The organism is Neotabrizicola paludis, from assembly GCF_044142105.1.
Classification (GTDB): domain Bacteria; phylum Pseudomonadota; class Alphaproteobacteria; order Rhodobacterales; family Rhodobacteraceae; genus Pseudogemmobacter.
In genome coordinates this window covers 499108-554393 of record NZ_JBGTYM010000002.1, presented here as the reverse complement: position 1 = coordinate 554393, position 55286 = coordinate 499108, and the positions used below count along the sequence as shown (strand labels likewise).

The window sequence follows — 55286 nt, the reverse complement described above, 5'->3', positions numbered from 1 at the left end:
GGTCTTCATCGAAGCGGCGGCGAAGACCACCACTTCTTCCGCTTGGGCCGCGCCGCCAAGGGCAAGCGCCAGAGGCAAGGCAAGGGTCAGACGCAAAGAACGGATCGACGGCAGCAGCATGGTACCTCACAGGGGATATGTTTCGCAGAACATATCACCCAGCAAGCCATCCATCCGCAAGCGCTATTTTCCGCCGGACATATCGACTTTCGGCGCAAGCAATGCCTCCAGCGCCGCAACATGCGGGGCCGCCGCGGCCGCCGCCTCGTCCAGCGCCGCTTGGTACAGTGCCAGGACGCGCGCACCCGCCTCGGTCAGCTGCGCGCCGCCTCCGCCCGGCCCGCCCCTTGCGCTGGATACCAGCGGCGCGCGGAAGGCGGCGTTCATCTCCTCGACCAGCGACCAGGCGCGCTTGTAGCTCATCGCCATGCCGCGCCCTGCGGCCGAGATCGAGCCGGTCTCGCGGATCAGGTCCAGAAGCCGCGCCTTGCCCGGCCCCAGCATGGCACCATCGAAAAGGATGCGAAGTTTCAATTCGGTCATGGCTGCACCCTGCCCCCTGCTCCCGCCTCTGGCAAGCGCGCGGCAAGGCAAAGGTTCTGCGAGGGGCCGGAATGCGCGAAATCCGGGTTGCGCCGGTCGGCCCACCGGATGAGCCCGGTCATCAGCCGCACCGGGTTAAGCGTGGCCGCGCGCCCGGGCCGGCCCGCATCGGGTGCTCCGCGCAGGCCCGGCGCCAGCCAGCGTTTCGGCAAAAGCCCGCCCTCCAGCAATGTCCGGCCAAGGCCATAGACCAGATTGTGCACGAAAGGCAGGCAGGCGCGGGTCATATGCAGCACCGGACCGGCCCGGAACCCCGCCGCCGCCACCTGGGCCGCCAGCAGATCCGGCGTGTAAAGCCGTTCGTGATTGGCCCAGATGCCCGCCAGAATGCCCCGCCGCACCGGGCGCAGGCGCAGCGCCTCGAGGACCCAGTTCACCGGATCCCAGGCCAGCGGATAATCGGCATGGGGCACGGTGACCAGCACCAGCCCGCCGGGCCGCAAGACGCGCGCCGCTTCGGCCAGCGCGGGGGCGGCATCGGACAGATGCTCCAGCACTTCCGACAGCACGACGGCATCGAAACTGGCATCGGCGAAGGGCAGTTTTTGCACCTGCGCCTCGACAAGCTCTGCACCCGTCCGGGCGGCGGTGGCGCGGGCGGCCGCAAGGGGACCCGGGTCGCTCTCGATCCCCACGGCGCTCAGGCCCAGGGCGGCATAAAGCGGAAAATAGAACCCCTGCCCGCAACCCGCATCCAGCACCCTGCCGCCTTGGGGCAGCGCCTGCGCCAATTCGCCCAATATCCAGCCCGCACGGCGGCGATAGGCCGGATCGGGCTCATCCGGGTAGAAACGGTCGAACAGATCGGTGCGCATGGCGGCGCGGCACTCCGGCATTGGCATGGAGCCTCGCGCGCCCCTGTGCTTTAGTCTGCCGCAGGCGGGCGGTAGGGAAAAGCGGGAAGCGATGGGCAGCGGAAAGGCGAAGGACCGTCAGGGCGTCCTGCTGGCGCTAAGCTACTATCTGCCCAATGTCTCGGGGCTGACGATCTCCGCCGCCGAACTGGCCCGCGTGCTGGGCGAGGCAGGACATCCCGTCACCGTTGCGACCTCGCGTCCCAACGGCGCCCTGCGCGACGAAATGGTCGATGGCGTACGGGTCTTGCGGGCGGGCGTTCTGGCGCGGATCGGCAAGGCGCCCCTGATGCCCTTCTATGCCGCAACAGTGATGCGGGGCATGCGCGGCGCGGGCCTTGTCGGCATTCACCTGCCCAATGCCGACGCGGCGCTGGTGGCGATCCTGGCGCGGCTGATGGGTCGAAAAGTCATCCTGTCCTATGCCTGCGCGATGTCCACCGCCACGCCGGGCGCGCGGCTGATGCGCGCCGTGGCCGCGCTGCCGCATCTTGTGGCGGGCGCGCTGGCCCATCGCATCCAGGTCGTCTCGGCGGATTATGCCGCGCAATCCACCTTCTGCCGCCTCTTCCGCCGCAAGCTCGCCTTCGCCCCGCCGCCCATCCCGGCCCTGTTCCTGGCCGACCGCCCGGCCCCGCCGCCGCGCAACCCTGGCCAGCCCCTCCGCATCGCCTATGTTGGGCGGCTGGCGCGGCAGAAAAACCTCGACCTGCTCCTGACAGCCTTCGACGGGCTGCAGGAGGCGCTTGGCCGCCCGGTCGTGCTGGACCTGATCGGCCCCGCCGAAGACATCATCGGCGAGGATGACTGGAAAGCGGTGCTTGCCCGTGCGGGCCAATCCGGGGGGCGCATCCGCCATCTCGGCCCCAGGACCCCCGCTGAACTGGCCGCACTTTACCCCCAGATCGATCTCCATGTCCTGCCCTCCACCGACCGGCTGGAAAGCTTCGGTCTGGTGCAGGTCGAGGCGATGGCGGCGGGCGTGCCCTGCGTGGCGACCGACCGTCCCGGCATGGCGGAACCGATCCGCCAGACCGGCATGGGCTGCCTCTTCTCACCCGCGACGCCCGAGGCGCTGCGGGAGGCCATGCTTCGCATCCTGCGCGACGGCCCGCCGCGCCGGGTATCGCCCGCCGAATTGCGCGCGCTTTTCGGTCCCCAGACCACCTGCGCGCCCTATCTTGATCTTGTGAAAACCTAGGCCGCGACCACGGCAAGCCCGCCGATCAGCGCCAGACAGGCCCAGGTCACCCCATCCCGCAGCGCGAAGGCCACCGGATCGTCGCCGATCCGGCCCCGTCCCGTCAGCAGCACCGCCCGGTTGATCCAGTAAAGGACGATCAGGCAGACGCCCCAGAGCGGCGCGTCCCAGACATAGGCCTGCCGGACTTCGGCGCTTTGCAGATAAAGGACCAGGACAACCACCGCGGCATGCCCTGCCCCGATCGCCATGCCGGCAAGGGCAGCCAGATCACCCGCCCCATAGGGGCGGCCCGGCAGGGGACCCGACCCGTTGCGCGCCAAAAGCTCGGCCTGGCGCTTCAGCGCCGCCAGCGCAAAGAAAAAGAGCAGGCAGAAGGCCAGAAGCCAGGCCGAAGGCGTGATGCCGGTCGCAAGCCCTCCTGCCACCACGCGCAGCGTGTAAAGCAGCGCCAGCACCGTCAGATCGGCCACCGCCCGGCGCTTCAACACCATCGCGTAGCCGATGGCCAGCAGCAGATACAGCGCAACGCCTGCAACAAGCCCGCGCCCCAGCATCGCGGCCACAGCCAGCGCCGCCATGGCCAGCCCTGAGGCAAGCCCTGTGGCTGCCGCGGGCGAGACCAGCCCCGCCGCGACCGGGCGCAGGGCCTTGCGCGGATGCAACCGGTCATGCGCGGCATCCTGCGCGTCATTCAGGGCGTAGATGGCCGAGGAGGCGAGGCACAGCGCGACGAAAGCGCCCAGCGTCTGGACCAGAACCGCAGGCTCAAGCCGATGTGCGGCCAGGCAAGGCAAGGCGACAAGCAGGTTCTTCGGCCATTGCCCGGGTCGCATCAGGCGCAGCCAGGGCGGCAGGTCGGACGGGCTCACCACAGGTGACCTGTGCAGAGCGGGCCGGGCCTCAGGCCTGGCCGCCCTTGCGCCGCGCCCAGAGCATCAGCGCCACCAGCGCCGCGGCGGCCAGCGAGATCGACAAGAGCATCGGATTGCCGCCCCCCGGGCTGCCGGGCACCAGAGGCACATCGGCCGGGGTCGCCGTGGCAGTGGGAAGGGTCGTCGGAGCGACGGTCGCGGTCGGCGAAGGCGCTTCGGTGGGCGTGGGCGTTGTTGTCGGAGCCGCCGTGGGCGTGGGCGTCGGCGTTGTTGTCGGAGCTGCCGTGGGCGTGGGTGTCGGCGTCGCTGTCGGAGCCGCCGTGGGCGTGGGCGTCGGCGTCGCTGTCGGAGCCGCCGTGGGCGTAGGCGTGGGCGTCGCTGTCGGAGCCGCCGTGGGCGTGGGTGTCGGCGTGCTCGTGGGGATGAAAATCGTCGGCAACGGGGGCGTGGGGATGAACGGCGTCGGGATGAAGATCGTTGGCAACGGGGGCGTGGGGATGAAGATCGTCGGCGTCGGCACGGCAAAACAGCCCGGATCCGCCGGGTTCATCATGCAACAGACAATGTCACCCGGCGTACACATGCCCTGCGCTGCTGCCGGTTTGCCGGAAACCAGGAACCCCGAGGCCGCGACCAGCCCCGCCACCAGCAACCGTTCCCCGCGCAAATGCTTCATGTGATGCTCACCGTCCCCGGCCCGTTGCCGGGCGTTTCCAAAGCGATAGCAGACCCGGAAGCGCCATGGCAACATGGCTCAGCCCATAGAGGACTGAAACCGTCACGGCCCCGGCAAATGTGCTTCCCAAAGCACGGTAAGTGGCCGCAATCGACACTTCGCGCAGGCCCCACCCGCCCAGGCTGGCGGGAATCGTGCTGACCAAAAGGCCCGCCGGAACCGCCACCAGCGTCTCGGCCACCGGGGGCGCCAGACCGATGGCCCAGGCGCAGAGAAGATACAGGATGGCGCTGGCCAGATGGGTCAGCATGGCCAGCGCCAGGCAGACCCACCCCATGGGCTGGCGCACCAGCATGCGCAAAAGCGTGGCGATGCGGGCAGGCTCGCGCCAAAATCGCCCCTCGCGCCCGGCGATGGCGAAAATCGCCACAAGCCCCGCAAAGAAACCGACCGCCAGAACCAGAGCCGCACGCAAGGCCGCTTCGGGCGGCAGGACTGCCAGAAGCGCCCCTCCGCCAAGCAGCACAAGCCCCATCACCCCGATGACCCGGTCGACCAGCACCAGCCGGAATGCCTGCGGCAGGGTACGGCCCGGGCCAGCTAGCAGCGCCACCCGCAATGCGTCGCCACCAATCGTGCCCAACGCCACCTGGCTGACCCCCAACGCCTGCCAATGCAGCCGGAACATGGCGGCAAGGCCGGGCCGCGCGCCCTCGCCCAAAGCCCCCAGCATCAGCCGCAGGCGCAGGCCCAGCCCCCAGAGAATCAGGGCATGCAGGGCGAAGGCGGGCAGCAGCCAGACCGGGCGCAACTGGGCGAAGACGGGCCCTTCCGCCGTCATCTCGCGGCTGATCCTCCAGGCCAGAACCAGGGCCGCCAGCGTCACCGCCGCCCGCAGGGCCAGCATCAGGCGCGGGGGAAGCCGGCTCATTTTCCGCAGCGCTCTTGCGGCAGCAGCTCGACCACGGCCCCTGCCGGGCTTTGCAGCACCACCCGGCCCAGACCGTAAATCCCGCCGCTGTCCAGCGCGGGATAGGCGGCGCGTTCCTCGACGCCCAGCACGGCATAGCGGATGCCATGGCGCGCGATCAGCGCGCAACGGGCCGTCTTGTCCATCGTGGTATAGAAGGCGTCGATCTCCTGCTTGCGCCCGCCCAACACGGCCGGATCATTGCGCCACAGCCATTCATGGCCGAACCAGCCCAGGATCGAGGGCCGCCCCGTGACGGCGGCAAAGCGCGCGCCCTTGGTGAAGGCCTCGCTGCTCGCTTCGATGAAGGACTGTCCGGGGTCGAAGGGCAGTTGGGCGAAGCCCTCCACCAGACTGCGCTCCTCGCCCAGAAAGCCCAGCCCGTCGAGATGGCGGTCCTGCCAGGCCAGCGGAAAGGTCCAGCGCGCATAGACCATGGGCAGGGACAGCGGCACCAGCACCAGAACTGCCGCAAAAGCCGCCCGCGCGCCCGGCCTTGCGGCCAGCCATCCCAGCGCCGCACAGCCCAGGATCGGCAGCAGGTGCTGCGCGCGGAAGGCGATCTTGAACATCGTATTGGCGCGGGCGAAATCGTCGTCATAGATGTCATCGATGAAGACGATTTCGGGCAGGATCACCAGCGCCAGCGCCACCGCCGCCAGAAGGCAGGCAAAGCCCAGCTCGACCGGAAGCGCGCCCCGCCGCGCCGCGATCATGCCCAGCACCACAAGCGCCAGCACCCCCGGCACCCAGGGGAACCAGATCACCGCCAGCTGCCAGACCGGTGTCTGCATCAGCGTCAGCGCCAGGCCCGAGGCGAAGGGCCGGAAGCTGGCCGCGAAGGGCGCCGCCGTCGCCGCAGCCACGGCCAGCGCCGGCACAACCGGCGCCGCCATCCGGTCAATGCGCCCCACTTGCGGCCCGCGGGTCCACAACGCGCCCCAGACCGCCAGCGCCACCAGTCCCAGCGCGGCGACATCCCAGGCATTGGTCATATAGGCCAGCCCACAAAGCCAGCCGAACAATCCCACCGGCAGAAGGAAGCTCCGCCCCCGCACGCCCGCGCGCCAGGCGACCAGCGCCGCGACGAGGCCGAGAAGGAAAATTGGCGTCGCCATCACATGGGCATGCAGATCGCCCACCTTGAAGCCATAGGCGACAAACTCGGTAAAGGCCTTGTCCGGCACATCCGGGTCATAGCCGATGAACCGGGTCGAGTTCGGGTAGTAATACTCGGGCAGCGTCGTCGGCATCCGGTCGCGCAGCGCTTGGTATAGGAAGGAATGGCCATTGCCGCCCCACATCACCAGCGGCACCGACAACAGCGCCGAAAAACGGCACAGGGGCCGCGCGATCCCGCGCAAAAGCTCCGAGACAAGCTGGAAGGTCAGGCAGCCCGTCAGCGCGAACAGCGTCGCCATGGCAAGCTGATAGGCATGGTCCGCCGGCACCTGCGCCAGATTGGCCCAAGCCGCCACGGTGGCATGGCCGAAGTAATAGTAGTTGATCGGCTGGCCCGCCATCCAGGCATCGGTCGCGGGCAGCATATCGGCCCGCATCAAGGCGGTGAGGAAGCCGAGATTGGTGAATTTTTCCAGCCCCAGCAGGGCCGGTTCCTGCAAGCGCTCGACCAGCCCCAGCGCGAAAAGCACAAGGAACAGACCCTCGCGCCGCAGGATCACAGCCAGCGGCAGCGCCACGCCCTCGCGCCGCAGCGTCACCCACAAGCCCGCCATCCCCAGCGCCGCGACCAGCGGCCCGGATTGCGCGAAGGAGCCCAGCCCCAGCGCGCCCAGCAGATAGGCCAGAAAGCCCAGCATCAGCCAGCCAAGGCCGCGCGCGACGATCCAGCCGCCATCCTCAAGCCCCGGCAGGCAGCGCCGGGTCAGCGGCCCCATCAGCCAGCCCGCCGCTGCCAGAAGGAGAAGCCAGCGCAGCACTTCGTTCATTTCGGCCACGGGCAGGCCCGGCATCAGCGCGGCCTCCGCAGATTGTCGAGCAGCACCTCTGCGCGGCAGTCCTGCCCCGGCGCGGTGATCTGGGCCAGCATTTCCTCAGGCGGCAGCCGGTTCACCCGCCGCAATACAAAGACCTCGGGCCGGTCGAACACCACCCGCGTCTCCTCGGCCCCCAGCCCCGGCGACAGGAACCCGCCCAGGGGCGCGAAACGCGGCACATCCAGCGCCACTTCATAGCCCAGATCGCCCCGCGTCAGCGCGGCGTAATAGCCGCACATCTCGGGGAAGCGCGCCAGATGCGGCAGCACCGCCCAATGACGGCGGCTGTAGAGTACCATCCAGTCGCCCTGTGCCAGCGCCGCCGCAAGCTGGCCGGGTTTGTCCGGTGTCGACGGCTCCATCAGAGGCAGCGTCATCACGCTGGCGCCGGCAAACTCGGACGGGCCGATATCGCGCGGTTCCAGAAGCACCACATCGCCCTTCTGCACCCGCGCCTCCAGCGCGGCGGCGGCAGCAATGCGGCTGTCGGGAAAACGATAGCTCGCGGCCAGCGACAGACCCGCCAGCGCGGCAGGCGCCAAGGCCAGACCGAAAGCCAGCCGCAGCATCGTGCCGCGCAGCCGCGCCCAAAGCGCCGTCCCGCCAAGCGCCGCGAAGATCAAGAGAACCGGCAGGACCGGCGCCAGATAGCGGGTGAACCGCGCGTGCCAGGTCACGATGATCGCCAGATACAGGATCAGGAAGGCCAGTCCCAAGGCCGCACCCCGGTCGCGCCGCCGCAGGGCAGCCGCGATGCCAAGAACCGCCAGAACCAGTCCGGCCCCGCCGGTCATGCTCCAAAGCTGGCGCAGCTCATACAGGCCCGCCACCGCGCCTTCGAACTGCCAGGTCCAGAACACATCGGTCCGGCCCGCGACCACATCGCCCTCGAACCTCATCACCGCAAGGTAATCCTGCGTCGCATAGATCAGGGCGGGCGTCGTCAGCAGGAACAGCCCCGCCGCCAGCAGAACCGAGACCGGCACGGCCAGCAGCCAGCCCCGCCCCCGCCCGTCGGGCCGCAGCACCAGCGCCGCCAGCGGAATGATCCCGATCACGGCGGCCGAACTCTTCGCGCCCAGCGCCAGCCCCAGGATCAGCGCCCAGCCCAGGCCCGCCCGCCAGGGCCCGTCCTGCCCGTCCAGATAGCGCAGCCCCTGCGCCCAGGCGGCCAGCACCGCCAGCGTCAGCGCGCTTTCGGTCGTGCCGAAATGCGCCCATTGGATCAGCGGCGCCGAAAGGCCAAGCAAGCCCAGCGCCAGCCCCCCTGCCGACGCGCCGCCCAGCCGCAGGGCGATGCGGAAAGCCAGCCACAGCGCGGCCCCGGCACATAGGGCCGAGATCAGCCGCGCCGCCAGCGAAATGCAGCTTCCCCCGGGCGCGGGGCCACACAGGACAACGGCCAGCCCCTTGGGCAAAGCCAGCGCAAGCCCGTTATAGGCATGGAAATCCGGCACCATCCCGCCGGGAAAGACCAGCTTGCCCGCCGCGAAGACCAGATTGAACTCGTCGGGGTGATAGAGCCGCCCCTCGTCCCACATCAGCCCTTGCAGGCGCAAAAGGACCAGCAGCGCCAGCGCCAGCGGCAAGACCCAGGGCCGGGAGGCCAGCCCGCTCATGCCGAAGGCACCTTGGCATTGGCAAGCATCAGCCCCGGCAGCACCAGCAGGTTGAAATGCACCAGCACATTCTGTGCCAGCCGCAGCAGCGCACCAAGGCTTTCGGAGGGCGGAAGATAGGGGAGCAGCGCCAGACTGCCATCCGGCCGAGGCTCAACCATCCCCAGAACCGGCCCGGCCTTCAGCACCGCCAGCACCTCGGTCACCGCGCCCAAAGCCAGCGCCACGACCATCACGGCCAGCGCCGCGGCCAAGGCCAGAACGCCCCGGCGCGAGGGCGCGGCGACCAGGGCCGCAAGGATCACCGGCAGAGCAATGGCGAAATCGGCGGGCCAGATCGCCGCGCGATGCAGGATCGCGGGATCGGCCTGGGCCAGCGCCATGGTCTCGACCAGCCAGCCATCGGGGCGCGGCGCAATCGGGCCGATCCCGCCCGGCGTCGCGACCAGCAGCAGATTCGCCAGCGCGGCCAAAGGCGCGGCCGACAGCGCCGCCAGGCCCAGCGTCCAGATCGCGCCGAACCCCACGACCAGCGCAAGCGCCAATGCAAGCCGCCGCGCGGGCGTGCCCAGGATCAGGCCCGCCGCCAGCAGGAAACCGCCCGCCGTCAGGATCGGGAAGACATCCAGATGCACCGCGTCGAACTGTGCCGGATCAAGATGCAGCACGACCCCAAGGATCACGATGCGGAACAGGTTGAAAGCCTGGATCGCCACCAGAGCGACAGCAAAGGCCAGAACGCCCCAGCGCCAGCCGCGCCGCCAGGCCAGGCCTGCCACCAGCGCGGCCGCCGCGACCGCCAGCCCGTTGCCGTCGCAGACGCGCGTGACTTCCATCCCCCAGCCCGCCACCGTCTCGCGCAACGTGGCGCCATCGCGGATCACCGTCAGGCCGGAAAGGTTGAACAGCGCACCCGCCACAGCGGCCAGTCCCAGCGCCACCGCGTCAAAGACCGCGCGCAGGGGCGCCAGATCGACCAGCGCGAAGCCAAGGGTCAACAGGGCCAGCGCAGGCACCGCCCCGCCCGCGGCGCGGCCCTTGATCGCCGATGGCACGGCCCGCGCCCTTAGAATTGCAGGTTCAGGCTCAGATGCGCGTCGATGCCGGAATAGCCATCCTCATCGAAATTCGACCCGACCCCGGTCTCGAAGTTGAACCCGTTTTTGCCGGTGGCGAAGCCCACGCCCAGCCGCCCGCGCGTGTCCGAGGAATAGGCCTCGTGCAGACCGACCGGCAGATTGTCCGAAGCCGAGATGTTCTGGCTCAGATCCATCTCGACAAAGGTGTTCATCCCGTTTTCAAGGTCGAAGGTCGTGCGCGCACCGAAGACCACGGCAAAGCTCTCTCCCGTCGTTTTGTCCACTGCCGCGCCGCCCAGTTCGGTATAGGCATCATTGGTCTGGGTGACATAGCGCAAGCCGCCATTCAGGTCGGTCGTGGCCTTGCCGCTGACAATGCGATGCGCGGCGGACAGGTCAAGGAAGCTGCGGGTCGCATCGAAACTGCCCGAAATCGCACCGCCCGAACGGGTGAAGTCATAGCTTGCCCAGATATGGCCGAATGTGGCGCTAAGCGATGTTGCCTCGCCCACGCTGCGCGACAGGCCCAGCGTCAGGCCGATCCCGTCATGGTCCATGGTGCCGTCATTGGCCAGAGTGTCGCCCTTGCCGTGTTCCAGCAGCAGTCCACCGAACAGAAGCGTGTCCGACCCGACAGCGCCGCCCACCAGCGCCGCGCCGGTCATCAGGTCATAGTCCAGCGTGTCGGTGTCGATGTTTCGATACCCGATATTCGCCGCAAAGCTGAGATCGCCATTGGTGAACACGCCCTCGACGCCCATCGCGGCCGGATCGCCGTCATCTGCAAGGAACCCCGGAGCGACGCTCACGATTTTGATGCGGTCGCTCGAAACGCCAGCGCTTCTGGCGATACTGGCAAGGAAGTCATTAATGAAGTTCTGATGTTCGCCAGTCACGACCTCGCCGATGGAAATGCCCATCGCCGAGGCCGATCCCGGCACGTTGCGCGCCTGGGCCTGGGTGCCCGTCAGGCTGAACAGCACCGCGGCAAGCAGCGGCAGAAGGGCAAGTGTCAGGCGGCGAAACGGCATCGGGCAATCCTTGGCACAGCGTCCTCGCGACGCTTTGACGAGCTTTCTCCAACGCTAGGCGATAAGTCGCCGGCCTTCACCGCAAATCGCGACGGAGATTTCGAATTTCTCCCAAGGCGTGGCGGCAAAACCGCGCCAGGCGCCGATAATTCAGCGCCGACGTGCCGTGGTCGCGCGCCAGATGGGTGACAACCACCTCGCGCACCCGGTCGGGATGGCGGCGCAAAAGCACGATCGCGGCCAGAACCGAGGGGATCCAGGCCCGCTCGGGAATCAGCCGGGCGGCCTCGGCCCAGGCCTCGCGGCGCAAAAGCTTGTAGGGCACGCCGGCATCCTGCGGGCTGCGGCCAAAGGTCAGGGCGATTGCGGCCCGCATCAGCCGGGTGATCACCAGCCGGTGCGGCGGGTCATTGCGCGGACGGCGGATGCCGATCAGACCCAGCAGCTTCTCGTCCTGCAACTGCCGCCAATGGCCCGCGAAGGCCTCAAGCGCGATCTGCCGGTCGCTGTCCAGAAGCAGCAGCACCTCGCCCCGCGCTTCGGCCAGACCGCGCAACAGCGCCGGGCCATGGCCCGCATTGGCCTGGGTGACGACGCGAAGCTGCGGCACGCGCCCCGCCAGCCCCGCCAGAAGGGCAGGCGTCTGATCGCGCGAACCGTCATCGACCACGATGATCTCGGTCTCGGGCACGACGGTGCAGATATGGGTCAGCACATCGCCGACCGCAGCTTCGATGGACCCGGCCTCGTTATAGGCGGGCATGATGACCGACAGGGTCGGCATGACGGAAACCCCATTCCCCAGTGACGGGCGCACTTTGCATTTGGCGGCGGCGCCCTTATCCTGCACCGCTATCAGCCCCATACCGGGGTGGCAACCGGATCGGCGCGGCCGAACCAAGAAGGCAGGGACAGGGCAGATGGCGCATGTGGTGATCGCTGGCGCCGGGCTGACCGGGGCCACGCTGGCACGCTGCCTCGCCGAAGTCGGCCATCGCGTGACGGTCCATGACGCGCGGGATCATCTCGCCGGCAATTGCCACACATCCGAAGACGCGGCGACCGGGGTGATGGTCCACCGCTACGGGCCGCATATCTTCCACACCGCCGATACCGGGGTGCGGGCCTTTCTCGACCGCTTCACCCGCTTCATCCCCTATCGCCACCGTGTTGTCACGCGGGCGGGCGGGCGCGTCTTCTCGATGCCGATCAACCTTCTCACGATCAACGCCTTCTTCGGCACCGCCATGGGGCCGGACGCGGCCCGCGCCCATATCGCGGCGCAGCGCGTGACCCTGCCCCACCCGCCCCGGAATTTCGAGGAACAGGCCCTGTCGCTGATGGGCCGCCCGCTCTACGAGACCTTCTTCAAGGGCTATACCGAAAAGCAATGGGGTGTCGCCGCGACCGAGCTTCCGGCCGAGATCCTGGCCCGCCTGCCCTTCCGCTTTACATATGACGACAGCTATTTCCTGCATCCTTTCCAGGCCATGCCCGACCAAGGCTATACCGCTATGGTCGCAGCGATGCTGGACCATCCGGCGATCGACATTCACCTGAACAGCGCCCTTTCCCCCGCGCCCGCGGGCGATCATCTGGTCTGGACCGGCCCGATCGACGCCTATTTCGGCCATCGGCTGGGCCGCCTCGCCTATCGCACCCTCGATTTCGCCGAGATCCGCGCCACCGGCGATCAGCAAGGCATCCCGGTGATGAACGAGGCCGATGCCGCCGTGCCCTATACCCGCACCACCGAGCACCGCCATTTCTCGCCCTGGCGCGAGGTCTCGGGCACCATCCTGTATCGCGAAAGTTCCCGCGATTGCGGCCCGGCGGACATCCCCTATTACCCCGTCCGCCTGTTGCGCGAGAAAGAGATGCTGGCGGGGTATGAGGCGCTGGCCGCCGCCACCCCCGGCGTCAGCTTTGCCGGGCGGCTGGGGCAATACCGCTATCTCGACATGGATCAGGCCGTTCGCGCCGCCCTCGACCTGGGCGCCTCGCTGATCGACCGGCTGTCCCCGCGCCAGGGCACGGCGCGGGCGGGGCACTGATCCGCGCCATGCCGCGCAAGACCCGCCTCGACCCAGCCCTGCCGGTGCTGCTGGCTCTGACGCTGTTGCTCTTCCTTGCCCTCTGGGCGCGGCTTGCGGGCACCGACTGGGATCAGGGCGCGGGCCTGCACCCCGACGAGCGTCACATGCTTTTCGTCAGCCAGGACATGGCGCGGGCGCTGGACGATCCGGCCCATGCCGGGCTTGGTCTTTCGGGCTGGCTGGCCGAGGCCTCGCCCCTGAACCCGCATCTGGGCGACCGCAGCCATGTCTATGGCGATCTGCCCGTGCTGGCCGTGACCTTCGCCGCCCGCGCGACCGGACAGACGGGCTGGTTCGAGATGATGCATCTTGGCCGCCAGATCAGCGCCATTCTGGACGGGCTGACCATATTGGTGGTCTTTCTTGCGGCGCGGCTCCTGGCGGGCGACCACCGCGCTCTGTTGGCCGCGGCCCTCTACGCCGCCATACCCAGCGCCCTGCAACTGGCCAATTTCTTCACGGTCGAGGCCTGGCTGAGTGCCGCCACCGCCTGGGCGTTGGTGCCGATGGCCGCTCTTGCGACGGGGCGAGGCGGGCTGCGCAGCGCCGCCATGGCTGGGGTCTTCACTGGCCTTGCCCTGGCCTGCAAGATCACCGGCGGCGCGCTGACCCTGCCCGGCCTTGCCGCGCTGGTTCTGGCACGGCGGCACGGCATGGGCTGGGGGCGGATCGGGCTTTGCCTCCTGGCCGCGCTGGTTGTCACGCTGATCACCTTCCGCCTTGCCAATCCCTTCGCCTTCGCGGGCATCTTCACTGTCTCGCAGCACTGGATCACCGATTTCCAGGACCTTGGCGCCGTGGTGCTGGACTGGGGCTTTCCGCCCAACTGGCAATGGCTTGCCGGATATGGCCCGCTGCCTTTCCTGCGTGATTTTGCCCTGTTCGGCTGCGGCCCGGTCGTCACCGCGCTGATCCTTGCCCTGCCCGCCGCGCGGCTTTGGCGCGCGGCGACCCTGCCCCTTGCCGCCGCCCTGGCCTTTGTCCTGCCGCCCCTTGTCTCGCCCATCGCCGTGCTGCGCTATGCCGCGCCCGCGCTGCCCGCCCTCGCCCTTGCCGCCGCCCTTGCCCCAGACGCGCTTCTCCGCCGCGGTCGCGCCGCGCTTCCCCTCCTCCTCGCCCTCTGGTGGGGCGCGGGCGCCTGGCGGCTGCATGATGGCCAGCATCCCCGCGTCACCGCCTCGCTCTGGCTCTGGACCCTGCCCGCGGGCACCACGCTTCTGAACGAGACCGGCTGGGACGAAGCCCTGCCCGTCATCGTCGCGGTCGCGCCGGGCGAAAACCGCCGCTGGCCCGATCAGGACGGGCATTTCATCCTGAAGACGCTGGAGATGGTTGCCCCCGACAGCTCTGCAAAAGCCGATGCCATGGCCGCGCTGATGGCCGAAAGCGATTTCCTGATCCTGTCCTCGGATCGGCAGTCCGGCGTCATGCCCCGCCTGCCCGACCGCTTCCCCCTGACCACCGCGCATTATGCCGCGCTATTCTCGGGTCAGGCCTGCTTTGCCCCGGCTCTGGCGATCGACCGCGGCTTCCCGCTGCCCTTCCTGCCCTTCGACGACTCCTGGGCGCAGGAACCCTGGCGCGTCTATGACCACCCCAAGGTCCGCATCTTCCGCCGCGAGGCCTGTTTCGATGCGGCGGCCTATGCGGAAAAGCTCAAGGCCGCCTTGCCTTGAGACCCGTTCAGCGCCGCCGCGCGACAAGCGCCAGGCTGGGCGTGGTCGCCGCCTCGCCGGGCATCGAGACATAGGGGTCTGTGATCTCGAGCAGATCCAGCGGCAGGCCCTTCAGCGCCGTCTCGAAACCGCCCTGCCACAGCGTCTCCTTGACCGTCAGCACCATCACCCCGCCGGGCCGCAGGATGCGGAGCAGTTCGGGCAATGCCTCGGCGCCAACATGGCCGGTGGTGAACACCCCGGTCGAGATCACGGCGGCATAGGCGCCATCCGCCATGTCCAGCGGCCCGCCCAGCACCGCGCGCGACAGGCGCGCATAGGCCCCCTTGCGCGCGGCCACCGCCAGCATCCCTTCGGAAATGTCGATGCCATGCACTTCCGGCCAGCCCAGGATGCCGAACCAGGCCCCGGTCAACCCCGTGCCCACCCCCGCATCCAGGATCGGCCCCGCGCCCTTGGGCAGATGGCGGGCCAGAAGCGCCATGCCGATGGTGGGATGGCGATAGCCCGCTTCCGCCATTTCGGAATCATAGGTCTCGGCCCAGGCATCATAGACGGCCGCGATCTCTTCCGGGGCCTTCGCGCCATAGACCGCCCCCAGATGCCCATCATGTTCCGCCATCATCGCCCCCGCCTGTTGCCGCTTCACCATAGCCAGGTCGCGGAAAATGTGGAACCTTTCCGCGTGACAAGAGGATGACGTGAATGACCGATCTGGAAGAAATCGCCGCCCTCGGCCAGAAGATGCCCGCTTTGGCCGGGGCCGTGCCCGAACGCATGGGCGGCCTGACGAACCGGGTCTATCGTCTGGGCGATCTGGTCCTGCGCCTGCCCGGCAAGGGCACCGAAGACTATATCGACCGCGCCGCCGAGGCCATCTCCGCCCGCGCGGCAGCGGCGGCGGGCGTCTCGCCCGAGGTGATCCATGCCGATCCCGCGAGCGGCATCATGATCACGCGCTTCATCGACGGGACCGAAACCATGTCTCCGCAGGCCTTCCGCAGCCGCAAGGGCAGCCCCGCCCGCGCCGGTCAGATCTTCGCCCGGCTTCACCGCTCCGGCGCGGTCTTCCCGGCCCGGTTCGAGCTTTTCGCGATGATCGACGATTACCTTGGCCATCTGTCGGGCAAGGACGTGGCCCTGCCCGAGGGCTACCATCAGGTGCTGGACGAGGCGCAGACCGTGCGCGCCGCGCTGGCGGCGCACCCCCTTCCCCTTGCCCCCTGTCATTGCGACCCCCTGTGCGAGAACTTCCTCGACACCGGCGACCGCATGTGGGTGGTCGATTGGGAATATTGCGGCATGAACGATCCGATGTGGGATCTGGGCGATCTGTCGGTCGAAGGCGGTTTCGACGCCGATCAGGACAGCGAGATGCTGCAGGCCTATTTCGGTGGCCCGCCTTCCGCCGCCGACCATGGCCGCATGGTGATCTACAAGGCGATGTGCGACCTGCTCTGGACGCTCTGGGGCCTGCTGCAACTGGCCAACCAGAACCCAGCCGACGATTTCCGCGCCTATGCCGACACCCGCTTCGCCCGCTGCCGCGCGCTTATGGCCACGCCCGGCTTTGCCCGCCACCTGGCGGCGATTACCGCATAGGACGGGTCACCACCGCCAGCCGTTCAGCGCCAGCCCCGCTGAAGCTGCGTCCCCGACAGGCCGGCCCGCGGCGCCGGCCCCAGCAGCACCAGCAGCGGAAGGGTGATCAGTGGCGACAGGAACAGCGTCACGATCACCCAGCCCAGCGCCGAGCGCTGGCGCCGCGCCGCCATGGTCGCGGGCAGCCAGATATACAGCCAGAAGGCAAGGATCGCCCCGACCGACACCATCAGGAAGATCACGAATATCGATCCGGTCAACATGCAAGGCATCCTTTGCGGGCAATCCTGTCCCGGTGAAAACGCCGCCCCCCGCCCGCGGTTCCTCGGTTGGCGCGGCATCCGTCTTCCCGCGTGCCGCCAGTGAAAAAGGGGGGCCGAAGCCCCCCTTTCCGACCCGGTGCTGAAAATCGCCTCAGCCGCCGATCTTCTTGATTCGCCCGTCCAGCTCGACCTTCACCGAACCCATCTTCTCGACATAGGCCATCACGTCATTGGCCACGAGGCTGCTGGTCGCCCCCTCGGTCACGATGCGCCCGCCGCCCAGCGCGGCATAGCCGTCGCCGCCGCCCAGGATGTAGTCGTTGATTGCGACCTTGTAGACCTTGTCCATCTCCAGCGGCGCACCACCCACCATGACCTCGCTCACCCGGCTGCCCGCCGGGGCCGAGACATCCACCGTCATCGTCATGCCCGAGACCTGCGGGAAGCGCCCGGCCCCCTTCTCGATCTGGCTGACCCCGTTCTCCAGCGCCAGCAGGACCTGGCTGCCCGGCAGTTCTGTGACAACGGTGGTATTGCCGAAGGGCAGTTCGGTCAGGATGTCGCGGCGGGTCAGCTTCACGCCGGCATCATAGGTCCGGTCTCCACGGATGCCGCCGCTGTTCATCAGGCCGATATCCGCCCCCGTCTGCACCCGCAGCGCATCGGCGATCAGGTTGCCCATGGTCGCTTCCTCGGTCCGCACCACGTTGCGGCGGCTGTCCAGGGGCGCCTCCAGCGTCGCGATCTCGACGCCCAGCGTCTCGTCCATCTTGGCGCGCAGGCTGTCGGCCAGCGCCGTCGCCTCGGGATCGGGCGTCACGGTCGCCGTGTCGATGAAGCGGAAGGTCGGCGTCCAGCTGATCGTCCGCTTGCCATCCTCCTCGCCCACTGTCACCTCAAGGTCGATCGGATTCAGGAACTGCCCGTCGACGCTGGTTTCGACATAGGCCGTCACCCCGTCATAGGCGGTCGCATAGGTGTGGTCGTCGCCCGACAGGATCACATCGAAAGCATGGCTCGCCATCATGGCCCGGTCATTGACCATATCGGTCTGCACCACGCCCACCACCAGATCGGCGCCATCCTCGCGCGCCTTCTTCGCCGCGGCGATGCCGGTATCGACCGTGGGCAGGAATTTCAGGCTGCCGGTCGAGGACACTTCGGGCGAGGTATCCTGCGCCACCGGCACCAGTGCGATCTTCAGCCCGGCGACCTCTTTCACCAACACGCCGCCCAGCCCCTCGATCGGGCTGCCATCGCCATTGACCAGGTTCACCGCCGCCCAGGGGTATTTCGACGCCTTCATCTTCTCGAAGAAATTCTCCGGTCCGAAATCGAACTCATGGTTGCCCGGCACGGCCAGATCGAAAGGCACCAGATTGGTGAAGTCGATGGTGTTCTGTCCCTTGTCAAAGCCCGAGATCAGCGACGGGCTCAGCATGTCACCGTTGAACAGATAGAGCGTGTTCGGATTGGCCGCGCGCTCGGCCTTGGCCACCGCGTTCAGCCGGGCAAAGCCGCCGCGTCCGTCTTCTTCCTCGAAATTATAGACATCGCCCACGCCCAGAAGCGTGATCTTGACCGTCTCGGCCAGCGCGGGGCCCGTCAGGGCGGCAAGCGCCACCGCCCCCATCAAGCTGCGGATGACTGCACGGGACTGCCTGGCCATATCGATTCTCCTTGGATGCTGGACTTTTACAATTCCGTTACATTGTGCGGGGGAAACCGGCCTGTCAAAGCCCATGGCCCCGACCCGGTGCTAGGCCGCCAATCCTACAGGCGCATGACAGCCCGCGCGGGCCACCGTCCCTTGCGCGATTGACGCGGGCGGGGCGGCGGGGGTAAAGCCGCCCCCATGCTCATCTTCAAGATCTTCCGCCGCCCCGAATGGGATGCCTTCCGCAGCGCGGGCGAGACGCTCGGCGCGCCGGTCGATCTGGCCGATGGCTTCATCCATTTCTCCACGGCCCAGCAGGTTGCCGAAACGGCGGCGAAATGGTTCGCGACCGAAAGCGATCTGGTGCTGGTGGCCTTCCGCGCCGAAGATCTTGGCCCCGGACTGAAATGGGAAGCCTCGCGCGGCGGCGCCCTGTTCCCGCATCTCTATCGCAGCCTGCGGATCTCGGAAGTGGTCTGGGACAAGTCTCTGCCGCTCGGCGCCACCGGCCATATCTTCCCCGAAGGCGTGGTATGAGCCTGATCGAAAGCCTCGGCCTCGCCGCGCTGCGCCGCATCGACCCGGAAACCGCGCATGGTCTGGCGCTCAAGGCGCTGCGCACCGGGCTTGCGCCGCTGCCCGGCCCGGTCGCGACGCCGCGCCTGGCCTGCACGCTGGCCGGGCTGCCGCTTCTGAACCCGATCGGCCTTGCCGCGGGCTTCGACAAGAACGCCACGGCAGTTGCACAGCTGTCCCGCGCGGGCTTCGGCTTTCTCGAGGTCGGCGCCGCCACGCCCCTGCCGCAAGAGGGCAATCCGCGCCCGCGGCTCTGGCGCCTCACCGAAGACCGCGCCGCGATCAACCGCTTCGGCTTCAACAATCAGGGCATGGAGCCGATCGCCGCCCGCCTTGCGGCACGGCAGCGCGGCCCGGTCCCGGTCGGGCTGAACCTCGGCGCCAACAAGACCTCGGAAGACCGCGCCGGCGATTTCGCCCGCGTCTTGGCCTATTGCGGCCCGCATGTCGATTTCGCCACCGTCAATGTCAGCAGCCCCAACACCGAGAAGTTGCGCGACCTGCAAGGCCCCGCCGCGCTGGCCGCGCTGCTTGATCGGGTGATGCAGGCCCGCGCCGAACTGCCGCGTCCGATCCCGGTCTTCCTCAAGATCGCCCCCGATCTGTCGGAACCCGAACTGGCCCAGATCGCCGAAGTGGCGGTGTCGGCGCAACTCTCCGGCATCATCGCGACCAATACCACGCTCGCGCGCGACGGCCTACGCTCGCCCTTCCGCGACCAGCAGGGCGGCCTCTCCGGCGCCCCTCTCTTCGAGCGCTCGACCCGCATCCTCGCCCGGCTCTCGCAGCTGACCGAGGGCCGCCTGCCCCTGATCGGCGTCGGCGGCGTTTCCTCGGCCGAAGAGGCCTATGCCAAGATCCGCGCCGGGGCGAGCGCCGTGCAGCTCTACACCGCCATGGTCTATCACGGCCTCAGCCTCGCCCCGAAGATCGCCCGGGGTCTCGACGCGCTCCTCGCCCGCGACGGTTTCGCCTCGGTTGGCGCCGCCGTGGGAACGGACCGGTCGCGCTGGCTGTAAGCCCCGGGGGCCAGCCCCCGGACCCCCGGGATATTTGCGAACAGAAGAAATGACAGCCGCAACGGATCGCGGCCGGTCGCCCGCCGCCCGATCGGCTTCTTCTGTTTCCAAATATCCTGCGGGGGTCCGGGGGTGCAAAACCCCCGGGTTCTGCCAACCGTCAGAACGCCTTGAAGGTCATCGTGGTCAGCGTCTGCTGGATGCCCGCGATGTCGAACAGCTTCGAGGCGAGGAAATGCCCGACATCCTGCCCCTCGGGGATATAGACCTTGGCCAGAAGGTCGAAATCGCCGCTGGTCGAATACAACTCGCTCACCACCTCGCGGTCCCAGATCTCATTGGCCACATCATAGGTCTTGCCCGGGGTGCAGCGGATCTGGACGAAGACAAGCGACATGGGCGGACCTCCTGATTGCGCGGCAGAGATTAGCCCTCGTCCGCCGCCAGCGCTAGAGGCGCGGGCGCCTGTTTCAGATCCTCGGTGCCCAGCGCCCGTTTGGGCAGCGCCAGCCGGTTGCGCACCACCCAATGCAGCCGCGTCTCGGCCCGGGTGATCGCCACATAGGCCAGCCGCTTCCACAGCGGCACGCCCGCCTCGCTGCGCCCCGCCTGCGCCGCCGCCCAAAGGTCGGGGGCGAAGACCTGCACTTCCGGCCATTGCGACCCCTGCGCCTTGTGGATCGTCACCGCCGCGCCATGCAGGAAGGCCGCGCCCATGGTCGCGGCATGGGGGATGAAGGGTTCCTCCTCCTCGGGCCGCTCGATCTTGATGATCGAGGCCGCCGAAAGCTGCGGATCCTCGGCCCCCAGCACATGCAGCTTCGCGAAACCGGGGCGCGAGCCGGGACCAAGATAGATCACCTGCGCCCCCTTGATCAGCCCCCGCGCCTCGAGGTCGATCCGCTTCTTGCGATGCTTCAACGGCAGTTCGATCCCGTCGCAGATCAGCGGCTCGCCCGGGATCAGGTCATCGACCGGCGCGCCCTGCGCGGCGCGAAAGGCGGTGATCAGCTTGATCCGGGTGACATTGCGCCAGACAAGCACGGGCGAGCGCGCCATCAGATCGGCATCGACACGTTCCGCCCAGACCACCCGGTCATCCCGCGCCGCCCGGTCGCGGATCATCGCCTCGAAATCCTCGAAGCCCAGCCGGTCATCGGCCAGGGCATGGGCCAGGTCGAGGATCGGGTTGTCCTCGCTCTGGCGGTGGATGCGGTGCAAGATCAGCTTGCGGCTGTCGCCCAGCCGGTCGAAGACCATCTCGCCCGATTGTCCGACCGGGGCAAGCTGGGCCGGATCGCCGAACAGAACCAGACGCGGAAAGATCTCGCGCAGGTCGTTGAACTGGCGCTCGTCCAGCATCGAGGCCTCATCGACGAAACCCATGTCCAGCGGCTCCTCGCGCCGCTTCCAGCCGGTGATGAAATCCGACCCGCGCAAGCCCGCCGCCGCAAGCGCGCCGGGAATGGACGCCACCTGCTGGTAAAAGGCATGCGCCCGGTCCAGCGCCTGATCGGTCAGCCCCTCGACCGTCGGACGCTCCGCCTGCCCCGACAGCCATTCGGCGATCTTCTCGTATTGCGGGTCATAGACCGGGGTATAAAGGATGCGGTGGATCGTCGTCGCCGGCACGCCGCGCAGCCGCAAGACGCTCGCCGCCTTGTTGGTCGGGGCCAGAATGGCCAGCGTGCGGCGGTCCTTCCTGCGCCGCCCTTCCCAATCGGCCGAGACGATATCGACCCCCGCGCCTTTCAGCGCCTTGTACAGCCCGCTCAACAGCAGGGTCTTGCCCGATCCCGCCTTGCCCACCACCGCCATGACCATCGACTTGCCCTCGGCCTGCGGCGTCAGCACGCCCTCGGCCAGATCGACGCCCTGGCCCTCCAGTTCAAGGGCCAGTCGGTCCCAGGCCTCGGCCTGATCGTCGGAAAGGGTCAGCGCGCTCTGCATGGCGGCGACCCTATCCGCATGGCCCGCCAAGGACCAGAGAGGGAAGACCCCGCCCGCCGCCGAAAGTGCGGGATCGCCGCGCCCATGACAAAGCCGCCTGCAGGGCGGCAGGCGGCCTGTCTCAGCGTTCAGCCCGGATCGGCCTCAGCCGCCCCGGCTTGCCTCCAGCGTATCGGCAAAGGTCCGCAGCCCGGTGCGCGGCGCTTGCACCAGCACCGCCATATTGCCCGGCTTGTGCTTGTTCTTCCACATCAGCGTATGCGCCGCCGGAATTTCGGCCCAGGGGAAGACCTCGGACATGCAGGGGTCCAGCCGCCGCTCGCACATCAGCTTGTTGGCCGCCGCCGCCTGCTTCAGATGGGCGAAATGGCTGCCTTGCAGGCGCTTCTGGTGCATCCACATGTAACGCACGTCGAAGGTGCAGTTGAAGCCGCTGGTGCCAGCGCAGATCACCACCATGCCGCCCTTCTTGCAGACCAGCGACGAGACCGGGAAGGTCTGCTCGCCTGGATGCTCGAAGACCATGTCGACATTCACCCCTTTGCCGGTGATGTCCCAGATCGCCTTGCCGAACTTGCGCGCCTCTTTCAGCCAGGTGTTGTATTCCTCGCTGTTGACCTTGGGCAACTGCCCCCAGCACTTGAAATCGTTGCGGTTGATCACGCCCTTCGCCCCCAGCGACATGACGAAATCGCGCTTGGTCTCGTCCGAGATCACACCAATCGCATTGGCCCCCGCCGTCACCGCCAGCTGGATCGCGTAAGAGCCAAGCCCGCCCGACGCCCCCCAGACCAGCACATTCTGCCCGGGCTTGAGGTCATGCGGCGCATGGCCGAACAGCATCCGGTAGGCGGTGGCCAGCGTCAGCGTGTAGCAGGCCGATTCCTCCCAGGTCAGGTGCTTCGGCCGCGGCATCAGCTGCTGGGCCTGCACCTTGGTGAACTGCGCGAAAGACCCGTCCGGCGTCTCATAGCCCCAGATGCGCTGGGTGGGCGAGAACATCGGATCGCCGCCATTGCATTCCTCGTCATCGCCATCATCCTGATTGCAATGGATGACGACCTCGTCGCCGACCTTCCAGCGCTTCACCTTGTCGCCCACCGCCCAGACGATGCCCGAAGCGTCGGAACCGGCGATGTGGAACTCCTGCTTGTGGCCGTCGAACGGGCTGATCGGCACGCCCAGACCGGCCCAGACCCCGTTGTAATTGACCCCCGCCGCCATCACGAGGACCAGAACCTCATGGCTGTCCAGCGTCCAGGTCGGCAGCACTTCCAGCTGCATGGCCTTTTCCGGCTCGCCATGGCGTTCGCGGCGGATCGACCAGGCATACATCTTCGCCGGCACATGGCCGAGCGGCGGCATCTCGCCAATCTCGTAAAGGTCCTTCACCGGCGCGTCGTAGGGAACGATGCCGCTTGCCGTATCCAGTGCCATCCGTCTCTCCATCGCAGACATGCCGCGCCGCAGAATCACAGCGCGCTTGCGGCAAGAGTTAAAATTGGTCGCGCAATTTTGCAATAGTAAGAAAGTGTATTTTTGTAATTTTATGTCCGCTGCGTCGCGGCGTCAGCCGAAATGCCGGGCACTGCATTGGCGTAAAAGGCCAGAAGCGCCGCCTCGCCCGACGCCGGCTGCAAATCCTTGGTCACCAGCCCCCGCGCGATCAGCGGCACCAGCCCTTCCTCCAGCACCCGCTCCACCCCTTGCGGCGGCAGTTTCAGCACCGCCCCCGCCGCCGCCAGCCGCGCCGCCAGCGCCTGCACCCGCTGGGCCAATTCGTCCCGGCTCGCCGCGCCCTGCCCCAACGCCGCCGCCACCAGGGGCACGGGCAGGACCGGGATCACCCCGGCAATGCGCTGCATCAACAGCCCGCCCAGCGCCTCGACCGGGGCGGCATGACCCTGCGCAAGAAAGTCGCGCAGGCTGACCGGCGCGCCGAAGCCCGCCGCCGCCGTGCCGAAGCCGCGCAGCCGCCCGCGCCAGCGCTTCCACAGATAGGCCAGCGCGCACCACGCCACCCAGAGCGGCCGGTTGCGGAACCGCCGCGTCTCCGACTGCGCCGCCTCGACCAGGACCCGATCCTCGAGCACCCGGTCATAGGCCAGGCCCACCGGCACGAAGACCACATCGCGACCCTCGGGCCGGAAACCCTCGACGATATAGGAAATCAGCCCCAGCCGTGCCGCGCCCATCCGCCCGTCCAGCGAAAGCCCGCCCTCGGGGAACATCGCCTGGGTCGTGCCCTCTTCCGCCGCCATCTGCACATAGCGCGCCAGCACCTTGCGATAGAGCGCATTGCGGCTCTTGCGCCGGATGAAATAGCCCCCCATCGACCGCACCAGCGCCGACAAGGGCCAGACCCGCGCCCATTCCCCCACCGCGTAGGAAACCGCCGAGCGCCCCGCCACCAGCCAGGTCACCAGAACGTAATCCATGTTCGAGCGGTGATTCATCACGAAGACCACCGTCGCGCGCGGGTCGATCTTGGCCAAGGCGGCATCGACCTTGCCCACCCGCACCCGATACAGAAGCCGCGTCAGGGCTTTCGCCGCCCGCGTGCCAAAGCCGAAATAGATCGTCGCCGAAAAGCCCGGCACGATCTCGCCCGCATAGCGCCGCGCCTCCTCGAAGGCGACCTCGCCCGGCACCCCCGTCTCGGCCGCATGCTCTGCCGCCGCCTCCATCACCCGCGCATCATAGGCCAGCCGCGCCACCATGTCCGACCGTTGCGCCAGCTTGAACAGGTCGATCTTGCGGTCCAGCTGCGCATTCAGTCGCATCAGCGCCCGCTCGGCCCGCCGCCGAAAGAACCAGCGCACCGAGGGAAACAGGAAATGCGTGGCGAAACTGATCGCGGCGAAGCCAAGGATCAGCACCAGAAGCCAGACCGGAACCTCGACCCTGCCGAACATGCGGCACAGACTAGAGCATCCCGAAGATCGGGCAATCCTTCTTCATCTCGGCGAAACCACTCGCGCGGTCCGAGGGCGGCCCCCCGGTCGCCGAACTCGCCGCAGCGCAGCGATTGACATTGTGCGATTCTTTCGCCTATCTCCACGATGACGAAACAAAGTTGCGCGCTGGCGATTCACCCCGCGTTCCGGAGACAAGAAGATGACCGAGAAACCCTGGCTCTTCCGCACCTATGCCGGCCATTCCACCGCCGCCGCCTCCAACGCGCTTTATCGCACCAATCTGTCCAAGGGCCAGACCGGCCTGTCCGTTGCCTTCGACCTGCCGACCCAGACCGGCTATGACAGCGACGATCCCCGGGCGAAGGGCGAGGTCGGCAAGGTCGGCGTCCCCATCGCCCATCTGGGCGACATGCGCGCGCTCTTCGACCAGATCCCGCTCGAAGAGATGAACACCTCGATGACGATCAACGCCACAGCCCCCTGGCTGCTGGCCCTCTACATCGCCGTCGCCCAGGAACAGGGCGCCGATGTCGCCAAACTCCAGGGCACCGTCCAGAACGACATCATCAAGGAATATCTCTCGCGCGGCACCTATATCTGCCCGCCGAAACCCAGCCTGCGCCTGATCACCGATGTCGCCGCCTATACCGGCCAGCACCTGCCGAAATGGAACCCGATGAACGTGTGTTCCTACCATCTGCAGGAAGCCGGAGCCACGCCCGAACAGGAGCTTGCCTTCGCGCTCGCCACCGGCGTCGCCGTGCTGGACGATCTGCGCGGCAAGGTCCCGGCCGCCGATTTCCCGGCCATGTGCGGCCGCATCTCCTTTTTCGTCAATGCCGGCATCCGCTTCGTGACCGAGATGTGCAAGATGCGCGCCTTCACCGATCTCTGGGACGAGATCCTGCGCGACCGCTACGGCATCGTGGATGAGAAATTCCGCCGCTTCCGCTATGGCGTGCAGGTCAATTCTCTGGGCCTCACCGAACAGCAGCCGGAAAACAACGTCTATCGTATCCTTCTGGAAATGCTGGCCGTCACCCTGTCGAAAAAGGCCCGCGCCCGCGCCGTCCAGCTTCCGGCCTGGAACGAGGCGCTGGGTCTGCCCCGGCCCTGGGATCAGCAATGGTCGCTCAGGATGCAGCAGATCCTCGCCTATGAAACCGACCTTCTGGAATATGACGATCTTTTCGACGGCAACCCCGCCATCGACCGCAAGGTCGCCGCGCTGAAAGACGGTGCCCGGGCCGAACTGGCCCAGATCGACGCCATGGGCGGGGCCGTCGCCGCCATCGATTACATGAAATCCCGCCTGGTCGAGGCCAATTCCGACCGCATCGCCCGGATTGAGGCGAAAGAGGTGACCGTGGTCGGCGTCAACCGCTTCACCACCACCGAACCTTCGCCGCTCACCACCGGCGAGGGCGCGATCATGCAGGCCGACCCCCATGCCGAGGCCGACCAGATCAGCCGCCTCAAGGCCTGGCGCGCCAGCCGCGACGCCGCCGCCATCACCGCCGCGCTGGCCGGGCTGCGCCGTGCCGCCGATGCGGGCGAAAACATCATGCCCGCCTCGATCGCCGCCGCAAAGGCGGGCGTCACCACCGGCGAATGGGCCGCCGTGATCCGCGCCGCCTTCGGCGAATACCGCGCCCCCACCGGCGTCTCGCGCAACCCCTCGAACCGCACCGAAGGGCTCGAGCCGATCCGCGCCGCCGTCGATGCCGTCTCCTCGACCCTGGGCCGCCGCCTGAAATTCCTCGTCGGCAAGCCCGGCCTTGACGGCCATTCCAACGGCGCCGAACAGATCGCCGCCCGCGCCCGCGATTGCGGCATGGACATCCATTACGAAGGCATCCGCCTGACCCCGCAGGAAATCGTCTCGGCGGCGGCGGATCAGGAGGCCCATGTCGTCGGCCTGTCCATCCTCTCCGGCAGCCATCTGCCCCTGATCGCCGAGACCATGGAGCGGATGCGCGCGGCGGGCCTGTCGCATGTGCCGGTGGTCGTCGGTGGCATCATCCCCGACGAAGACGCCACCCAGCTGCGCGCCATGGGCGTCGCCGCCGTCTACACGCCCAAGGATTTCGAGTTGAACCGCATCATGCTCGACATCGTGGCGCTGGTCGATCCGGCTGCGGCGGCGGCCTGAGCCGCGAAGGGCGTAGGGAAACCCGCCCTTCCCGTCCCGCGCAGCGCATGGCACCAAGGGGCATCAGTGCCCCAAGCCGGACCGAAGCCATGCGCCTGCCCCTTCTTTGTCTCGCCCTCCTCGCCGCCCCGCCCGCCCGCTTCCGAACCGGACGCCGCCTGCGCCTGTGGCGTAGCGATCCCCTGCTGCCCGCAGCGGATCGCGACCACGGATTTCGCCTGTATGCCCGCGGATGTCGAAGCGCGCGTCACCGCCATGGGTCAGGCCTTCGACCTGCCCGACCGTCTCTTGCGCAAGAATCCCGGTGAATGGCTCAACCTTCTCGCCGCCTGCTCTGCCTGCCCCAACCGCAAGCTCTGCGCAAATTGCCTCGAGGCAGGCACGATGCACGCCTTGGCTGCGACGGGCCACTGTCCCAATGCGGCCCGCTTCGCCGCGCTCGCCGGCCGGCGCCGCGACTGATCCCCACCCGGCGGGTAGCCCTGACGGCGCCCTCTTGACCGGCCTTTCCTCTCGCGGCCAGATGGCCGTCGCGGGTCATCGCGGCCCGCCCGGACGGAAGACGTTCGGAAGACAATGGCAAGACCTTCGGAAGACCAGGTTTCTTCAGGTTTTTCTGCGGGTTGACCCGAAAAAGGACAGGACCAGGCCATGAGCTTCCACATCGGCGCCAAACCCGGCGACATCGCCGAGACCGTGCTTCTGCCCGGCGATCCCTATCGCGCCCGCTGGGCCGCCCAGACCTTTCTGGAAGCGCCAAGACTGGTGAACGAAGTGCGCGGCATGCTGGGCTATACCGGCACCTGGCGCGGCCACCCGGTCACCATCCACGGCACCGGCATGGGCATGGCCTCGCTGTCGATCTATGTCAACGAACTGATCCGCGACTATGGCGCCAAGACCTTGATCCGCATCGGTTCCGCCGGCGCGCTGCAACCCGATGTGCAGGTCCGCGACGTGGTGCTCGCCATGTCCGCCGCCACCCTGCACACCCCGTCCTCCGAGATCTTCCGCGAGATGAACTTCGCCCCCACCGCCGATTTCGGCCTTCTCTGCCGCGCCCATGCCGCCGCGCAGGGCCGCGCGCGGACCCATGTCGGCATGATCCATTCCTCGGACACGTTCTATGACGAACGCCCCGATCTTGCCCAGCAATTGCAACGGCATGGCTGCCTCTGCGTCGAGATGGAGACCGCCGAGCTTTACACCCTCGCCGCCCGCCACAAGGCCCGCGCGCTGTCAGTCCTCACCATCTCCGACCATATCCTGACCGAAGAGGCGCTGCCCGCCTCCGAGCGCGAGACCAGTTTCGCCGCCATGGTGGAAATCGCCCTCGCCGCCGCCTTCGACTAGGCCGTCTGAGGGGGTGCCGTTCCCTCGGGCTGCGCCCTCCCCCCCGGAGTGTTCTTATCCCAGAAGAAGGGGTTAGGTCGTTCCAACCCCGCCGGGGGCGCAGAGGAAATCGGCCACCCGCGCCACCGCGCTGCCCTTGGACACCGCCCGCGCCGACCACAGCCGCAAGCCGCGCGAGACCGGCAGGCGCTGGGGAAAAGGGGCAACGAGGCGGCCTTGGGCCAGGGGGCCAGCGACGAGCATCCCGTGTCCCATCAGCACCCCCGCGCCATTCACCGCCTCTTCCACCGCCAGCGCGTAAAGTGAATAGACCGGCCCCCGCACCGCAATCTCCGCCCCCGCCGCCGCCAACCAGGCCGCCCAATCCCCCGCCCAGCTTGCATCCGACAGGCAGGGCACCCCGGCCAGGTCCGCCACGCTTGTCAGGCGCGCCGCCATATCCGGCGCGCAGACCGGAAAAAGCGCATCGCCAGCCACCAGCCGCCCGCCTGTTTCCGCCGGAAAAAGGCTCAGGTCATAGGGCGCGCGCTTGAGGTTCGGGGGCGCCTCAAGGGCCGTCACGGAAACGGATATTTCCGGCGCCGCCGCGCGCAAGGCGGGCAGGCGCGGCGACAGCCAAAGTTGCGCAATCGCGGGCAGTGTCGCCACATGCACGACCTGTGGCGCGGCTTTGGCGCGCAACACCGCCTCGGCCCGCGCCAGCGCATCGAAGGCCTCGGTCATCTCTCCCGCCGCCGCCGCCCCCAGCGCGGTCAACCGCACGCCCTTGGTCTGGCACTGGAACAGCGCCGCCCCCAGCGCCTCTTCCAGCGCCTTCACATGCGCCGTCACCGCGCCCGGGCTGACGCCCAGCTCCGCCGCCGCCGCCGCAAATCCGCGCAGCCGCGCCGCGGCCTCAAAGGCACGCAGCGCGGTCAGCGGCAGGGTCCGGGGCGGCGGCGGGGCGACGGGCATCTTTGACTCAGATTTTCTGACCCTCATTTTTCGCAGAACTGATTTGCGCGCAAGCCCCGCCGCCTCCTAGCCTTGCAGGCAAAGGAGACAACCATGCCCCATCTTTCCCCCCGCCCCTGGGTTCCCGCCGCCTGCGAGACCTATATCCAGACCCTTGCCGACATGACCGCCCGCCCGTCGTCGATCGTCGCCGACCGGATCGAGGCGCTGATGGTGCGCAACCTGGAAATCCACGACCAGGATTGCTTCAACCTCAACCCCGCCACAAATGTGATGAACCCCCGCGCCGAGGCGGCGCTGGCAAGGGGCCTCGGCTCACGCCCCTCGCTGGGCTATCCCGGCGACAAATACGAGATGGGGCTGGAGGCGATCGAGGAGATCGAGGTCATCGCCGCCGAACTGGCGGTCGAGGTCTTCGGCGCGACCCATGCCGAGATCCGCGTGGCCAGCGGCGCGCTGGCGAACCTTTATGGCTTCATGGCGCTGGCCAAGCCGGGGGACGCGATCATCGCGCCGCCTGCCACAATCGGCGGCCATGTCACCCATCACAAGGCCGGTTGCGCCGGGCTTTACGGTCTTGTCACCCATGATGCGCCGGTCGACGCCGATGGCTATACGATTGATATCCCGGCCCTTCGCGCGCTGGCCCAGAAGGTCAAGCCCAGGATCATCACCGTCGGCGGAAGCCTCAATCTCTTCGAGCATCCCGTCGCCGAAGTCCGCGCCATCGCCGATGAGGTGGGCGCCAAGGTCCTGTTCGACGCCGCCCATCAATGCGGCATCATCGCCGGTGGTGTGTGGAAGAACCCGCTGCGCGAGGGCGCGCATCTGATGACGATGAGCACCTACAAATCGCTGGGCGGCCCGGCGGGCGGCCTGATCGTCACCAATGACGCGAAGATTGCCGAGGCGCTTGACCATATCGCCTTCCCGGGCCTGACCGCGAATTTTGACGCGGCGAAATCGGCCGCTCTGGCGCTGACGCTTCTGGACTGGCGCGATCATGGCCGGGCCTATGCCCAGGCCATGGTCGATCTGTCCCGGGCGCTGGCGCAAGAATTGGCAGCGCTTGGCCTGCCGCTTTTCGCGGCGGAAAAGGGCGGCACCCAATCGCATCAGTTCGCCCTGATGGCCGCCCCCTTTGGCGGCGGTCAGGCAGCGTCCAAGACATTGCGCAAGGCGGGCTTCCTGGCCTGCGGCATCGGCCTTCCGGCGCCGGAGGTGGCGGGCGACCTGAACGGTCTGCGCATCGGCACGCCGGAACTTGTGCGCCGCGGCGTCACCCCGGCAGACGCACCTGCCCTTGCGGCCCTGATCGCCGAAGGGTTACGGTCCAACGCACCGGAAACCCTTGCCCCCCGCACGCGCGCCCTGCGCGCCCGCTTTCAGGGGCTGCATCACATGACGGTCTGAATGCTGCAACGCCGCCTCGGGGCCCAGGGCCCCCTTGTCTCTGCCCTGGGCTTCGGCTGCCTTTCCTTTGGCGGCATCTTCGGCCCGACCACCACGGAAGAAAGCCTTGCCGCCCTCGATGCCGCCTGGGAGGCCGGGATCACCCTGTTCGACACGGCCAATATCTATGGCAATGGCGTCTCGGAAACCGTTCTGGGCCAATGGCTTGCCCGGACCGGCCACCGGCCCTGCATCGCCACCAAAGCCGCCTTCGACCGGCGCGACGGCGTGCAGCGGATCGACAATTCGCCACAGCATCTGCGGGCCGAGCTGGAAGGCTCGCTCAAACGGCTGGGCGTAGATCACGTCACCCTGTTCTATGCCCATCGCCACGCGCCGGAAGTCCCGGCCGAAGACCTGGCGGGCACGATGCAGCGGCTGGTCGAAGAGGGCAAGATCCTGGGTTACGGCCTGTCGGAAGTGGCGCCCGCCACGGTCGCGCGCGCCCATGCCGTGCATCCGGTCATGGCGGTTCAAAACGAATATTCGCTCTGGACCCGCCAGCCTGAACTTGGACTGATCCAGCTTTGCGCGCGGCTTGGCGTGGCCTTCGTGCCCTTCTCGCCCTTGGCGCGGGGCGCCTTTGGCACGCCCATGGCCGACCCCGCCACCTTCGGCCCGCAGGATCTGCGCCGCCGCATCCCACGCTTTCAGGCCGAGAACTGGCCGCATAATCGCGACCGGCTGACCGCCTTTCACCGCTATGCCGAAAGCCTGGGCGTCCCCCCTGCCGCCCTTGCCTTGGCTTGGGTTCTGGATCGCGGCCCCCATCTGATCCCGATCCCCGGCACCAGAACCGCGGCCCATCTGCGCGCCTGGTCCGGGGCGGCACGGATCGCCATGACCGATGAAATCCGGGCCGAGATCGACCGCCTGCTGCCCGTCGGTTGGGCCTGGGGCGACCGCTACGATGACGGCATGACCGCGACGGCCGAGCGTTATTCCTGACCGCGTCCCGGCCGCAGGCAATCGCGCGGCTCGTCCCCGCGCCATTGCGCCCCGCAGGCGGCGCAGTGCCAGTAATCGGGCGCGACCGAACGGTCCATTCGCCAGCGGCAGGCCCGGGTCAAGGTCGTGCTGCGGCGCATATGCCATTGATAGGCAAGGACCCCGATCAGAAGAAGAAGCAGGAAGACGAGTTGCATGGCCCCTTCTGCCATGCGGCACCCGCGCCGGGTAGCCCCCCGCCGAACTTGCCACCGGCCCGCTCGGTCTGACCCCGCCATGGTTCAGGGCTTGCGCTATATTCCCCGATCTTGCGCCGTCGATGCCTTCAAAGAAACCGTGCCTCAGACGATCCGCTCGACCATCATCTTCTTGATCTCGGAAATCGCCTTGGCCGGGTTCAGCCCCTTGGGGCAGGTCTTGGCGCAGTTCATGATGGTGTGGCAGCGATACAGCTTGAACGGATCTTCCAGCTGATCCAGCCGCTCGCCGGTCGCCTCATCGCGCGAATCGATGATCCAGCGATAGGCGTGCAGCAAGGCCGCCGGGCCCAGATAGCGGTCGGAATTCCACCAGTAGCTCGGGCAGGCGGTGCTGCAGGACGCGCACATCACGCATTCATAGAGGCCATCCAGCTTGGCCCGATCCTCGATCGACTGGCGCCATTCCTTGGCCGGGCGGTTGGTCTTGGTTTCCAGCCAGGGCATGATGCTGGCGTGCTGGGCATAGAAATGCGTCAGGTCCGGGATCAGGTCCTTCACCACCGCCATATGGGGCAGCGGATAGATCTTCACGTCGCCCCGGATCTCGTCCAGGCCATAGATGCAGGCCAGCGTGTTGATCCCGTCGATGTTCATCGCACAAGAGCCGCAAATCCCCTCGCGGCAAGACCGGCGAAAGGTCAGCGTCGGGTCGATCTCGTTCTTGATCTTGATCAGCGCGTCCAGAACCATCGGGCCGCACTTGTCCATATCCAGGAAATAGGTGTCGATCTGCGGGTTCTTCCCGTCATCGGGGTTCCAGCGATAGATGTGGAACGCCCGCACATTCTTCGCGCCCTCGGGCTTCGGCCAGGTCTTGCCGGTGCGGATCTTGGAATTCTTGGGCAGCGTGAACTGGACCATTTCGGGATCAGCCTTTCCAGTCGGGTCGGTCGTAAAGCGGCCGCGAGGGCGGTTCGCCGGATTTCGCCATGACACAGGTTTCATAGACCACCGAAGGGTCCTTGCCGGTCAGGTAGTCGGAAGAGACATGCAGATCGAGGCCCCCGGCCAGCTTGCCATTCGAGGTGCCGCCGATCTGGACCGAGCCGCGCGGCGCCTTGGCCAGACGCGCGCGTTCGTAACATTCGCGCTCGGCCTGCTGCACGGTCATCGGACCGCAGGCGGCCAGAACGATCAGAAGGGAAAGGGCGGCGCGGCGCATCACGGCACCGCCGTCAGGGGCGGCACGCCCGAGGCCGCGAAACACGCCGTCGCCGCGGGACGCAAGGCAAGATTGCGGATATTTTCCTTGGTCTGGCTGCCCGCCTCGACCCCGACATCGCGGGCCAGGGCGCGGATTTCCTCGATGCTGGCGGCCTGAAGGATGCATTCCGTCGCAGCCTTGGCCGGGGCGGCGGGCATCTCGCGCGCCACCACCGGCTCGACCACATCGGCCGCTGTGCGGCGAGTGATCTTGTCGGCCATGTCCTGCGGATCGCAGGCGGCCAGCACAGGCACGGCCACCAGCGCGGCGATCAGGGGGAAACGGGTCATCACTGCTCTCCTCTGCGGGGTTTGCCGCAAAGGTGCCACCGAAGGACCCGGCGGGACAGTCCCAAGCGCGCGAGGCATCGCCCCGCTTGCGGCCTTCCGCCCATGCCCCTGTGCAGCCATCAGAATTTGCGCTCCGCCGGGGCGATCTTCTTCAGGCTGATGCCGCCCTCGGCCTCGGTCGTCAGCGGATCGACATGCACCGGGCGGAAATCCAGCGTCACCTTGTCGCCCTCCACCCAGGCCAGCGTGTGCTTGCGCCAGGTGGCATCGTCGCGGTTCGGGTGATCCTCATGCGCATGCGCGCCCCGGCTTTCGGTGCGGGCATGGGCGCCATAGATCGTCGCCAGCGCGTTGGGCATCAGGTTCGCCAGTTCCAGCGTCTCCATCAGGTCGCTGTTCCACACCAGGCTGCGGTCGGTGACCTTCAGATCCGCCATCTTGCCCGCGATGACCGTCATCTTCTTCTCGCCCTCGGCCAGCGTCTTCTCGGTGCGGAAGACGGCGGCATCGGCCTGCATCGTGCGCTGCATCTCAAGCCGCAGCTCGGCCGTGGGCGTGCCGCCATTCGCATTGCGCAGGGTGTCGAAGCGGTCCAGCGCTTTCTGGACGCCCGCCTTGTTCGTCGCCGGGACCGGCGCATCCTTCCTGACCACCTGCCCCGCGCGGATCGCGGCGGCGCGGCCGAAAACCACGAGGTCGATCAGCGAATTCGACCCCAGCCGGTTCGCGCCATGCACCGAGGCACAGCCCGCCTCGCCCACCGCCATCAGGCCGGGGAAGACCGCGTCGGGCGCGTCCTTGGTCGGGTTCAGCACTTCGCCCCAGTAATTCGTCGGGATGCCGCCCATGTTGTAATGCACGGTAGGCAGAACCGGGATCGGCTCCTTGTGCAGATCAACGCCCGCGAAGATCCGCGCCGATTCCGTGATCCCCGGCAGGCGCAGCTCCAGCGCCTCGCGCGGCAGGTGGTTCAGGTGCAGGTGGATATGATCTTTGTGCTCGCCCACGCCGCGGCCTTCGCGGATTTCCATGGTCATGCAACGGGACACATAGTCGCGCGGCGCAAGATCCTTGTAATGCGGCGCATAGCGCTCCATGAACCGCTCGCCATTGGCGTTGGTCAGATAGCCGCCCTCGCCCCGCGCGCCTTCGGTGATCAGACAGCCCGAGCCATAGATGCCGGTGGGGTGGAACTGCACGAATTCCATGTCCTGCAAGGGCAGGCCCGCCCGCGCCACCATGCCGCCGCCATCGCCGGTACAGGTATGGGCCGAGGTCGCGCTGAAATAGGCCCGACCATAGCCGCCGGTCGCCAGAACCACCATCTTCGCGTTGAAGACATGGATCGTGCCGTCATCCAGCTTCCAGCACACCACGCCGGTGCAGGCGCCATCGGTGATGATCAGGTCGATGGCGAAATATTCGATGTAGAATTCCGCGTTGTTCTTCAGCGACTGGCCATAGAGCGTGTGCAGGATCGCGTGGCCGGTGCGGTCGGCCGCCGCGCAGGTGCGCTGCACCGGCGGGCCTTCGCCATATTCGGTTGTATGGCCGCCGAAGGGGCGCTGGTAGATCTTGCCCTCTTCGGTGCGGCTGAAGGGGACGCCGTAATGCTCCAGCTCATAGACCGCCTTGGGCGCCTCGCGCGCGAGGTATTCCATCGCATCGGTGTCGCCCAGCCAGTCGCTGCCCTTTACCGTGTCATACATGTGCCATTGCCACGAATCTGGGCCCATATTGCCCAGGGACGCGGCGATGCCGCCCTGCGCCGCAACTGTGTGGCTGCGGGTCGGGAAAACCTTGGTCACGCAGGCCGTGCGCAACCCCTGCTCGGCCATGCCCAGCGTGGCGCGCAGACCCGCGCCGCCCGCACCAACGACCACCACGTCATAATCATGCACTTCATAGGGATAAGCGGTCATCGTGTTTCCTCAGAGTGCGATCTTGATCAGGGCGAAGAGGCCGGTGGCCCCGATCACCCAGGACAGCGCCACCACCGCGACAATCGCGGCCTTGCGGGCGAAGCCATGCAGGTAATCCTCGATCATCACCGTCGCGCCCATGGCGAAATGGCGCATCCCGATCACCAGCAAGAGCCCGGTCAGGATCGCCGGAAAGGGCCGGCCAAAGGTTTCCAGCACCGTGGCATGGTCCTGCCCCAGCGCGCGGCCGAAGATGATCAGCCAGGCCGGAACCAGAAAGGCCAAGCCGGCGGCGGACAGGGTCATCGACCAGTGGTGATGCGTGCCGGCATGGCCGGAACCCAGCCCCTCGGCGCGTTTGCGGGCGGTCAGGTAACGCATGGCGTGCCCCCCTTACTGGACCAGAAGAATTGTGATCACGGTCAGCACGACCGAACCGATGATGCAGGCCCAGCCCAGCTTTTCAGCCGTGGGAATGTCCAACCCCTTGCCCGCATCGTAGTAAAGATGCCGCAGCCCGGCGAGGTAGTGATACCACACCGCCCAAAGCGAGCCGGTGAAGATCAGATCGCCGAACCAGCTTGTCGCAATGCCGTTCACAAAGGCGAAATAGCTCTCGGACGTGGCCGCGGCGACCAGCCACCACACCGCCAGAAGCACCCCGGCGACCAGCGCATGGCCGGTGATCCGCGTCAGGATCGAGGTCAGCATCGGGATCTGCCAGCGGTAGATCTGCAAATGCGGAGAAAGGGGCCGGTTGACCCGTTTGGCCTTTGCCATGTCACATCCCTTCGTCGCTGGCCTGGCCCCCGCCAAGGGGGTGCGCGCTGCCTGTTCTCGATTTTTCCATAGCGGATTTTTCGCCCAAGTCACGCCCGCGATTGCCGCAATCGCAGCCTGTTTCCGCTAACCGTGTCGATTTTATCCAGTTGTGATCACGAATTTTACCCGTGTGATCACAATGGGCGCGCGCGCCTGATGCAACGCGACTCACTGCGGCACCAGCGCCCAGTAGTCCAGATCCAGCAGCACTTCGGGCCGGTATTTTCCCGTCTCATCCTTGAGGGCAAAGGGCGCCGCCCCCTGTTTCACCGCCACCAGCCGCAGCCGCAGCGCCCCCACGCCGGGCGCCTGCGTCTCGGCACGATCCAGCACTTCCGACCAGGCCTTGACCGTATCGCCCGAGAAACATGGATTGGCATGGGCACCGCCATTCAGCGCCACGATCATCTGCGCATTGGCAAGCCCGTTGAACGACAGCGCCCGCGCCAGGCTGATGACATGACCACCATAGATCAGCCGTTTGCCATCCTCGCGGAAGGTGGCGTCGAAATGCACCTTGGCGGTGTTCTGCCACAGGCGGGTGGCCAGCATATGCTCGGCCTCTTCCACGGTCACGCCATCGACATGGTCGATCTTCTCGCCGATCTCATAGTCGCTCCAGCGGTGCTTCTCGCCCGCCAGCGCGAAATCGTACTTGGAGAAATCCAATCCGTCCGGCACCACAAGATCGCCCGCAGCCAGCGCGGCTTTCAGTTCCGGCACAACCGGCACCGGCGCGGGCGTTGCGCGGTTCTTGCGCACCATCGCCCAGCGCACATAGTCTAGCACCACCTCGCCGCGCTGGTTCAGCCCGCGCGTGCGGACATAGAGATTGCCCGACTTGCCGTTCGAGTTTTCCTTCAGCCCGATCACGGTCGATTCCGACCGCAGTGTGTCACCCGGATAGACCGGCTTCAGAAAGCGCCCCTCGGCATAGCCCAGATTGGCCACCGCGTTCAGGCTGATATCCGGCACGGTCTTGCCGAAGACGGTGTGGAAGGCGATCAGATCGTCCAGCGGGCTTTGCGGCAGGCCACAGGCGCGGGCGAATTCATCCGAGGAATACAGCGCCCCGCGCGCCGGATACAGCGCGTGATAAAGCGCCCGCTCGCCCCCCGACAGGGTGCGCGGCACCGCATGGGTGATCACCTCACCCATTTGATAATCCTCGAAAAAGCGCCCTGGATTGGTCTTCATTTCGCCTCCACGGTCGGGGAAACTCCCGGCCTATGCCTCGCCCAGTTTCATCTCGGGACTATAGGTTCCCGGCACGTCCTTGGTGACCGCCTGGCCACAGCGCATCACCCCGCGGGCGACATCGAAGGCATAGGTGGGGCCGCCATGCAGCTCCCAGCCCTTGGACAGGGCCAGGCTGACCTTGTGGCAGAAGGCCGAAGTGTCATCGTCCGAAAGGAAGCGGTAGAGACGCATGTCGTGCCCTTTCACGGCCAGGGATGCGGGCCGATCCAGCCATGGATCGCCATGAGGATCGCGGTGGCCAGCACCGTGCCGATCACCGCCTTGAGATTGGCGCCGGGCTTGACCGGCTTGGGCGTCCAGACCGGTTGCGCCCGATTGATCACGATGACCTCGACCACCGCCCAGGCCAGCAGACCGCCGAACAGGATGACGCTGGCAAGATCGCCGTTCACCAGAAGATGGGCCATTGCCCAGATCTTGACGGCGGTCAGTTGCGGATGACGCATCCCGCCGATGATCGGCGCGCGCATCCCGTCGGCCGCGAACAGGAACACTGCCCCCAGCATCATCAGGTTGTTCACATGGATCAGAAAACGCGGCGGCTCCCAAAGGTAGACGAAATCGGCAGTGCGAAAGCCGAACACCATCAGCGCCACCGCAGCCACCAGCGCCAATGCCACAAGCCCCTTGCCCGGATCGCCCAGACGCGCCCGCAAGCCGGGCGCCAACCGTTTGAAAAGATGGGCTGCCGCCCAGAGGATCAGACCAAGGATCAGGAAAGTCATGTCGCATCCCGCTGCATGTGAACCACCGTCACATTGCGCTTATTCCGCCAGGGCCGCAATGGCCTGGGCCCGCGCAAGAAGCGCGTTGGCGGTCGCGACATGCAGGTTCTCGACAATGCGCCCGTCCAGCACCGCCACGCCCTGCCCGGCGGCCTTGGCCTCGGCAAAGGCCGCGATCTGGCGGCGGGCAAGGTCGATTTCCGCCTCGGACGGCGCGAAGGCGGCATTGGCAATGTCAAGTTGCGCCGGGTGGATCAGGGTCTTGCCGTCAAAGCCCATATCGCGGCCCTGCTCGCATTCCGCGCGCAATCCGGCCTCGTCCTTGAAGGCGTTATAGACGCCGTCGATGATGATCTTGCCATGGGCCCGCGCGGCCAGCAGGCAATGGCCCAGCCCCGCCTGCAGCGCCAGCCGGTCGGGCCGGAAACGGCTGCCCAGTTCCTTGGCCAGGTCATTCGTGCCCATGACCATGCCTTTCAGCCTCGGATGCGCCGCGATGGCAGCGGCGTTCAGCATCCCGGCCGCCGTCTCCATCATCGCCCAGAGATCCGCACCCGGCACGATCCGCGCCACGTCGTCCAGCATGCCGGGATTGGAAACCTTGGGCACCAGCACCGCGTCGATCCGCGCGCCCGTGCCCAGCGCATCCTCCATCGCCGCGGCATCGGCTGCACCCCAGTCGGTGTCCAGCCCGTTGATCCGCACGATCCGCGCCCGCGGCCCGAAATCGAAATCCCGCAACACCCGCGCCAGCAGCGCCCGGGCCGCGGCCTTCTCTTCCGGCGCAACCGCGTCTTCCAGATCGAAGATGATCGCATCGCAGGCCAGCGCGCAGGCCTTTTCCAGCGCCCGCTCCTTCGAGCCGGGAATGTACAGGACCGAGCGATAGGGGCGGGTCATCGGGACCTCCAGCGAAAGAATCTTGCGCAAGACATACAAGACCCGTCATTTTCGGCAAGCCCTGATTTGCCGCAACGCAGAAATTGCCCGCGTCTTCAGACCAGCGCGCTGCCCCCTTCCCAGATCAGCTTGGCCGAGACGATCAGCAACGACCAGGTGACAAATGCATAGAAGGCGCGTTCCGGCAGGGTTTTCACCAGCCAGACCCCCAGAAACACCGCCGCCGAGGCCGGAATGGCCAGGATGGCCGCGATCTTCAGATTGTCGAGGCCAAGCTGCCCCAGCTGCCAATAGGGGATCAGCTTGACCGCATTGATCACCGCGAAGGCAATGGTCGCCGTGCCCGCGAAAACCTGCTTCGGCATCCCAAGCGGCAGGGTATAGACCTGATAGGGCGGCGCGCCCGAATGGCTGACGAAACTTGTGAAGCCCGTCACCGCGCCCCAGAACAGCCCCGGCGCCGCATCCGCCCGCCTGGCCATGCCCCGCGCCCCGCGCCGCAGCAGAAGGTTCAGCGCGAAGGCAACCCCGATCACCCCTATCAGCAGCGTCACCGCCGCCTCGGGCACCAGATGCGCAGTCGCCCAGCCCAAACCGATCCCCGCCACCGCGCCCGGCAGCACGATGGCCAGCACCCGCCGGTCAAAGGCCGCGCGATAGGCGTAAAGCCCGAACATGTCCGAGATGACATAGACCGGCAGCAACAGCCCCGCCGCCGTCACGGGCGAGATGACCAGCGCAGCCACCGGCACGGACAACATCCCCACCATCGGAACGCCGCCCTTGCTCATGCCGACAAGACAGGCCGCCATCACCGCGGCTGTCCAGAAACCAGGACCTTCCATCTGCGCCCTCCGTCGCGTTACCGCTAAACCTCGGCACCCCCCGGCGAAAGGCCGAATTTCTTGCATACTATGGTATACTGTAACTGTCTCACGGCTGGACAGGAAGGCCCGAAGGGGCTACGCCTCGCCCCCGACTCAACCAATGGAGATCCCCATGGCCAGACCGAAGATCGCGCTTATCGGTGCCGGACAGATCGGCGGCACGCTTGCCCATTTGACCGCGTCGAAAGAGCTGGGCGACGTCGTCCTGTTCGACATCGCCGAAGGCACGCCGCAGGGCAAGGCGCTTGACCTTGCGCAATGCGGCCCGGTCGAGGGCTTCGACGCCGCCCTGAAGGGGACCAACTCCTATGCCGATATCGCGGGCGCCGATGTCTGCATCGTCACCGCTGGCGTGCCGCGCAAGCCGGGCATGTCGCGCGACGACCTGCTGGACATCAACCTCAAGGTCATGAAATCGGTCGGCGAGGGCATCAAGCAATATGCCCCGAACGCCTTCGTGATCTGCATCACCAACCCGCTCGACGCGATGGTCTGGGCGCTGCGCGAGTTTTCGGGCCTGCCGCATGAGAAAGTCGTCGGCATGGCCGGCGTGCTCGATTCGGCCCGCTTCCGCCATTTCCTGAGCCTGGAATTCAACGTCTCGATGAAGGATGTCACCGCCTTCGTCCTGGGCGGCCATGGCGACACGATGGTGCCGCTGACCCGCTACTCGACCGTGGGCGGCATCCCGCTGCCGGATCTGGTCGCCATGGGCTGGACCACCCAGGAAAAGCTCGATGCCATCGTCCAGCGCACCCGCGACGGCGGCGCCGAGATCGTGGGCCTTCTGAAGACCGGATCGGCCTTCTACGCGCCCGCCACTTCGGCCATCGAAATGGCCGAAGCCTATCTCAAGGACCAAAAGCGCCTTCTGCCCTGCGCCGCCTATGTGAAGGGCGCCTATGGGCTGGATGGGATGTATGTCGGCGTGCCGACGATCATCGGCGCCGGCGGGATCGAGCGCATTGTCGACATCAAACTGAATGCCGATGAAAAGGCGATGATGGACAAATCGGTCGACGCGGTGAAGGGCCTTGTTGCCGCCTGCAAAGGCATCGACCCCTCGCTGGCCTGATCCGTCCTCAGACCACGGAACGGGGCGCCCCTTGCGGCGCCCCTTTTCTTTGCGCATATCGTCGGCCCTTGCCCCGCGCCCGGCCTTGGGGCAGGACAGGCTGACAGGAGAACGCCATGGACTATTCCAAATCCGGCAATGCCAAGGACGGCAAGTCCTCGCCCAAACCCAAGCGCGGCGAGATGAAGGGCGCGCCCAAGACCCAGGCCCAGGACAAAAGCGCGCTTCTGGCGCGGATGAAGGCCGCCGCCCAGGCGAAAGCCGACAAGTAAGGTGGCCCAATCGCCCTATCTCGCCCCCGGTTTCTACGATCGGGCGCTGGCGCAGGGCCGTCATCGCGACATCGTCGGCGGCCGCTGGGAAGAGACGGCGAATTACCAGATGGAATGCCTTCTGGAAGAAGGCCTGCAGCCCGGCCACCATCTGCTCGATATCGGCTGCGGATCGCTGCGGCTGGGCCATATGGCGGTGCCCTACCTCGACCCCAGCCATTACTGGGGCACCGATGCCTCCGCCGCGCTGATGCTCCGCGGCTATGAGGTTGAGCTTTCCGACAAATCCCGTCTGCCGCAGGGCCAGCTTGTCGAAGATGAAAGCTTCGCCTTTCCCGGCATCCCCGACTTGATCGACCACGCCATCGCCTGGGGCGTCTTCACCCATCTCCCGCCCGAAGCCCTGCCTCCGGCGCTGGAGAACATCCGCCGCGCCTTTCCCCGTCTGCAAAAGCTGCTGCTGACCGTCTTCCTTGCGCCCGAAGACGCGACCGGCTCGCATCGCCAGATCGATGGCGTCGTGACCCACCCCGGCCGCCCGCCCTGGCACCGCCGCCAAAGCGCGGTCGAGGCCGAGGCCCATGCCGCGGGCTTCACCCTGAACTGGCGCGAGAAATGGCTGCCGCGCGGCCAAAGGCTGGCTGTGCTGGTCCCGGCCTGAGGCGGCAGGTCCGGTTTTCCGCCCCCGCCCCGCGCTTGACCGCCTGCCGCGCCGCGCCCATCCTGCCGCCAACCAGCCCGCGAGGTCCCATGCGCCACGTCCTTCTCGCCGCCCTGATCGCGGCCCTGCCCACGGCCACGCTTGCCGAGCGCTCGCCCCTCTCGACCGAGATCGCCGGGAAAGGCATCGCCGCCACCGAGGCGCGCCTTGCCGCCCTGCCGGACGCCGGCCCGCCCGATCTTTTCGCCCTTGCCGGGCTGCGCTTCCTGCGCGGGGTGGAACGTGCGCTGCAATTGCGCTGGCAGACCGGCGTCCGGTCCGATTGGTCGGAACTGCCAATCCTGCGTCTGCCGATCCCGGAAAACCCCGCCGCGCGCGCCTTCACCGGCGCCGATCTGACTGGCCTTCTGACCGGTCTCGAATCCGACCTGGACGGCGCGCGGGCCGCGCTCGACCAGCTTGGAACCCGTGATTTCGTGCTCGAGATCGCCATGGCCGACCTGTGGTTCGACATCAACATGAACGGCGCGCGGGACGAAGGCGAAGGCGTCGCCGATGTGGCAGGGCTGACGCTGGGTGGCGGCCAGTTCGGCGTCGCGGTCAGCGACCCGGTGGTGCGCTTCGACACCGCCGATGCAGCCTGGCTTTCGGCCTATACCCATTTCCTGTCGGGCTTCACCAATGTCGCGCTGGCCTATGATCCCGGCCCCGCTGTTGACCGCGTCGCCGCCGCCTCGAAACAGATCTACGCGCTCTGGGGCGACACGCCGCCCGACAATGCGATGGACATGATGTTCGGCCGCCAGGTCGACCGGGTGACGACGATCCTGCAGGCCCTGGCGCAGGAACCCGACAAGGCGCGCACCCAGGCCGCGCATGACCACCTTCTGGCGATGATCACCGAGAACCGCCGCTTCTGGAACCTGGCCGATGCCGAGACCGACAATGACCATGAATGGGTCCCCGCCGAGGGCCAGACCTCTGCCCTTGGCCTGATGATGCCGCCCGGCACCGCCGCGCATTGGCAGGCCGTTCTGGCCGAGGCCGAGGCCGCGCTCAAGGGCCAGATGCTGGTCCCGCATTGGCGCTATGGCGCCGAGGCGGGCATCAACCTTGCCAAGCTTTTCGCCGACCCGCCCCGGGTCGATCTGGTGGCGCTGATCCAGGGCGAGGGCTTCCTGCCCTATGCCGAAAAAGGCCCGCGGCTCAGCCTGGCAAGCTGGTCGGAATTCGAACGGCTGGTGCAGGGCGACGCGATGCTCTTCGCGGTTTTCCTGAACTGATCGACCGGCACGAATCACGTTAGCGCAAGCGCGCAGGCCCCGCTGCAGCGCAGCATGTGATCACTCGATTCAAGCGTGTGATCACACATTTTGAGCCTGTGATCACAAATGTCGCTTTTTCCGCGCAATTCGCCGCACCCGCTGCAAATCACCTTGGGCCGTGGTGGGGTTCATGCCAAAACGCCTGCAAAATCCACCGAAAGCCGCGGGGCGCATCGTCATGAACATCCACGAATACCAGGCCAAGGCTCTTCTGCGCAGCTACGGCATCCCGGTCTCGGACGGCCGCGTCGTGCTCAAGGCCGAAGAGGCCAAGACCGCGGCAGGGGAACTGGACGGTCCGCTCTGGGTGGTGAAATCGCAGATCCATGCCGGCGGCCGCGGCAAGGGCAAGTTCAAGGAACCCGAAGCCGGCGAAAAGGGCGGCGTCCGCCTGGCCTTCTCGGTCGAGGAAGCCGCCGAATTTGCCCGCCAGATGCTGGGCCGCACCCTGGTCACCGTGCAGACCGGCGCCGCAGGCAAGCAGGTCAACCGCATCTATATCGAAGATGGCAGCGACATTGATCGCGAATTCTATCTCGCCCTGCTGATCGACCGCAAATCCTCGCGCATCTCGATTGTCGCCTCGACCGAGGGTGGCATGTCGATCGAGGACGTGGCCCATGACACGCCCGAGAAGATCCATACCATCACCATCGACCCCGCCACCGGCCTGCAGGATTTCCATGGCCGTCGCATCGCCTTCTCGCTGGGGCTCAAGGGCAATCAGGTCAAGCAATGCGTCCAGATCGTGAAGAAGCTCTACCAGCTCTTCATGGACAAGGACATGGACATGCTCGAGATCAACCCCTTCTGCGTGCTGAAGGACGGCAATCTCAAGCTCCTCGATGCCAAGATGGGCTTTGACGGCAACGCCATCTACCGCCACCCCGACATCGCCGCGCTGCGCGACGAGACCGAGGAAGACCCGAAGGAACTCGCCGCGTCCAAGTTCGACCTGAACTACATCGCGCTCGATGGCGAGATCGGCTGCATGGTCAACGGCGCGGGCCTGGCCATGGCGACGATGGACATCATCAAGCTCTACGGCGCGGAACCGGCCAACTTCCTCGACGTGGGCGGCGGCGCCACCAAGGAGAAGGTGACCGAAGCCTTCAAGATCATCACCTCGGACCCGAACGTCAAAGGCATCCTGGTCAACATCTTCGGCGGCATCATGCGCTGCGACATCATCGCCGAGGGCGTGATCGCCGCGGTCAAGGAAGTCGGCCTCAAGGTGCCGCTGGTCGTCCGCCTGGAAGGCACGAATGTCGAACTGGGCAAGAAGATCATCAACGAGAGCGGCCTGAACGTCATCGCCGCCGATGACCTCAAGGATGGCGCGCAGAAGATCGTCAAGGCGGTACGGGGATAGCTCGATGGCGTGGATGCTATCTATCGCATTTGTCCTGTCAGCTGGACTCGTTGCGCTCGCATACCGCTACGCGACATCGGCGGGAGGTCATTTCACCCTTGCCAGCGCTTTTCTCTGGATCGCGGGCGTTGCCCTGCTCTGGCTCAATGCCTCCACTTTTCCCGGCGATGAAACGATGCGCGAAATGGGAGAGGGAGTGGCAATCATACCGCTGCTCGTTGCCCTACCACTGACCGTAGTCGCGATAACGAAGGTCATCGCTGGTCTCAACAAACGGAAGGAGGCCTGAGATGGCCGTTCTCGTCAACAAAGCTACCAAGGTCATCTGCCAGGGCATCACCGGCAGCCAGGGCACCTTCCACACCGAACAGGCCATCGCTTACGGCACCAAGATGGTCGGCGGCGTGACCCCCGGCAAAGGCGGCTCCGAGCATCTCGGCCTGCCGGTCTTCGACTCGGTCCATGATGCCGTCGCGAAAACCGGCGCCGACGCGACCGCGATCTACGTCCCTCCGCCCTTCGCCGCCGACTCGATCCTCGAGGCGATCGATGCCGAAATCCCGCTGATCGTCTGCATCACCGAGGGCATCCCGGTGCTGGATATGATGCGGGTCAAGCGCGCGCTGATCAATTCCAAGTCCCGCCTGATCGGGCCGAACTGCCCCGGCGTGATGACGCCCGGCGAATGCAAGATCGGCATCATGCCGGGCTCGATCTTTTCCAAGGGCTCGGTCGGCGTGGTGTCGCGCTCGGGCACCCTGACCTATGAGGCGGTCAAGCAGACCACCGATGTGGGCCTGGGCCAGTCCTCGGCCGTGGGCATCGGCGGCGACCCGATCAAGGGCACCGAACATATCGACGTGCTGGAAATGTTCCTCGCCGATCCCGAAACCACCTCGATCATCATGATCGGCGAAATCGGCGGGTCGGCCGAAGAGGAAGCCGCCGAATTCCTCGCCTCGGAAAAGAAGAAGGGCCGCTGGAAGCCCACCGCCGGCTTCATCGCCGGCCGCACCGCCCCCCCCGGCCGCCGCATGGGCCATGCCGGCGCCATCGTCGCGGGCGGCAAGGGCGATGCGGGATCGAAGATCGAGGCCATGCTTTCGGCCGGCATCGTCGTCGCCGACAGCCCGGCCACCCTGGGCGAGGCCGTGCTCAAGGCGATCAAGGGCTGATCATGGGGGTGGCGCAAGCCATAAAGGCTTGGTTCGCCAAGTCCTTCTCGCCCTCAGACCCGGTTTCCGGGACCGAGGGCGGATGGTTTGCCGCCACCTGGCCGCTGTCGTCCCTTGCCATCCTTTTCGTCGGCACACAGATCATGATCGCCCTGTTCGAAGACCACCAGGAGGCTGCGCCTTATAGGGTCTTCCTTGTCGTTCTGGTTCCCTGGCTGTTGGCCGCACTTCCGCTTGTCTGGTTGATGAAACCTCGCCTCCGCGCCGCAGGTGTTTCGCCGCCAGTCGCCGCTGTCCCGCTGCTCTCACTCTATCCGGTGATCATGTTTCTCATATCCGCCCTGGTGACCGGCGCGGGATTGAGACCCGGCGTCCAGGCCTGGGCTGTCCCGCTTGCCATAGTCTGGCTCTTTTTCTCGATCTTTTTCCTGCTTTGGATCTTGTGCCGCCCACTCCACAAGTCTCCGACACCCCCCTCCCCCTGAGGTGACCCCATGACCGACCAATCCCCCACCGCCGCCTTCACCGCCTCGTCCTTCCTCGACGGGGCGAATGCCGATTATGTCGATCAGTTGCAGGCGCGCTATGCCGCCGATCCCAATTCGGTCGATGCGCAATGGGCCGAGTTCTTCCGCGCCCTCGGGGATTCCGAAAAGGATGCCCGTCAGGCCGCCGCAGGACCGTCCTGGGCGCGCGCCGACTGGCCGCCGCAGGCCGCCGATGACCTGACCGCCGCCCTGACCGGCGAATGGCCGATGGCCCCCACCAAGGATGCCAAGGCCGCGGGCAAGAAGATCGCCGACAAGGCCTCCGAGGCGGGCGTCAACCTGACCGAGGCGCAATTGCAGCGCGCCGTGATCGATTCCATCCGCGCCCTGATGATCATCCGCGCCTACCGCATCCGCGGCCATCTGGCCGCTGACCTTGACCCGCTGGGCATGCGCGAAGAGGTGCCCCATCCCGAGCTGGACCCCACCTCCTACGGCTTCACCGAAGCCGACATGGACCGGCCGATCTTCATCGACAATGTGCTGGGTCTCACCCATGCCTCGATGCGCCAGATCATCGAGATCGTGAAGCGCACCTATTGCGGCACCTTCGCCCTGCAATACATGCACATCTCCGACCCCGAACAGGCCGCCTGGCTCAAGGAACGGATCGAAGGCTACGGCAAGGAAATCGCCTTCACCCGCGAGGGGCGCAAGGCCATTCTGAACAAGCTGGTCGAGGCCGAGGGCTACGAAAAGTTCCTCCATGTCAAATACATGGGGACCAAGCGCTTCGGCCTGGACGGCGGCGAAGCTCTGATCCCCGCCATGGAGCAGATCATCAAGCGCGGCGGCAATCTGGGCGTCAAGGAAGTCATCATCGGCATGCCGCATCGCGGCCGCCTGAACGTGCTCGCGAATGTGCTGCAAAAGCCCTACAAGGCGATCTTCCACGAATTCCAGGGCGGCTCCTACAAGCCCGAGGATGTCGATGGGTCCGGCGATGTGAAATACCACCTCGGCGCGTCCTCCGACCGCACCTTTGACGGCCATACCGTCCACCTGTCGCTGACCGCCAACCCCAGCCACCTCGAGGCGGTGAACCCGGTCGTTCTGGGCAAGGTCCGCGCCAAGCAGGACCAGTATAACGACTCTGCCGAACGCATCGCGGTGCTGCCGATCCTTCTCCATGGCGACGCGGCCTTCGCGGGCCAGGGCGTCGTGGCGGAATGCCTTCAGCTTTCGGGCATCAAGGGCCATCGCACCGGCGGCTGCATCCATATCATCGTCAACAACCAGATCGGCTTCACCACCGCGCCGCATTTCTCGCGCACCTCGCCCTATCCGACCGACATCGCGCTCATGGTCGAGGCGCCGATCTTCCACGTGAATGGCGACGATCCCGAGGCCGTGGTGCACGCCGCCAAAGTGGCGACCGAATTCCGCCAGAAGTTCCACAAGGACGTGGTCATCGACATCTTCTGCTATCGCCGCTTCGGCCATAACGAAGGCGACGAGCCGATGTTCACCAACCCGCAGATGTACAACCGCATCCGCCGGCAGAAGACGACCTTGCAGCTTTACACCGAACGCCTTGTCGCCGACGGGCTGATTCCGGAAGGCGAGATTGAGGATATGAAGGCCGCCTTCCAGGCCCGGCTGAACGAGGAATACGAGGCCGGCAAGAACTTCAAGCCCAACAAGGCCGACTGGCTGGACGGGCGCTGGAAGAACATGCAGGCCAAAGAGCTGGACAGCTACCAGCGCGGCGAAACCTGGATCAAAGCCGAGACCTTCGCCGAAATCGGCGCGGCGCTGACTCGCGTGCCGGAAGGGTTCGAGCTGCACAAGACCGTTGGCCGCCAGCTCGAGGCCAAGAAGAAGATGTTCGAAAGCGGCACCGGCTTTGACTGGGCCACCGCCGAGGCGCTGGCCTTCGGCTCCTTGCAGGTCGAAGGCTTCCCGGTGCGCCTGGCAGGGCAGGACTGCACCCGCGGCACCTTCTCGCAGCGTCATTCCGGCCTTGTCGACCAGGCGACCGAGGAACGCTATTACCCGCTGAACCACATCCGTGCGGGCCAGGCGAAGTATGAGGTCATCGACTCGATGCTCTCGGAATATGCCGTCCTGGGCTTCGAATACGGCTATTCGCTGTCGGAACCGAACGCGCTGACGCTCTGGGAGGCCCAGTTCGGCGATTTCGCCAATGGCGCCCAGATCATGTTCGACCAGTTCGTCAACTCGGGCGAATCGAAATGGCTGCGCATGTCGGGCCTTGTCGTCCTTCTGCCGCATGGCTTTGAAGGCCAGGGCCCGGAACATTCCTCGGCCCGCCTGGAACGCTTCCTGCAACTCTCTGCGGAAGAGAACTGGATCGTCGCCAATTGCTCGACGCCGGCCAACTACTTCCACATCCTGCGCCGCCAGCTGCATCGCGACTTCCGCAAGCCGCTGATCCTGATGACACCGAAATCCCTGCTGCGCCATCCGATGTGCATCTCGGACGCGGCCGATTTCACCAATGGCTCCACCTTCCACCGCGTCCTTTGGGACGATGCGCAAAAGGGACATTCGGACACCAAGCTGAAATCCGATGACCAGATCCGCCGCGTCGTGATCTGCTCGGGCAAGGTCTATTACGACCTTCTGGCCGAACGCGATGCGCGTGGTCTCGACGATGTCTATCTCCTTCGGCTGGAACAGATCTACCCGGTGCCGACCATGGCGCTGACGGCGGAACTGTCGCGCTTTGCCAATGCCGATTTCGTCTGGTGCCAGGAAGAACCCAAGAACCAGGGGGCCTGGTCCTTCATCGAACCCGAGCTGGAGGTCCTTCTGACCAAGGTCCGCGGCACGCCGCTGCGGGCGAAATACGCCGGCCGCGCGGCCAGCGCCTCGCCGGCGACGGGCCTCGCCTCGCGCCACAAATACGAACAAACCGCGCTGGTCGACGCCGCGCTGACCATCGCCTGAAGGAGTAGAAGATGACCGACGTCATGGTGCCCGCCCTGGGCGAAAGCGTCAGCGAAGCCACCGTCTCGACCTGGTTCAAGAAGCCCGGCGATGCGGTCAAGCAGGACGAGATGCTCTGCGAGCTCGAGACCGACAAGGTCTCGGTCGAGGTCCCCTCGCCCGTCACCGGCGTGCTGGCCGAAATCCTCGCCCCCGAAGGCACGACCGTCGCCGCCAATGCGCGCCTCGCGATCGTGACCGAGGGCGCGGCCGCCGCCGCCCCCGCCGCGGCCAAGGCGCCCGAACCCAAGGCCGAAGCCGCCGCCGCCGTCGGCTCGCCCGGCGCCGGCCCCGAGACCGTCACCCCCCGCGCCGATGTCGAGGACGCGCCTTCCGCCAAGAAGGCCATGGCCGAGGCCGGCCTGTCGCGGGATGCCGTTCAGGGCACCGGCAAGGATGGCCGCGTGATGAAGGAAGACGTGGCCCGCACCGTGGCCGGGGCCGCCGGGGCCGCCGCCGCGGCTGCCGCGCCCGCCCCCGCCCCCGCCGCCATCCCGCGTGCGCCCGTGCCCGCCGATGACGCCGCCCGCGAGGAACGGGTCAAGATGACCCGGCTGCGCCAGACCATCGCCCGTCGCCTGAAAGACGCGCAGAACACCGCCGCCATGCTGACGACCTATAACGAGGTCGACATGTCCGGCATCATGTCCCTGCGCAACGAGTACAAGGACGTGTTCGAAAAGAAGCACGGCGTGAAGCTTGGCTTCATGTCCTTCTTCGTCAAGGCCTGCTGCCACGCGCTCAAGGAAGTGCCCGAGGTCAATGCCGAGATCGACGGTCAGGACGTGGTCTACAAGAACTATGTCCATATGGGCGTCGCCGTCGGCACGCCGTCGGGCCTGGTCGTCCCCGTGGTGCGCGATGCCGACCAGATGGGCTTTGCCGCCATCGAGAAGAAGATCGCCGAACTGGGCCTGCGCGCCCGCGACGGCAAGCTTTCCATGGCGGAAATGCAGGGCGGGTCGTTCACCATCTCGAACGGCGGCGTCTATGGCTCCTTGATGTCCTCGCCGATCCTGAACCCGCCGCAATCGGGCATCCTTGGCATGCACAAGATCCAGGACCGTCCGGTGGTGGTGAACGGCCAGATCGTCATCCGCCCGATGATGTATCTGGCGCTCAGCTACGATCACCGCATCGTCGACGGCAAGGGCGCCGTGACCTTCCTCGTCCGCGTGAAAGAGGCGCTGGAAGATCCCCGTCGCCTGCTGATGGATCTGTGATCAAACAGGGGAACCCCGGCGCCGCGCGCGCCCGGGGTTCCTCTTTCCACAAGACGGGCCGCCCCCCTCGCGCGTCCCCCCTGTCGAGGCCCCATGCCCCGCTTGTTCCGCCCCTCTCTCTCAGGTCGCGCTGCGGCGGGCGGCCGCCTTGCGGCGCAAGGGCGCGGTGCTATATCTGATCTGTCCGGGTGGCTTTGCCATGCATCCTTGGACAGATCAGGAAAGCCGGACCAAGGGGTCGGGTCTTCCACCACGATCGGGGGATGGACCCCGCTTTCCCTCCCCTGCACCCGGCAGAAGAAGGGATTGCCATGATCACCATCCAGCCGACAGCAACCAACGACCTGCTTGAAATCACCGTGACCGGCAAGGTCACCGACGAAGACTATACCGCCGTCCTGATGCCCGCTATCGACGCCGCGATCGAGGCGCATGACCATATCCGCGTGCTGGTCCGCTTCGATGCCGGGTTCCAGGGCTACAGCTTTGCCGCCATGCTCGACGACGCCCGCATGGGCCTCAAGCACTGGTCCGGCTTTGACCGCTGCGCCATCGTCACCGACACCACATGGCTGCGTCTCGCCGCCCAGGCTTTCGCCCCGATCATGCCCTGCCCGGTCCGCGTCTTCCCGCTGGGCCAGGAGGACGAGGCCCGCCGCTGGCTGCGCGAATCCCTGGGCGCGATCCATCAGATCGACCTCGGCGACGGCGTGGTGCAGATCCGGCTGATCGGCAAGCTTGATGCCGCCGCCTATGCCGGCGAGGCAGGCGATCTTGACGCCTTCATCCGCGCCAATGACCAGTTCCGCCTGCTGATCGACCTGCGCGAATTTGACGGCTGGCAGGGCCTGTCCGCGCTTGGCCAGCATTTCAAGCTGGCCCGCGCCCATATCCCGCTGGTCGAACGCGCCGCGATCCTGGGCAACAAGCCCTGGCAACGCCTGGCCGAACGGGTCGGCGCCCAGATCATCGGCAAGCCGGTCCGATTCTTCGACGCCGACAGCTTCGATGCGGCGGTCGCCTTCCTGAAATCCGCCGACAAGGCAGCCGCCCCGGAATGACCCAGACCCGTCCCGTCCCCCTCCCTTGCCCGAGGTCGCCATGCAACAACTGCTGATCGAAACCCAAGGCGATTACGCCGCCTGGAAGGCCGAGTTCGACACCCAGGCCGAGTCGCTTGCCGATGCCGGTCTCTCGACCCTGCAGATCTGGACCGATGACGCGGGCGCGATCCTGGCGCTTCTACAGGTCGGCAGCCGGACCAAGGCCGAGGCCTGGCTGGCAACCCGCGCCGGGCTTGGCCATGCCGTCCAGGCCCGCTTCCTCAAGACGGTCTGATCCATGACGCCCGAGCTTGCCGCCCTTGCCGCCGCCCTGCTGGTCCAGATGGCCACGCTGGCGCTGATGGCCGTGGTGGCGAACCGCGAACTCGGGCCGCGCGTCACCCTCTCGCCGCGCGACCCGCCGCTGCCGCCGCTCTCGTCCCGGCTGGGCCGCAACCTGCGCGCGGTGTCGAACGGCTTCGAGGGGCTGGTGCTCTTTGCCCCCGCCGTGCTGCTCGTCCATTTCACCGGCCAGTCCACCGCGCTGACCCAAATCGCCGCCTGGGTCTATGTCCTGGCCCGCCTCCTCTACCTGCCCGCTTATGTCCTGGGCCTCGTGCCCTGGCGCTCGCTTCTCTGGGCGGCGGGTTTCTTCGCAACCCTGATCCTCATCCTGTCCGCCCTGATCTGATCCCTTTTCCCGGAAGACCTTGGGAAGACGTTTGGAAGACGTTCGGAAGACAGTCAAAATACCGAAAACACTGAAGGAAATGACCATGGCAGAATTCGACGTGATCGTGATCGGCGGCGGCCCCGGCGGCTATGTCTGCGCCATCCACTGTGCCCAACTGGGCCTGAAAACCGCCTGTGTCGAAGGGCGCGAAACCCTGGGCGGCACCTGCCTCAACGTGGGCTGCATCCCCTCGAAAGCCTTGCTGAACGCGACGCATCTTCTGCACGAAACCCATGAAAACTTTGAGAAAATGGGCCTGATGGGCGCCAAGGTCAAAGTCGATTGGGAACGGATGCTGCGCTACAAGGACGATACGGTCGCCGGCAACACCAAGGGCATCGAGTTCCTGTTCAAGAAGAACAAGGTCACTTGGCTCAAGGGCTGGGGTTCGATCCCCGAGCCGGGCAAGGTCAAGGTCGGGGAAGAGGTGCACTCCGCGAAAAACATCGTGATTGCAACGGGTTCCGAGGCTTCCGTCCTGCCCGGCATCACCGTGGACGAAGAGGTGATCATCACCTCGACCGGAGCCCTGACCCTGCCGAAGATCCCGAAATCCATGGTCGTGATCGGCGCCGGCGTGATCGGACTGGAAATGGGCTCGGTCTATGCCCGCCTGGGCGCCGAGGTCACGGTGGTCGAATATCTTGACGCCATCACCCCCGGCATGGATGCCGAGGTTGCCAAGACCTTCCAGAGAATCCTGACGAAACAGGGGCTTAAATTCGTGCTTGGCGCCGCCGTCCAGACGGTCGAGCGCAGGGGCAAACAGGCCCATGTCTCGTGGAAGCTGCGCAAGAACGATGCCGCTGGCGAGATCACCGCCGATGCCGTCCTGGTCGCGACGGGCCGCAAACCCTATACCGCAGGCCTCGGGCTCGAGGCGCTGGGGGTCGAGATGGGGCCGCGCGGCACCGTCAAGACCGACAGCCATTTCGCCACCAATATCAGCGGCTTGTATGCGATCGGCGATGCGGTGGCCGGCCCGATGCTGGCGCATAAAGCCGAAGATGAGGGCATGGCCGTTGCCGAAATCCTCGCCGGCAAGCACGGTCACGTTAACTACGACGTCATCCCCGGCGTGGTATACACGACGCCCGAGGTGGCCAGCGTGGGCGCGACGGAAGAGCAGTTGAAGGAACAGGGCCGCGCCTACAAGATCGGCAAGTTTCCCTTCATGGGCAATGCGCGCGCCAAGGCCGTGTTCCAGACCGAAGGCTTCGTGAAACTTCTGGCTGACAAGGAAACCGACCGCATCCTGGGCTGCCACATCATCGGGCCGGGCGCGGGCGACCTGATCCATGAGGTCTGCGTGGCGATGGAATTCGGCGCGTCAGCACAAGACCTTGCGCTGACCTGTCACGCGCACCCCACCTATAGCGAGGCGGTGCGCGAAGCCGCCCTTGCCTGCGGCTTGGGCGCGATCCACGCCTGAAGACAGGACGGCGCGCGCGGCACCGCGCGCTATCCTTTCTTCCTCTTGGCTTAAATAGTCCGGGCGTCCGGGGGCAACGCCCCCGGATCTGCGTGCCGACCGAACAGCCGCTCCAGCAGGCTGCCCGACCGCGCGCCCTCGTCGACGCCGACGACCAGCGCCGCCACCGCCTCGCCATCGGGCGCATCCAGCTCCAGCCGCGCCACCGCCGCAGCCCCCGCCTGCTGCGCGATCCGGTCGCTGCCATTCAGCTGGTCCCGGACGCCACGCCCCTCATAGGCCGGATGTTCGGCATAGATCGTGTCCGACAGGCTGTCGTCGAAAAACACTTGTCCAGTCAAAAGGTTGGCTTCATCAAACCAGACCTTGTAATGGATATGCACCGCCCTGCCGCGATACCAGCCGGGAAAGATGGTGCGGAACTCGGCCACGCCATCCGCGCCCGTCATCTGCGTTCCGCGCAGGAAGGTCTCGCCGGTCGTATCGCCGCCGCCCATGTTGTCGACGCCGGAATAAAGCCCCCCGGCATCGCAATGCCAGACATCCACCCGCGCCGCGACGATGGGCTGGCAATCCGCCGTCACCACCTGCAGCCGCAGCACCGGCGGCAAGCCGGGCCGCCCCTCGGTGATGTCGCTGCGGATCAGCCTGGGATCAAGGTAGAACGGGCCTTCCGTAACCTCCTTCTGCACCATGCAGACATCGCTGGTGATCAGCCCCGAAGCCTGCGCCTCGGCGCGCAGGGCGGGGGAAAGGGCCACGGCAGCGGGGGCCAGCGCGAGGGCATTGAGCAGGCTGCGACGATCAAGAACGGTCAGGGTCATATGCGGTCTCCTGCGGGGTCACACGCCCGCCAGGCGCGGTTCCGTCGCTGCGACGATCCGGTTTTCGGACGAAACCGGGGGCGGGCCGAAAGACCCGCCCCCCGCGCTCAATGCGCCGGCTTGATGAACGTGCCGTTTCGCAGCTCGGCAAAGGCCTGCTGCAACTCGGCCTGCGTGTTCATCACGATCGGCCCGGCCCAGGCCACCGGCTCCTCGATCGGCGCACCCGAAACCAGCAGGAAGCGCACCCCCTCCGGCCCGGCCTGCACCGTCACCTCATCGCCACTGCCAAAGCGCACCAGCGTCCGGTTGCCCGAGAGGTCGCGGATATTCACCTCCTGCCCGGCGACTTCCTTTTCCAGAAGCACGCCTTCAGGGTGGCTGGCATCGGCGAAACGCGCTGCCCCCTCAAAGACATAGGCAAAGGCGCGGCGATAGGTGTCGACCTTGAAACGCTTCTTGCGGCCCGCAGGCACGAAGATATCCAGATATTGCGGCTCGGCCGCGATACCGTCGACCGGGCTGCGGATCCCCTTGTAGTCGCCGATCACCACCTTGATCGAGGTGCCGTCATCGTCGGTGACCTCGGGCAACTCCAGCCCGGGAATGTCCTGATAGCGCGGATCGGTCATCTTCAGCGCCCCAGGCAGATTGCCCCAAAGCTGGAAGCCATGCATCCGGCCCTGCGCATCGCCCTTGGGCATTTCCTGATGCAGGATGCCGCGCCCCGCCGTCATCAGTTGCAGGCTGCCCGCGCCCAAAGTGCCGCGATTGCCCAGGCTGTCGCCATGTTCCACCGTGCCCGCCAGTACATAGGTGATGGTCTCGATGCCGCGATGCGGATGCCAGGGGAAACCGGC

57 protein-coding genes and 1 pseudogene (2 of these 58 only partly in view) are annotated in these 55286 nt (G+C 66.7%); 26 read left to right on the top strand and 32 right to left on the bottom strand.

Annotation, left to right across the window (positions count from 1 at the left end; genetic code table 11):
- The 3 genes from modA to ACED67_RS07815 form a co-directional block, all read right to left on the bottom strand.
- Nucleotides 1-120, bottom strand: partial view of a molybdate ABC transporter substrate-binding protein gene (gene modA / locus ACED67_RS07825; protein ID WP_395541013.1) — the beginning only. 657 nt of this gene lie to the left of the window's left edge; only the first 120 of its 777 coding nucleotides appear in the window; its start codon is at nt 118-120; its stop codon lies beyond the left edge, outside the window.
- Between the two features lie 63 nt (nt 121-183).
- A complete protein-coding gene (locus tag ACED67_RS07820) occupies nt 184-543 on the bottom strand; it encodes a winged helix-turn-helix domain-containing protein (protein ID WP_395541012.1) in 360 nt (119 codons plus the stop codon).
- Nucleotides 540-1445: a class I SAM-dependent methyltransferase gene (locus ACED67_RS07815; protein WP_395541011.1), complete on the bottom strand. Its 906-nt coding sequence runs from the start codon at nt 1443-1445 to the stop codon at nt 540-542. The genes ACED67_RS07820 and ACED67_RS07815 overlap by 4 nt, the downstream gene beginning before the upstream one ends.
- Nucleotides 1446-1509: 64 nt before the next feature.
- Here ACED67_RS07815 and ACED67_RS07810 point away from each other — a divergent pair, with 64 nt between their 5' ends.
- Nucleotides 1510-2658: a glycosyltransferase family 4 protein gene (locus tag ACED67_RS07810; protein ID WP_395541010.1), complete on the top strand. Its 1149-nt coding sequence runs from the start codon at nt 1510-1512 to the stop codon at nt 2656-2658.
- On the opposite strand, the gene ACED67_RS07805 is transcribed toward ACED67_RS07810, so the two are convergent.
- The gene (locus ACED67_RS07805) at nt 2655-3530 is read right to left on the bottom strand and encodes a UbiA family prenyltransferase (protein ID WP_395541009.1); all 876 of its coding nucleotides are present in this window, start codon (nt 3528-3530) and stop codon (nt 2655-2657) included. The two genes, ACED67_RS07810 and ACED67_RS07805, sit on opposite strands and share 4 nt — an antisense overlap.
- 167 nt (nt 3531-3697) lie before the next feature.
- On the opposite strand from ACED67_RS07805, the gene ACED67_RS07800 reads away from it, so the two are divergent.
- Nucleotides 3698-4213 (top strand): hypothetical protein, encoded by a 516-nt coding sequence (locus ACED67_RS07800; RefSeq protein WP_395541008.1) that lies wholly within the window; start codon nt 3698-3700, stop codon nt 4211-4213.
- Nucleotides 4214-4216: 3 nt separating this feature from the next.
- Here the strand turns inward: ACED67_RS07800 and ACED67_RS07795 are convergent, their stop codons facing one another.
- The 6 genes from ACED67_RS07795 to ACED67_RS07770 form a co-directional block, all read right to left on the bottom strand.
- On the bottom strand, nt 4217-5140 hold the full coding sequence (locus ACED67_RS07795; protein ID WP_395541007.1) for a lysylphosphatidylglycerol synthase transmembrane domain-containing protein: 924 nt from the start codon (nt 5138-5140) through the stop codon (nt 4217-4219).
- Complete coding sequence (locus ACED67_RS07790; protein ID WP_395541006.1) at nt 5137-7152, bottom strand: DUF2298 domain-containing protein; 2016 nt, start codon at nt 7150-7152, stop codon at nt 5137-5139. Before ACED67_RS07790 ends, ACED67_RS07795 begins: the two co-directional genes overlap by 4 nt.
- Nucleotides 7152-8795 carry an ArnT family glycosyltransferase gene (locus ACED67_RS07785; RefSeq protein WP_395541005.1) on the bottom strand — a complete coding sequence of 548 codons (1644 nt, stop codon included), beginning with the start codon at nt 8793-8795 and terminating at the stop codon, nt 7152-7154. Before ACED67_RS07785 ends, ACED67_RS07790 begins: the two co-directional genes overlap by 1 nt.
- Entirely contained in the window at nt 8792-9850 is a 1059-nt protein-coding gene (locus ACED67_RS07780) for an exosortase/archaeosortase family protein (protein ID WP_395541004.1), read from the bottom strand. Before ACED67_RS07780 ends, ACED67_RS07785 begins: the two co-directional genes overlap by 4 nt.
- 11 nt (nt 9851-9861) lie before the next feature.
- A complete protein-coding gene (locus ACED67_RS07775; RefSeq protein WP_395541003.1) occupies nt 9862-10905 on the bottom strand; it encodes an autotransporter domain-containing protein in 1044 nt (347 codons plus the stop codon).
- 76 nt (nt 10906-10981) lie between these two features.
- Nucleotides 10982-11689, bottom strand: a complete 708-nt coding sequence (locus ACED67_RS07770; RefSeq protein WP_395541002.1) for a glycosyltransferase family 2 protein — start codon at nt 11687-11689, stop codon at nt 10982-10984.
- Between the two features lie 136 nt (nt 11690-11825).
- On the opposite strand from ACED67_RS07770, the gene ACED67_RS07765 reads away from it, so the two are divergent.
- The gene (locus ACED67_RS07765; RefSeq protein WP_395541001.1) at nt 11826-12959 is read left to right on the top strand and encodes a UDP-galactopyranose/dTDP-fucopyranose mutase family protein; all 1134 of its coding nucleotides are present in this window, start codon (nt 11826-11828) and stop codon (nt 12957-12959) included.
- Nucleotides 12960-12967: 8 nt separating this feature from the next.
- Nucleotides 12968-14677: a glycosyltransferase family 39 protein gene (locus tag ACED67_RS07760; protein WP_395541000.1), complete on the top strand. Its 1710-nt coding sequence runs from the start codon at nt 12968-12970 to the stop codon at nt 14675-14677.
- 7 nt (nt 14678-14684) lie between these two features.
- On the opposite strand, the gene ACED67_RS07755 is transcribed toward ACED67_RS07760, so the two are convergent.
- Nucleotides 14685-15299 carry a class I SAM-dependent DNA methyltransferase gene (locus ACED67_RS07755; RefSeq protein WP_395540999.1) on the bottom strand — a complete coding sequence of 205 codons (615 nt, stop codon included), beginning with the start codon at nt 15297-15299 and terminating at the stop codon, nt 14685-14687.
- A gap of 83 nt (nt 15300-15382) precedes the next feature.
- On the opposite strand from ACED67_RS07755, the gene ACED67_RS07750 reads away from it, so the two are divergent.
- The gene (locus ACED67_RS07750) at nt 15383-16279 is read left to right on the top strand and encodes a phosphotransferase (protein WP_395540998.1); all 897 of its coding nucleotides are present in this window, start codon (nt 15383-15385) and stop codon (nt 16277-16279) included.
- Nucleotides 16280-16302: 23 nt separating this feature from the next.
- On the opposite strand, the gene ACED67_RS07745 is transcribed toward ACED67_RS07750, so the two are convergent.
- Together ACED67_RS07745 and ACED67_RS07740 are read right to left on the bottom strand one after the other, a co-directional pair.
- Nucleotides 16303-16542, bottom strand: coding sequence for a hypothetical protein (locus ACED67_RS07745; RefSeq protein ID WP_395540997.1), 240 nt, complete (start codon nt 16540-16542; stop codon nt 16303-16305).
- Between the two features lie 151 nt (nt 16543-16693).
- Nucleotides 16694-18211 (bottom strand): bifunctional metallophosphatase/5'-nucleotidase, encoded by a 1518-nt coding sequence (locus tag ACED67_RS07740; protein ID WP_395540996.1) that lies wholly within the window; start codon nt 18209-18211, stop codon nt 16694-16696.
- A gap of 186 nt (nt 18212-18397) precedes the next feature.
- On the opposite strand from ACED67_RS07740, the gene ACED67_RS07735 reads away from it, so the two are divergent.
- Nucleotides 18398-18736, top strand: coding sequence for a DUF952 domain-containing protein (locus tag ACED67_RS07735; protein WP_395540995.1), 339 nt, complete (start codon nt 18398-18400; stop codon nt 18734-18736).
- Entirely contained in the window at nt 18733-19794 is a 1062-nt protein-coding gene (locus tag ACED67_RS07730; protein ID WP_395540994.1) for a quinone-dependent dihydroorotate dehydrogenase, read from the top strand. The genes ACED67_RS07735 and ACED67_RS07730 overlap by 4 nt, the downstream gene beginning before the upstream one ends.
- 160 nt (nt 19795-19954) lie before the next feature.
- Here ACED67_RS07730 and ACED67_RS07725 read toward each other — a convergent pair whose 3' ends face one another.
- The 4 genes from ACED67_RS07725 to ACED67_RS07710 form a co-directional block, all read right to left on the bottom strand.
- Complete coding sequence (locus ACED67_RS07725; RefSeq protein ID WP_395540993.1) at nt 19955-20191, bottom strand: Lrp/AsnC ligand binding domain-containing protein; 237 nt, start codon at nt 20189-20191, stop codon at nt 19955-19957.
- Nucleotides 20192-20220: 29 nt separating this feature from the next.
- Nucleotides 20221-21744, bottom strand: a complete 1524-nt coding sequence (locus tag ACED67_RS07720) for an ATP-dependent DNA helicase (protein ID WP_395540992.1) — start codon at nt 21742-21744, stop codon at nt 20221-20223.
- A 144-nt stretch (nt 21745-21888) separates the two neighbouring features.
- Entirely contained in the window at nt 21889-23181 is a 1293-nt protein-coding gene (gene ccrA, locus ACED67_RS07715; protein ID WP_395540991.1) for a crotonyl-CoA carboxylase/reductase, read from the bottom strand.
- Between the two features lie 110 nt (nt 23182-23291).
- On the bottom strand, nt 23292-24659 hold the full coding sequence (locus ACED67_RS07710; protein WP_395540990.1) for a 1-acyl-sn-glycerol-3-phosphate acyltransferase: 1368 nt from the start codon (nt 24657-24659) through the stop codon (nt 23292-23294).
- Between the two features lie 202 nt (nt 24660-24861).
- Between ACED67_RS07710 and ACED67_RS07705 the strand changes: the two genes are divergently transcribed.
- The 3 genes from ACED67_RS07705 to deoD all read left to right on the top strand — a co-directional run bounded on the left by ACED67_RS07705 (nt 24862) and on the right by deoD (nt 28167).
- Nucleotides 24862-26814, top strand: a complete 1953-nt coding sequence (locus tag ACED67_RS07705) for a methylmalonyl-CoA mutase family protein (RefSeq protein WP_395540989.1) — start codon at nt 24862-24864, stop codon at nt 26812-26814.
- A 222-nt stretch (nt 26815-27036) separates the two neighbouring features.
- Nucleotides 27037-27276 carry a hypothetical protein gene (locus tag ACED67_RS07700; protein WP_395540988.1) on the top strand — a complete coding sequence of 80 codons (240 nt, stop codon included), beginning with the start codon at nt 27037-27039 and terminating at the stop codon, nt 27274-27276.
- A gap of 189 nt (nt 27277-27465) precedes the next feature.
- Nucleotides 27466-28167, top strand: coding sequence for a purine-nucleoside phosphorylase (gene deoD, locus ACED67_RS07695; protein WP_395540987.1), 702 nt, complete (start codon nt 27466-27468; stop codon nt 28165-28167).
- 72 nt (nt 28168-28239) lie between these two features.
- Here the strand turns inward: deoD and ACED67_RS07690 are convergent, their stop codons facing one another.
- Nucleotides 28240-29121 carry a LysR family transcriptional regulator gene (locus tag ACED67_RS07690; protein WP_395540986.1) on the bottom strand — a complete coding sequence of 294 codons (882 nt, stop codon included), beginning with the start codon at nt 29119-29121 and terminating at the stop codon, nt 28240-28242.
- 93 nt (nt 29122-29214) lie between these two features.
- On the opposite strand from ACED67_RS07690, the gene glyA reads away from it, so the two are divergent.
- Together glyA and ACED67_RS07680 are read left to right on the top strand one after the other, a co-directional pair.
- Nucleotides 29215-30534, top strand: a complete 1320-nt coding sequence (glyA, locus tag ACED67_RS07685; protein ID WP_395540985.1) for a serine hydroxymethyltransferase — start codon at nt 29215-29217, stop codon at nt 30532-30534.
- Nucleotides 30535-31521 (top strand): aldo/keto reductase, encoded by a 987-nt coding sequence (locus ACED67_RS07680; protein ID WP_395540984.1) that lies wholly within the window; start codon nt 30535-30537, stop codon nt 31519-31521. It abuts the gene before it with no gap.
- On the opposite strand, the gene ACED67_RS07675 is transcribed toward ACED67_RS07680, so the two are convergent.
- The 12 genes from ACED67_RS07675 to ACED67_RS07620 form a co-directional block, all read right to left on the bottom strand.
- A complete protein-coding gene (locus tag ACED67_RS07675; protein WP_395540983.1) occupies nt 31512-31718 on the bottom strand; it encodes a hypothetical protein in 207 nt (68 codons plus the stop codon). The genes ACED67_RS07680 and ACED67_RS07675 overlap by 10 nt on opposite strands.
- A gap of 144 nt (nt 31719-31862) precedes the next feature.
- On the bottom strand, nt 31863-32642 hold the full coding sequence (locus ACED67_RS07670; RefSeq protein WP_395540982.1) for a succinate dehydrogenase iron-sulfur subunit: 780 nt from the start codon (nt 32640-32642) through the stop codon (nt 31863-31865).
- Between the two features lie 7 nt (nt 32643-32649).
- On the bottom strand, nt 32650-32943 hold the full coding sequence (locus ACED67_RS07665) for a hypothetical protein (protein WP_395540981.1): 294 nt from the start codon (nt 32941-32943) through the stop codon (nt 32650-32652).
- Nucleotides 32943-33275: a hypothetical protein gene (locus ACED67_RS07660; protein ID WP_395540980.1), complete on the bottom strand. Its 333-nt coding sequence runs from the start codon at nt 33273-33275 to the stop codon at nt 32943-32945. The genes ACED67_RS07665 and ACED67_RS07660 overlap by 1 nt, the downstream gene beginning before the upstream one ends.
- Before the next feature lie 119 nt (nt 33276-33394).
- Nucleotides 33395-35197, bottom strand: a complete 1803-nt coding sequence (gene sdhA / locus ACED67_RS07655; RefSeq protein ID WP_395540979.1) for a succinate dehydrogenase flavoprotein subunit — start codon at nt 35195-35197, stop codon at nt 33395-33397.
- Between the two features lie 9 nt (nt 35198-35206).
- Nucleotides 35207-35578, bottom strand: coding sequence for a succinate dehydrogenase, hydrophobic membrane anchor protein (locus ACED67_RS07650; protein WP_395540978.1), 372 nt, complete (start codon nt 35576-35578; stop codon nt 35207-35209).
- 12 nt (nt 35579-35590) lie between these two features.
- A complete protein-coding gene (gene sdhC, locus ACED67_RS07645; protein WP_395540977.1) occupies nt 35591-35977 on the bottom strand; it encodes a succinate dehydrogenase, cytochrome b556 subunit in 387 nt (128 codons plus the stop codon).
- Nucleotides 35978-36187: 210 nt separating this feature from the next.
- Nucleotides 36188-37216 (bottom strand): MaoC family dehydratase, encoded by a 1029-nt coding sequence (locus tag ACED67_RS07640; RefSeq protein ID WP_395540976.1) that lies wholly within the window; start codon nt 37214-37216, stop codon nt 36188-36190.
- Between the two features lie 30 nt (nt 37217-37246).
- On the bottom strand, nt 37247-37450 hold the full coding sequence (locus tag ACED67_RS07635) for a DUF1737 domain-containing protein (protein ID WP_395540975.1): 204 nt from the start codon (nt 37448-37450) through the stop codon (nt 37247-37249).
- A gap of 11 nt (nt 37451-37461) precedes the next feature.
- Nucleotides 37462-38004: an NnrU family protein gene (locus ACED67_RS07630; RefSeq protein ID WP_395540974.1), complete on the bottom strand. Its 543-nt coding sequence runs from the start codon at nt 38002-38004 to the stop codon at nt 37462-37464.
- Nucleotides 38005-38043: 39 nt separating this feature from the next.
- Nucleotides 38044-38904: an HpcH/HpaI aldolase/citrate lyase family protein gene (locus ACED67_RS07625; RefSeq protein WP_395540973.1), complete on the bottom strand. Its 861-nt coding sequence runs from the start codon at nt 38902-38904 to the stop codon at nt 38044-38046.
- 95 nt (nt 38905-38999) lie between these two features.
- Entirely contained in the window at nt 39000-39749 is a 750-nt protein-coding gene (locus tag ACED67_RS07620) for a sulfite exporter TauE/SafE family protein (RefSeq protein ID WP_395540972.1), read from the bottom strand.
- 154 nt (nt 39750-39903) lie between these two features.
- Between ACED67_RS07620 and mdh the strand changes: the two genes are divergently transcribed.
- The 14 genes and pseudogenes from mdh to lpdA all read left to right on the top strand — a co-directional run bounded on the left by mdh (nt 39904) and on the right by lpdA (nt 53602).
- Complete coding sequence (gene mdh / locus ACED67_RS07615) at nt 39904-40866, top strand: malate dehydrogenase (protein WP_395540971.1); 963 nt, start codon at nt 39904-39906, stop codon at nt 40864-40866.
- A 116-nt stretch (nt 40867-40982) separates the two neighbouring features.
- A complete protein-coding gene (locus ACED67_RS07610; RefSeq protein ID WP_395540970.1) occupies nt 40983-41138 on the top strand; it encodes a hypothetical protein in 156 nt (51 codons plus the stop codon).
- A gap of 1 nt (nt 41139) precedes the next feature.
- Entirely contained in the window at nt 41140-41799 is a 660-nt protein-coding gene (locus tag ACED67_RS07605; protein ID WP_395540969.1) for a class I SAM-dependent methyltransferase, read from the top strand.
- 89 nt (nt 41800-41888) lie between these two features.
- Nucleotides 41889-43082: a hypothetical protein gene (locus ACED67_RS07600; RefSeq protein ID WP_395540968.1), complete on the top strand. Its 1194-nt coding sequence runs from the start codon at nt 41889-41891 to the stop codon at nt 43080-43082.
- 220 nt (nt 43083-43302) lie between these two features.
- Entirely contained in the window at nt 43303-44496 is a 1194-nt protein-coding gene (sucC, locus tag ACED67_RS07595; RefSeq protein ID WP_395540967.1) for an ADP-forming succinate--CoA ligase subunit beta, read from the top strand.
- Nucleotides 44497-44500: 4 nt separating this feature from the next.
- The gene (locus ACED67_RS07590) at nt 44501-44785 is read left to right on the top strand and encodes a hypothetical protein (RefSeq protein WP_395540966.1); all 285 of its coding nucleotides are present in this window, start codon (nt 44501-44503) and stop codon (nt 44783-44785) included.
- A gap of 1 nt (nt 44786) precedes the next feature.
- Nucleotides 44787-45671: a succinate--CoA ligase subunit alpha gene (gene sucD / locus ACED67_RS07585; RefSeq protein WP_395540965.1), complete on the top strand. Its 885-nt coding sequence runs from the start codon at nt 44787-44789 to the stop codon at nt 45669-45671.
- 2 nt (nt 45672-45673) lie between these two features.
- Nucleotides 45674-46156: a hypothetical protein gene (locus ACED67_RS07580; RefSeq protein ID WP_395540964.1), complete on the top strand. Its 483-nt coding sequence runs from the start codon at nt 45674-45676 to the stop codon at nt 46154-46156.
- Between the two features lie 9 nt (nt 46157-46165).
- Nucleotides 46166-49132, top strand: a complete 2967-nt coding sequence (locus ACED67_RS07575) for a 2-oxoglutarate dehydrogenase E1 component (protein WP_395540963.1) — start codon at nt 46166-46168, stop codon at nt 49130-49132.
- An 8-nt stretch (nt 49133-49140) separates the two neighbouring features.
- A pseudogene (gene odhB, locus ACED67_RS07570) lies at nt 49141-50394 on the top strand (2-oxoglutarate dehydrogenase complex dihydrolipoyllysine-residue succinyltransferase); the annotation flags it as partial.
- Nucleotides 50395-50705: 311 nt separating this feature from the next.
- Entirely contained in the window at nt 50706-51455 is a 750-nt protein-coding gene (locus ACED67_RS07565; protein ID WP_395540962.1) for a SpoIIAA family protein, read from the top strand.
- Between the two features lie 40 nt (nt 51456-51495).
- Entirely contained in the window at nt 51496-51732 is a 237-nt protein-coding gene (locus ACED67_RS07560; RefSeq protein WP_395540961.1) for a hypothetical protein, read from the top strand.
- 3 nt (nt 51733-51735) lie between these two features.
- On the top strand, nt 51736-52128 hold the full coding sequence (locus ACED67_RS07555; RefSeq protein WP_395540960.1) for an MAPEG family protein: 393 nt from the start codon (nt 51736-51738) through the stop codon (nt 52126-52128).
- Between the two features lie 85 nt (nt 52129-52213).
- On the top strand, nt 52214-53602 hold the full coding sequence (lpdA, locus tag ACED67_RS07550) for a dihydrolipoyl dehydrogenase (RefSeq protein WP_395540959.1): 1389 nt from the start codon (nt 52214-52216) through the stop codon (nt 53600-53602).
- Nucleotides 53603-53652: 50 nt separating this feature from the next.
- On the opposite strand, the gene ACED67_RS07545 is transcribed toward lpdA, so the two are convergent.
- On the bottom strand, nt 53653-54426 hold the full coding sequence (locus ACED67_RS07545; protein ID WP_395540958.1) for an intradiol ring-cleavage dioxygenase: 774 nt from the start codon (nt 54424-54426) through the stop codon (nt 53653-53655).
- Between the two features lie 107 nt (nt 54427-54533).
- Nucleotides 54534-55286: the 3' portion of a pirin family protein gene (locus tag ACED67_RS07540; RefSeq protein ID WP_395540957.1), read on the bottom strand. 159 nt of this gene lie beyond the right edge of the window; the window shows 753 of its 912 coding nt (coding positions 160-912); its start codon lies beyond the right edge, outside the window; it ends in the stop codon at nt 54534-54536.

Bases quoted from the DNA above. Each gene is read 5' to 3' on its own strand.
- ACED67_RS07765 (WP_395541001.1), top strand. From the start codon at position 11,826: ATGGCGCATGTGGTGATCGCTGGCGCCGGGCTGACCGGGGCCACGCTG.
- ACED67_RS07785 (WP_395541005.1), bottom strand. From the start codon at position 8,795: ATGAGCGGGCTGGCCTCCCGGCCCTGGGTCTTGCCGCTGGCGCTGGCG.
- ACED67_RS07710 (WP_395540990.1), bottom strand. From the start codon at position 24,659: ATGTTCGGCAGGGTCGAGGTTCCGGTCTGGCTTCTGGTGCTGATCCTT.
- ACED67_RS07700 (WP_395540988.1), top strand. From the start codon at position 27,037: ATGCCCGCGGATGTCGAAGCGCGCGTCACCGCCATGGGTCAGGCCTTC.
- ACED67_RS07795 (WP_395541007.1), bottom strand. From the start codon at position 5,140: ATGAGCCGGCTTCCCCCGCGCCTGATGCTGGCCCTGCGGGCGGCGGTG.
- ACED67_RS07575 (WP_395540963.1), top strand. From the start codon at position 46,166: ATGACCGACCAATCCCCCACCGCCGCCTTCACCGCCTCGTCCTTCCTC.
- ACED67_RS07720 (WP_395540992.1), bottom strand. From the start codon at position 21,744: ATGCAGAGCGCGCTGACCCTTTCCGACGATCAGGCCGAGGCCTGGGAC.
- ACED67_RS07690 (WP_395540986.1), bottom strand. From the start codon at position 29,121: ATGCCCGTCGCCCCGCCGCCGCCCCGGACCCTGCCGCTGACCGCGCTG.
- sucD (WP_395540965.1), top strand. From the start codon at position 44,787: ATGGCCGTTCTCGTCAACAAAGCTACCAAGGTCATCTGCCAGGGCATC.
- ACED67_RS07680 (WP_395540984.1), top strand. From the start codon at position 30,535: ATGCTGCAACGCCGCCTCGGGGCCCAGGGCCCCCTTGTCTCTGCCCTG.
- ACED67_RS07630 (WP_395540974.1), bottom strand. From the start codon at position 38,004: ATGACTTTCCTGATCCTTGGTCTGATCCTCTGGGCGGCAGCCCATCTT.
- ACED67_RS07815 (WP_395541011.1), bottom strand. From the start codon at position 1,445: ATGCCAATGCCGGAGTGCCGCGCCGCCATGCGCACCGATCTGTTCGAC.
- lpdA (WP_395540959.1), top strand. From the start codon at position 52,214: ATGGCAGAATTCGACGTGATCGTGATCGGCGGCGGCCCCGGCGGCTAT.
- ACED67_RS07770 (WP_395541002.1), bottom strand. From the start codon at position 11,689: ATGCCGACCCTGTCGGTCATCATGCCCGCCTATAACGAGGCCGGGTCC.
- ACED67_RS07760 (WP_395541000.1), top strand. From the start codon at position 12,968: ATGCCGCGCAAGACCCGCCTCGACCCAGCCCTGCCGGTGCTGCTGGCT.
- ACED67_RS07730 (WP_395540994.1), top strand. From the start codon at position 18,733: ATGAGCCTGATCGAAAGCCTCGGCCTCGCCGCGCTGCGCCGCATCGAC.
- ACED67_RS07600 (WP_395540968.1), top strand. From the start codon at position 41,889: ATGCGCCACGTCCTTCTCGCCGCCCTGATCGCGGCCCTGCCCACGGCC.
- ACED67_RS07635 (WP_395540975.1), bottom strand. From the start codon at position 37,450: ATGCGTCTCTACCGCTTCCTTTCGGACGATGACACTTCGGCCTTCTGC.
- ACED67_RS07790 (WP_395541006.1), bottom strand. From the start codon at position 7,152: ATGCCGGGCCTGCCCGTGGCCGAAATGAACGAAGTGCTGCGCTGGCTT.
- ccrA (WP_395540991.1), bottom strand. From the start codon at position 23,181: ATGGCACTGGATACGGCAAGCGGCATCGTTCCCTACGACGCGCCGGTG.
- ACED67_RS07640 (WP_395540976.1), bottom strand. From the start codon at position 37,216: ATGAAGACCAATCCAGGGCGCTTTTTCGAGGATTATCAAATGGGTGAG.
- ACED67_RS07755 (WP_395540999.1), bottom strand. From the start codon at position 15,299: ATGGCGGAACATGATGGGCATCTGGGGGCGGTCTATGGCGCGAAGGCC.
- ACED67_RS07745 (WP_395540997.1), bottom strand. From the start codon at position 16,542: ATGTTGACCGGATCGATATTCGTGATCTTCCTGATGGTGTCGGTCGGG.
- ACED67_RS07670 (WP_395540982.1), bottom strand. From the start codon at position 32,642: ATGGTCCAGTTCACGCTGCCCAAGAATTCCAAGATCCGCACCGGCAAG.
- ACED67_RS07565 (WP_395540962.1), top strand. From the start codon at position 50,706: ATGATCACCATCCAGCCGACAGCAACCAACGACCTGCTTGAAATCACC.
- mdh (WP_395540971.1), top strand. From the start codon at position 39,904: ATGGCCAGACCGAAGATCGCGCTTATCGGTGCCGGACAGATCGGCGGC.
- ACED67_RS07560 (WP_395540961.1), top strand. From the start codon at position 51,496: ATGCAACAACTGCTGATCGAAACCCAAGGCGATTACGCCGCCTGGAAG.
- ACED67_RS07810 (WP_395541010.1), top strand. From the start codon at position 1,510: ATGGGCAGCGGAAAGGCGAAGGACCGTCAGGGCGTCCTGCTGGCGCTA.
- ACED67_RS07545 (WP_395540958.1), bottom strand. From the start codon at position 54,426: ATGACCCTGACCGTTCTTGATCGTCGCAGCCTGCTCAATGCCCTCGCG.
- ACED67_RS07705 (WP_395540989.1), top strand. From the start codon at position 24,862: ATGACCGAGAAACCCTGGCTCTTCCGCACCTATGCCGGCCATTCCACC.
- ACED67_RS07610 (WP_395540970.1), top strand. From the start codon at position 40,983: ATGGACTATTCCAAATCCGGCAATGCCAAGGACGGCAAGTCCTCGCCC.
- ACED67_RS07580 (WP_395540964.1), top strand. From the start codon at position 45,674: ATGGGGGTGGCGCAAGCCATAAAGGCTTGGTTCGCCAAGTCCTTCTCG.
- glyA (WP_395540985.1), top strand. From the start codon at position 29,215: ATGCCCCATCTTTCCCCCCGCCCCTGGGTTCCCGCCGCCTGCGAGACC.
- ACED67_RS07665 (WP_395540981.1), bottom strand. From the start codon at position 32,943: ATGCGCCGCGCCGCCCTTTCCCTTCTGATCGTTCTGGCCGCCTGCGGT.
- ACED67_RS07650 (WP_395540978.1), bottom strand. From the start codon at position 35,578: ATGCGTTACCTGACCGCCCGCAAACGCGCCGAGGGGCTGGGTTCCGGC.
- ACED67_RS07750 (WP_395540998.1), top strand. From the start codon at position 15,383: ATGACCGATCTGGAAGAAATCGCCGCCCTCGGCCAGAAGATGCCCGCT.
- sdhA (WP_395540979.1), bottom strand. From the start codon at position 35,197: ATGACCGCTTATCCCTATGAAGTGCATGATTATGACGTGGTGGTCGTT.
- ACED67_RS07620 (WP_395540972.1), bottom strand. From the start codon at position 39,749: ATGGAAGGTCCTGGTTTCTGGACAGCCGCGGTGATGGCGGCCTGTCTT.
- ACED67_RS07820 (WP_395541012.1), bottom strand. From the start codon at position 543: ATGACCGAATTGAAACTTCGCATCCTTTTCGATGGTGCCATGCTGGGG.
- ACED67_RS07625 (WP_395540973.1), bottom strand. From the start codon at position 38,904: ATGACCCGCCCCTATCGCTCGGTCCTGTACATTCCCGGCTCGAAGGAG.
- ACED67_RS07740 (WP_395540996.1), bottom strand. From the start codon at position 18,211: ATGGCCAGGCAGTCCCGTGCAGTCATCCGCAGCTTGATGGGGGCGGTG.
- ACED67_RS07725 (WP_395540993.1), bottom strand. From the start codon at position 20,191: ATGTCGCTTGTCTTCGTCCAGATCCGCTGCACCCCGGGCAAGACCTAT.
- sucC (WP_395540967.1), top strand. From the start codon at position 43,303: ATGAACATCCACGAATACCAGGCCAAGGCTCTTCTGCGCAGCTACGGC.
- ACED67_RS07735 (WP_395540995.1), top strand. From the start codon at position 18,398: ATGCTCATCTTCAAGATCTTCCGCCGCCCCGAATGGGATGCCTTCCGC.
- ACED67_RS07555 (WP_395540960.1), top strand. From the start codon at position 51,736: ATGACGCCCGAGCTTGCCGCCCTTGCCGCCGCCCTGCTGGTCCAGATG.
- deoD (WP_395540987.1), top strand. From the start codon at position 27,466: ATGAGCTTCCACATCGGCGCCAAACCCGGCGACATCGCCGAGACCGTG.
- ACED67_RS07775 (WP_395541003.1), bottom strand. From the start codon at position 10,905: ATGCCGTTTCGCCGCCTGACACTTGCCCTTCTGCCGCTGCTTGCCGCG.
- ACED67_RS07675 (WP_395540983.1), bottom strand. From the start codon at position 31,718: ATGCAACTCGTCTTCCTGCTTCTTCTTCTGATCGGGGTCCTTGCCTAT.
- sdhC (WP_395540977.1), bottom strand. From the start codon at position 35,977: ATGGCAAAGGCCAAACGGGTCAACCGGCCCCTTTCTCCGCATTTGCAG.
- ACED67_RS07660 (WP_395540980.1), bottom strand. From the start codon at position 33,275: ATGACCCGTTTCCCCCTGATCGCCGCGCTGGTGGCCGTGCCTGTGCTG.
- ACED67_RS07590 (WP_395540966.1), top strand. From the start codon at position 44,501: ATGGCGTGGATGCTATCTATCGCATTTGTCCTGTCAGCTGGACTCGTT.